This window comes from Alteromonas sp. Cnat3-28 (genome assembly GCF_022348265.1).
GTDB classification, from domain to species: Bacteria; Pseudomonadota; Gammaproteobacteria; order Enterobacterales; family Alteromonadaceae; genus Alteromonas; species Alteromonas macleodii.
Genome location: NZ_JAKREY010000004.1, coordinates 173,015 through 230,685, shown reverse-complemented (window position 1 = coordinate 230,685; position 57,671 = coordinate 173,015). Strand labels below are relative to the sequence as shown.

Annotated in this window: 51 protein-coding genes, 1 tRNA gene, 1 other RNA gene, 2 pseudogenes and 1 riboswitch (2 of these 56 running past the window's edge); of the genes and pseudogenes, 16 read left to right on the top strand and 39 right to left on the bottom strand. The window is 44.4% G+C overall.

The genetic code is table 11. The features are described 5' to 3' along the window. Both argS and prfC read right to left on the bottom strand, forming a co-directional pair. Window positions 1-1,700, bottom strand: the 5' portion of a protein-coding gene (argS, locus tag MHM87_RS06440; RefSeq protein WP_014948727.1) for an arginine--tRNA ligase. It extends 31 nt beyond the left edge of the window; the window shows 1,700 of its 1,731 coding nt (coding positions 1-1,700); the start codon lies at window positions 1,698-1,700; its stop codon lies beyond the left edge, outside the window. Between the two features lie 33 nt (window positions 1,701-1,733). Further along, window positions 1,734-3,323 carry a peptide chain release factor 3 gene (gene prfC, locus MHM87_RS06435; protein ID WP_239258138.1) on the bottom strand — a complete coding sequence of 530 codons (1,590 nt, stop codon included), beginning with the start codon at window positions 3,321-3,323 and terminating at the stop codon, window positions 1,734-1,736. 346 nt (window positions 3,324-3,669) lie between these two features. On the opposite strand from prfC, the pseudogene MHM87_RS06430 reads away from it, so the two are divergent. From MHM87_RS06430 to MHM87_RS06410, 5 genes and pseudogenes are all read left to right on the top strand, one after another. After that, window positions 3,670-4,410: pseudogene (locus MHM87_RS06430) on the top strand (carbon starvation CstA family protein); the annotation flags it as partial. Next, window positions 4,347-4,841 (top strand): LytTR family transcriptional regulator DNA-binding domain-containing protein, encoded by a 495-nt coding sequence (locus MHM87_RS06425; protein WP_239258136.1) that lies wholly within the window; start codon window positions 4,347-4,349, stop codon window positions 4,839-4,841. The pseudogene MHM87_RS06430 and the gene MHM87_RS06425, both read left to right, overlap by 64 nt. A 220-nt stretch (window positions 4,842-5,061) precedes the next feature. Beyond that, a complete protein-coding gene (locus MHM87_RS06420; RefSeq protein ID WP_014948722.1) occupies window positions 5,062-5,517 on the top strand; it encodes a MarR family transcriptional regulator in 456 nt (151 codons plus the stop codon). After that, a complete protein-coding gene (locus MHM87_RS06415) occupies window positions 5,514-6,587 on the top strand; it encodes an HlyD family secretion protein (RefSeq protein WP_239258133.1) in 1,074 nt (357 codons plus the stop codon). Before MHM87_RS06420 ends, MHM87_RS06415 begins: the two co-directional genes overlap by 4 nt. Window positions 6,588-6,596: 9 nt before the next feature. Then, on the top strand, window positions 6,597-7,628 hold the full coding sequence (locus MHM87_RS06410) for a DUF2955 domain-containing protein (protein ID WP_239258131.1): 1,032 nt from the start codon (window positions 6,597-6,599) through the stop codon (window positions 7,626-7,628). A 266-nt stretch (window positions 7,629-7,894) separates the two neighbouring features. Here the strand turns inward: MHM87_RS06410 and MHM87_RS06405 are convergent, their stop codons facing one another. The 4 genes and pseudogenes from MHM87_RS06405 to MHM87_RS06395 form a co-directional block, all read right to left on the bottom strand. Continuing rightward, window positions 7,895-8,086: a hypothetical protein gene (locus tag MHM87_RS06405; protein WP_231506428.1), complete on the bottom strand. Its 192-nt coding sequence runs from the start codon at window positions 8,084-8,086 to the stop codon at window positions 7,895-7,897. Further along, on the bottom strand, window positions 8,073-8,288 hold the full coding sequence (locus MHM87_RS06400; protein WP_239258129.1) for a hypothetical protein: 216 nt from the start codon (window positions 8,286-8,288) through the stop codon (window positions 8,073-8,075). The genes MHM87_RS06405 and MHM87_RS06400 overlap by 14 nt, the downstream gene beginning before the upstream one ends. A 30-nt stretch (window positions 8,289-8,318) precedes the next feature. Continuing rightward, window positions 8,319-8,447: pseudogene (gene dkgB, locus MHM87_RS19980) on the bottom strand (2,5-didehydrogluconate reductase DkgB); the annotation flags it as partial. A gap of 88 nt (window positions 8,448-8,535) precedes the next feature. Continuing rightward, window positions 8,536-9,735, bottom strand: coding sequence for an MFS transporter (locus MHM87_RS06395; RefSeq protein ID WP_239258127.1), 1,200 nt, complete (start codon window positions 9,733-9,735; stop codon window positions 8,536-8,538). Between the two features lie 191 nt (window positions 9,736-9,926). Between MHM87_RS06395 and MHM87_RS06390 the strand changes: the two genes are divergently transcribed. Beyond that, the gene (locus MHM87_RS06390; RefSeq protein ID WP_014948715.1) at window positions 9,927-10,823 is read left to right on the top strand and encodes a LysR family transcriptional regulator; all 897 of its coding nucleotides are present in this window, start codon (window positions 9,927-9,929) and stop codon (window positions 10,821-10,823) included. Window positions 10,824-10,830: 7 nt separating this feature from the next. Here the strand turns inward: MHM87_RS06390 and MHM87_RS06385 are convergent, their stop codons facing one another. The 9 genes from MHM87_RS06385 to MHM87_RS06345 all read right to left on the bottom strand — a co-directional run bounded on the left by MHM87_RS06385 (window position 10,831) and on the right by MHM87_RS06345 (window position 18,334). Further along, entirely contained in the window at window positions 10,831-11,760 is a 930-nt protein-coding gene (locus tag MHM87_RS06385) for a DMT family transporter (RefSeq protein WP_061096344.1), read from the bottom strand. A 205-nt stretch (window positions 11,761-11,965) separates the two neighbouring features. Further along, window positions 11,966-12,463: a ribosomal protein S18-alanine N-acetyltransferase gene (rimI, locus tag MHM87_RS06380; RefSeq protein ID WP_239258125.1), complete on the bottom strand. Its 498-nt coding sequence runs from the start codon at window positions 12,461-12,463 to the stop codon at window positions 11,966-11,968. An 8-nt stretch (window positions 12,464-12,471) separates the two neighbouring features. Continuing rightward, a complete protein-coding gene (locus MHM87_RS06375) occupies window positions 12,472-13,200 on the bottom strand; it encodes an alanine acetyltransferase (protein ID WP_239258123.1) in 729 nt (242 codons plus the stop codon). Window positions 13,201-13,507: 307 nt separating this feature from the next. After that, window positions 13,508-13,584 (bottom strand) — tRNA-Trp (locus MHM87_RS06370). Between the two features lie 211 nt (window positions 13,585-13,795). Then, window positions 13,796-14,647, bottom strand: coding sequence for a phosphotransferase (locus MHM87_RS06365; RefSeq protein WP_239258121.1), 852 nt, complete (start codon window positions 14,645-14,647; stop codon window positions 13,796-13,798). Next, complete coding sequence (gene pnuC, locus MHM87_RS06360; RefSeq protein ID WP_039226441.1) at window positions 14,604-15,248, bottom strand: nicotinamide riboside transporter PnuC; 645 nt, start codon at window positions 15,246-15,248, stop codon at window positions 14,604-14,606. The genes MHM87_RS06365 and pnuC overlap by 44 nt, the downstream gene beginning before the upstream one ends. Then, complete coding sequence (locus MHM87_RS06355) at window positions 15,248-15,511, bottom strand: hypothetical protein (protein WP_014948708.1); 264 nt, start codon at window positions 15,509-15,511, stop codon at window positions 15,248-15,250. The genes pnuC and MHM87_RS06355 overlap by 1 nt, the downstream gene beginning before the upstream one ends. A 17-nt stretch (window positions 15,512-15,528) precedes the next feature. Next, a complete protein-coding gene (locus MHM87_RS06350; RefSeq protein ID WP_239258119.1) occupies window positions 15,529-17,619 on the bottom strand; it encodes a TonB-dependent receptor in 2,091 nt (696 codons plus the stop codon). A gap of 55 nt (window positions 17,620-17,674) precedes the next feature. Beyond that, window positions 17,675-17,778: riboswitch (TPP riboswitch) on the bottom strand. A gap of 130 nt (window positions 17,779-17,908) precedes the next feature. Next, complete coding sequence (locus tag MHM87_RS06345) at window positions 17,909-18,334, bottom strand: hotdog domain-containing protein (RefSeq protein ID WP_012517742.1); 426 nt, start codon at window positions 18,332-18,334, stop codon at window positions 17,909-17,911. Between the two features lie 59 nt (window positions 18,335-18,393). Here MHM87_RS06345 and MHM87_RS06340 point away from each other — a divergent pair, with 59 nt between their 5' ends. Further along, window positions 18,394-20,655 (top strand): GNAT family N-acetyltransferase, encoded by a 2,262-nt coding sequence (locus tag MHM87_RS06340; protein ID WP_239258117.1) that lies wholly within the window; start codon window positions 18,394-18,396, stop codon window positions 20,653-20,655. A 229-nt stretch (window positions 20,656-20,884) separates the two neighbouring features. Here the strand turns inward: MHM87_RS06340 and MHM87_RS06335 are convergent, their stop codons facing one another. The 6 genes from MHM87_RS06335 to MHM87_RS06310 are packed head-to-tail and all read right to left on the bottom strand — an operon-like array spanning window position 20,885 to window position 25,828. Continuing rightward, complete coding sequence (locus MHM87_RS06335) at window positions 20,885-22,150, bottom strand: tetratricopeptide repeat protein (protein WP_239258115.1); 1,266 nt, start codon at window positions 22,148-22,150, stop codon at window positions 20,885-20,887. A gap of 2 nt (window positions 22,151-22,152) precedes the next feature. After that, window positions 22,153-22,764, bottom strand: coding sequence for an energy transducer TonB (locus MHM87_RS06330; protein WP_239258113.1), 612 nt, complete (start codon window positions 22,762-22,764; stop codon window positions 22,153-22,155). 1 nt (window position 22,765) lies between these two features. Beyond that, window positions 22,766-23,164, bottom strand: coding sequence for a biopolymer transporter ExbD (locus MHM87_RS06325; protein WP_012517737.1), 399 nt, complete (start codon window positions 23,162-23,164; stop codon window positions 22,766-22,768). Between the two features lie 11 nt (window positions 23,165-23,175). Further along, on the bottom strand, window positions 23,176-23,700 hold the full coding sequence (locus MHM87_RS06320; RefSeq protein ID WP_012517736.1) for a MotA/TolQ/ExbB proton channel family protein: 525 nt from the start codon (window positions 23,698-23,700) through the stop codon (window positions 23,176-23,178). 1 nt (window position 23,701) lies between these two features. After that, complete coding sequence (locus MHM87_RS06315; RefSeq protein ID WP_014975938.1) at window positions 23,702-25,060, bottom strand: MotA/TolQ/ExbB proton channel family protein; 1,359 nt, start codon at window positions 25,058-25,060, stop codon at window positions 23,702-23,704. 6 nt (window positions 25,061-25,066) lie between these two features. After that, window positions 25,067-25,828 (bottom strand): DUF3450 domain-containing protein, encoded by a 762-nt coding sequence (locus MHM87_RS06310; protein ID WP_014948702.1) that lies wholly within the window; start codon window positions 25,826-25,828, stop codon window positions 25,067-25,069. A gap of 543 nt (window positions 25,829-26,371) precedes the next feature. On the opposite strand from MHM87_RS06310, the gene MHM87_RS06305 reads away from it, so the two are divergent. Next, window positions 26,372-26,926, top strand: coding sequence for a 2OG-Fe(II) oxygenase (locus MHM87_RS06305; protein WP_239258111.1), 555 nt, complete (start codon window positions 26,372-26,374; stop codon window positions 26,924-26,926). Window positions 26,927-26,935: 9 nt separating this feature from the next. Here the strand turns inward: MHM87_RS06305 and MHM87_RS06300 are convergent, their stop codons facing one another. From MHM87_RS06300 to MHM87_RS06270, 7 genes are all read right to left on the bottom strand, one after another. Next, on the bottom strand, window positions 26,936-28,744 hold the full coding sequence (locus MHM87_RS06300) for a putative 2OG-Fe(II) oxygenase (RefSeq protein ID WP_239258109.1): 1,809 nt from the start codon (window positions 28,742-28,744) through the stop codon (window positions 26,936-26,938). Then, entirely contained in the window at window positions 28,744-29,733 is a 990-nt protein-coding gene (locus MHM87_RS06295) for an aspartyl/asparaginyl beta-hydroxylase domain-containing protein (protein ID WP_239258107.1), read from the bottom strand. Before MHM87_RS06295 ends, MHM87_RS06300 begins: the two co-directional genes overlap by 1 nt. A 51-nt stretch (window positions 29,734-29,784) precedes the next feature. Next, window positions 29,785-30,057 (bottom strand): hypothetical protein, encoded by a 273-nt coding sequence (locus MHM87_RS06290; RefSeq protein ID WP_239258105.1) that lies wholly within the window; start codon window positions 30,055-30,057, stop codon window positions 29,785-29,787. Between the two features lie 5 nt (window positions 30,058-30,062). Beyond that, window positions 30,063-31,193 carry a 2OG-Fe(II) oxygenase gene (locus MHM87_RS06285; protein WP_239258103.1) on the bottom strand — a complete coding sequence of 377 codons (1,131 nt, stop codon included), beginning with the start codon at window positions 31,191-31,193 and terminating at the stop codon, window positions 30,063-30,065. Between the two features lie 89 nt (window positions 31,194-31,282). Beyond that, a complete protein-coding gene (locus MHM87_RS06280; protein WP_239258101.1) occupies window positions 31,283-34,090 on the bottom strand; it encodes a TonB-dependent receptor in 2,808 nt (935 codons plus the stop codon). 323 nt (window positions 34,091-34,413) lie between these two features. Further along, on the bottom strand, window positions 34,414-37,359 hold the full coding sequence (locus MHM87_RS06275; RefSeq protein ID WP_239258099.1) for a TonB-dependent receptor: 2,946 nt from the start codon (window positions 37,357-37,359) through the stop codon (window positions 34,414-34,416). Between the two features lie 251 nt (window positions 37,360-37,610). Further along, window positions 37,611-38,699, bottom strand: a complete 1,089-nt coding sequence (locus MHM87_RS06270; protein WP_069943926.1) for a tryptophan 2,3-dioxygenase family protein — start codon at window positions 38,697-38,699, stop codon at window positions 37,611-37,613. Between the two features lie 236 nt (window positions 38,700-38,935). Here MHM87_RS06270 and MHM87_RS06265 point away from each other — a divergent pair, with 236 nt between their 5' ends. Then, window positions 38,936-39,217: a late competence development ComFB family protein gene (locus MHM87_RS06265; protein ID WP_014948691.1), complete on the top strand. Its 282-nt coding sequence runs from the start codon at window positions 38,936-38,938 to the stop codon at window positions 39,215-39,217. A gap of 15 nt (window positions 39,218-39,232) precedes the next feature. On the opposite strand, the gene ffs is transcribed toward MHM87_RS06265, so the two are convergent. Together ffs and MHM87_RS06255 are read right to left on the bottom strand one after the other, a co-directional pair. After that, an RNA gene (gene ffs / locus MHM87_RS06260) (signal recognition particle sRNA small type) lies at window positions 39,233-39,329 on the bottom strand. A gap of 86 nt (window positions 39,330-39,415) precedes the next feature. Beyond that, entirely contained in the window at window positions 39,416-40,474 is a 1,059-nt protein-coding gene (locus tag MHM87_RS06255) for a Glu/Leu/Phe/Val dehydrogenase dimerization domain-containing protein (RefSeq protein ID WP_239258097.1), read from the bottom strand. A gap of 308 nt (window positions 40,475-40,782) precedes the next feature. Between MHM87_RS06255 and MHM87_RS06250 the strand changes: the two genes are divergently transcribed. Then, window positions 40,783-41,250: an Lrp/AsnC family transcriptional regulator gene (locus MHM87_RS06250; RefSeq protein WP_014948689.1), complete on the top strand. Its 468-nt coding sequence runs from the start codon at window positions 40,783-40,785 to the stop codon at window positions 41,248-41,250. Between the two features lie 45 nt (window positions 41,251-41,295). Here the strand turns inward: MHM87_RS06250 and maiA are convergent, their stop codons facing one another. The 7 genes from maiA to pspA all read right to left on the bottom strand — a co-directional run bounded on the left by maiA (window position 41,296) and on the right by pspA (window position 47,749). Next, window positions 41,296-41,949, bottom strand: a complete 654-nt coding sequence (gene maiA, locus MHM87_RS06245; RefSeq protein WP_239258095.1) for a maleylacetoacetate isomerase — start codon at window positions 41,947-41,949, stop codon at window positions 41,296-41,298. Window positions 41,950-42,104: 155 nt separating this feature from the next. Next, window positions 42,105-43,115: a fumarylacetoacetate hydrolase family protein gene (locus MHM87_RS06240; protein WP_014948687.1), complete on the bottom strand. Its 1,011-nt coding sequence runs from the start codon at window positions 43,113-43,115 to the stop codon at window positions 42,105-42,107. A gap of 416 nt (window positions 43,116-43,531) precedes the next feature. Beyond that, window positions 43,532-45,088, bottom strand: coding sequence for a transcriptional regulator TyrR (gene tyrR / locus MHM87_RS06235; RefSeq protein ID WP_239258093.1), 1,557 nt, complete (start codon window positions 45,086-45,088; stop codon window positions 43,532-43,534). A gap of 215 nt (window positions 45,089-45,303) precedes the next feature. Further along, window positions 45,304-46,104 carry a phenylalanine 4-monooxygenase gene (gene phhA / locus MHM87_RS06230; protein WP_014948685.1) on the bottom strand — a complete coding sequence of 267 codons (801 nt, stop codon included), beginning with the start codon at window positions 46,102-46,104 and terminating at the stop codon, window positions 45,304-45,306. Window positions 46,105-46,307: 203 nt separating this feature from the next. Continuing rightward, a complete protein-coding gene (gene pspC, locus MHM87_RS06225) occupies window positions 46,308-46,754 on the bottom strand; it encodes an envelope stress response membrane protein PspC (RefSeq protein WP_239258091.1) in 447 nt (148 codons plus the stop codon). Further along, window positions 46,751-46,990: an envelope stress response membrane protein PspB gene (gene pspB / locus MHM87_RS06220; protein ID WP_014948683.1), complete on the bottom strand. Its 240-nt coding sequence runs from the start codon at window positions 46,988-46,990 to the stop codon at window positions 46,751-46,753. Before pspB ends, pspC begins: the two co-directional genes overlap by 4 nt. A 75-nt stretch (window positions 46,991-47,065) precedes the next feature. Then, window positions 47,066-47,749: a phage shock protein PspA gene (pspA, locus tag MHM87_RS06215; protein WP_014948682.1), complete on the bottom strand. Its 684-nt coding sequence runs from the start codon at window positions 47,747-47,749 to the stop codon at window positions 47,066-47,068. A gap of 222 nt (window positions 47,750-47,971) precedes the next feature. On the opposite strand from pspA, the gene pspF reads away from it, so the two are divergent. The 6 genes from pspF to MHM87_RS06185 are packed head-to-tail and all read left to right on the top strand — an operon-like array spanning window position 47,972 to window position 54,568. Further along, on the top strand, window positions 47,972-49,093 hold the full coding sequence (gene pspF / locus MHM87_RS06210; RefSeq protein WP_039226406.1) for a phage shock protein operon transcriptional activator: 1,122 nt from the start codon (window positions 47,972-47,974) through the stop codon (window positions 49,091-49,093). A gap of 3 nt (window positions 49,094-49,096) precedes the next feature. Next, entirely contained in the window at window positions 49,097-50,857 is a 1,761-nt protein-coding gene (locus MHM87_RS06205) for an ABC transporter substrate-binding protein (protein ID WP_014975926.1), read from the top strand. A 59-nt stretch (window positions 50,858-50,916) separates the two neighbouring features. Next, window positions 50,917-51,885, top strand: coding sequence for an ABC transporter permease (locus tag MHM87_RS06200; protein ID WP_080752378.1), 969 nt, complete (start codon window positions 50,917-50,919; stop codon window positions 51,883-51,885). Next, a complete protein-coding gene (locus tag MHM87_RS06195) occupies window positions 51,872-52,765 on the top strand; it encodes an ABC transporter permease subunit (protein WP_239258089.1) in 894 nt (297 codons plus the stop codon). Before MHM87_RS06200 ends, MHM87_RS06195 begins: the two co-directional genes overlap by 14 nt. A 1-nt stretch (window position 52,766) precedes the next feature. Continuing rightward, window positions 52,767-53,762 (top strand): oligopeptide/dipeptide ABC transporter ATP-binding protein, encoded by a 996-nt coding sequence (locus MHM87_RS06190; protein ID WP_014948677.1) that lies wholly within the window; start codon window positions 52,767-52,769, stop codon window positions 53,760-53,762. After that, entirely contained in the window at window positions 53,762-54,568 is an 807-nt protein-coding gene (locus MHM87_RS06185; RefSeq protein ID WP_014948676.1) for an ATP-binding cassette domain-containing protein, read from the top strand. Before MHM87_RS06190 ends, MHM87_RS06185 begins: the two co-directional genes overlap by 1 nt. A 171-nt stretch (window positions 54,569-54,739) precedes the next feature. Here the strand turns inward: MHM87_RS06185 and MHM87_RS06180 are convergent, their stop codons facing one another. Together MHM87_RS06180 and oadA are read right to left on the bottom strand one after the other, a co-directional pair. After that, window positions 54,740-55,870, bottom strand: coding sequence for a sodium ion-translocating decarboxylase subunit beta (locus MHM87_RS06180; protein WP_014948675.1), 1,131 nt, complete (start codon window positions 55,868-55,870; stop codon window positions 54,740-54,742). Between the two features lie 3 nt (window positions 55,871-55,873). Next, window positions 55,874-57,671 carry the 3' portion of a sodium-extruding oxaloacetate decarboxylase subunit alpha gene (gene oadA, locus MHM87_RS06175; protein ID WP_239258087.1) on the bottom strand. It continues 23 nt past the right edge of the window, so 1,798 of the gene's 1,821 nt are visible here — the last part of the coding sequence; the start codon falls outside the window, past its right edge; the stop codon is at window positions 55,874-55,876.

The window sequence follows — 57,671 nt, the reverse complement described above, 5'->3', positions numbered from 1 at the left end:
AGGGTTAATCCTTGCTCTAGCGTCTTGGCAACCAGAGCTGACAACGCTAGACGGCTATCGCGTACAGCTGGCTCAATACCGTCTTTTAACATCGGGCATGCTTCGTAGAATGACATAAACGCTGAAGCCACATCATAGAGGTAAGTACACAGTACATGAGGCGTGGCTTCACGAGATACTGTACCAATCACCTCTTCAAACTGCATAAGTAATACAGCTAGCGCGTGCTCTTGTTTCTCAGCAATATTGATATCTACTGGCATGGTGGCCATATCCACACCCGCTTTTCTGAACAAGCTTTTCACACGGGTATAAGCATACTGAAGGTAAGGCGCCGTGTTACCTTCAAAGCTTAGCATGGAGTCCCAGTTAAACATGTAATCAGTTGTGCGGTTTTTAGATAGGTCAGCGTATTTCACAGCGCCAATACCCACCTTGTGAGCGACTTCTTTAAGCTCGTCTTCGCTTAAATCGTTGTCGCGCTCGGCGATAAGTTTGCCCGCACGCTCAACGGCTTCATCAAGCAATTCGACCAGTTTAACTGTACCGCCAGTACGCGTTTTAAATGGCTTACCGTCACTGCCTAGCATCATTCCAAATGGGCAATGCTCGTAAGTTTGCTCTTCTTTCATAAAGCCCGCTTTACGGCCCACAATTTCAGTTTGCTTGAAGTGCAGTGCCTGACGCGCGTCAGTAAGAATCAGCGTACGGTCAGCGTTTAACTTGCCGCTGCGATAGCGCATTGCCGCAAGGTCTGTCGTTGCGTATAAATAGCCGCCACCCGACTTTTGAACGATGTAAACCGCAGGGTTACCTTCTTTATCAGCAAGCTCAGGTATAAACACCACCTGCGCACCTTGGTCTTCTACTGCAAGGCCTTTCGCTTTAAGGTCACTGATTACGTTGGCTAAATCGTCGTTGTAAGCCGACTCACCCATAATATCTTTACGGGTCAGGCTTACGTTTAGCTTGTCGTACACTTCTTCTGAGTGAGCAATAGACACGTCAATGAACTTTTCCCATAGCGCCAGACACTGAGCGTCACCGCCCTGCAGCTTAACTACGTATTCACGGGCGCGGTCGGCAAAACCTTCTTCTTCGTCAAAGCGTACTTTGGCTTCGCGGTAAAAGTCTTCTAGATCAGAGAGCGCAGTTTCAGCCACTTCATCTTGTAGCTTGTCTGAAAGGTGCGCAAGCAACATGCCGAACTGTGTGCCCCAGTCGCCCATGTGATTTTGACGAATAACGTTGTGGCCCAAGAACTCAAGCACTTTAACCACAGCATCGCCGATGATAGTAGTACGCAGGTGGCCCACGTGCATTTCTTTGGCCAGGTTAGGCGATGAGTAATCAACAACAATGTTTTGTTCTTTTGACTTAGCAATACCTAAACGTGGGTCGGTTAGCGACAACTCACACTGATTAGACAGCCATTCGTCATTTAAATGAACGTTGATAAAACCAGGGCCCGCCACTTCTAGCTTGCTGGCAATATCGTCGAGCTTTACAGTCTCAACAATTTTCTCTGCAATATCGCGCGGCTTTTGCTTAAGCTGCTTGGCTAGCGCCATCGCGCCGTTAAACTGATATTCACCAAATTCAGGTCGAGCGCTGCGCGAAACTGGTACTGGCGCATTTTCTACGCCCATTTCTTGTAGAGCTTCAGTGAAACGGTTAACTAATAGTGCATGTATATTCATAATATATTGTGTCTTTGTTTAATCTTTATTAGCTTAATTTTCGCGCGTGTTCTTGAACTGAATATCAGGGTAGCGCTCTTGCGCTAGCTGTAAATTCACCATAGTAGGTGCGATGTACGTCAAGTTATCGCCGCCATCTAGTGCAAGGTTTTGCTCACCTTTACGGCGGAATTCATCAAGCTTCTTCTCATTGTCAGAGTAAACCCAGCGGGCAGTGCTCACGTTAATATGCTCATAAAGCGCGTCTACGTTGTATTCGGCTTTCAAGCGAGCGACAACTACGTCAAACTGAAGCACACCTACTGCGCCAACAATCAAATCGTTGTTGGCAAGCGGTCTAAACACCTGTACCGCCCCTTCCTCAGAAAGCTGGATCAGCCCTTTCAGCAGTTGCTTTTGCTTAAGCGGATCTTTCAAGCGGATGCGTTTAAATAGCTCAGGCGCAAAGTTTGGAATACCCGTAAAGCGGTAGTTATCGCCTGACGTGAAGGTGTCCCCTATGCGAATGGTTCCGTGGTTGTGCAAGCCGATGATATCGCCGGCATAGGCTTCTTCTAGTAATGAACGGTCACCAGCCAAGAAGGTTAATGCATCCGAAATACGCACATCTTTACCTAAACGGCTGTTGCGCATTTTCATGCCTTTTTCGTACTTGCCCGACACAATACGACAGAATGCTATGCGGTCACGGTGTTTCGGGTCCATGTTGGCCTGAATTTTAAATACGAAGCCACTGAACTTACCATCGGTACTTTCGATAGTCCCTTCTTCGGTTTCGCGGCCAAGTGGCGCAGGTGCCCACTCAACCAAACCGTTAAGCATATGATCAACACCGAAGTTACCTAATGCTGTACCGAAAAATACTGGCGTTAACTGGCCTTCCAAGAAAAGCTCTTGTTCAAATTCGTTAGATGCACCGCGTACAAGCTCAAGCTCGTCACGCAAGGTTTCAGCGAGGTCACTTCCTACTGCAGTATCTAACTCAGGGTTATCTAACCCTTTGATGATGCGCACGTCTTGGATAGTGTGACCCTGGCCGCTTTGATACAAAATAGTTTCGTCGCGGTGAAGGTGATATACACCTTTAAAGCTCTTACCACAGCCAATTGGCCAAGTAATTGGTGCACACAGGATATCAAGCTCGGTTTCTACTTCATCGAGCAGTTCCATAGGATCGCGAATATCACGGTCAAGCTTGTTCATGAAAGTCACAATCGGCGTATCGCGCAAACGGGTGACTTCCATAAGTTTACGGGTTCGGTCTTCTACACCTTTCGCGGCGTCGATAACCATAAGGCATGAGTCAACCGCCGTCAGTGTTCGATAGGTATCTTCAGAAAAGTCTTCGTGCCCCGGAGTATCCAGCAGGTTTACTAAGTGATCGCTATATGGAAACTGCATGACCGAGGTGGTTACCGAGATCCCACGCTCTTTTTCCATTTCCATCCAGTCAGATTTAGCATGCTGACCTGACTTTTTACCTTTAACGGTACCGGCAGTTTGCAGGGCGCGTCCGAATAACAATACTTTTTCGGTAATCGTGGTTTTACCCGCATCCGGGTGCGATATGATTGCGAACGTACGTCGCTTTTTAATCTCTTCTAGAAGCTTCTTATCTGACATCAATACTTATCTTCGTTATCTATTATCCCTGTAAACCAATTACTTACAGGCGCGTTTTATAACGGATAAGCAATGCTTTTCCGCGCAAATTCAGTATTGCGGTAAAACGCTTGATACGGCTTGGTAATTAATTGCGCGGATTTTAGCATTTTACTGCACGTAACAGTAGAGCGAAATTACATACTCCCTACCGCTTAATTTGCTATGCGACCACTCACTGCTTTTTTTCATGCATACACACTTTCACATCGTTGACCTATTTCAAACATTGTTGTACACACCGTTTACAACACAAGTGACAGACCCTTTTTATAAACCCTATTTATAAAAATAAGGACAACGCCCTGTGATATTGTTTCTAATTTGCGTAGCCGCGCTTATTGCTGGCTACTTTATATATGGCGCCTTTGTTGAGAAGGTATTTGGCGTCACACCTGCACGCCCCACTCCTGCACATAGCCAAAAAGACGGCGTAGACTTTGTTCCCATGTCTACACCGAAGGTGTATCTCGTTCAGCTTCTGAACATTGCTGGCGTAGGCCCTATATTTGGTCCTATTATGGGTGCACTATATGGCCCAGCTGCCATGCTTTGGATTGTATTAGGGTGCATTTTTGCCGGCGCTGTTCACGACTATTTTTCAGGCATGCTGTCAGTTCGCAACAATGGCGAATCTGTGCCTAGCTTATCTGGCCGTTATTTGGGCCGAGGCGCTAAGCACTTTATGAACTTGTTCGCTATTGTGCTGCTTCTACTGGTAGGTGTGGTTTTTGTCTCTGCGCCCGCAGGCATGATCACAAATCTCGTTAATGATCAGACATCATGGCACGTTGAAGTTGGCACCATGGTCGCCATTATTTTTGCCTACTATATTTTGGCTACCATTGTTCCCGTAGATAAAATTATTGGTCGTTTTTATCCGTTTTTCGGAGCCCTTCTTATTTTCATGTCGGTGGGATTATTGGCCGCTGCCAGCTATTCTGACCAGCACTCGATATGCTGGCTATGCTTGATTTAGACACCATGCCTTATGTTGTGCTGGTCACCGCATTTGAACAGTATGCCCTTCAGGCATTTGAAGATAACGCGTTTGATTACTTGCTCAAACCTGTGGAACCAGAGCGGCTTGATAAAACACTCGCCAGGCTTAAAAAGAGAACTCAGCCCCAAACTGACATTGACGCCATTGCCTCCCCCACATTAGTACATATTCCTTGCGTAGGTCATCAGCGCATATTACTGCTGCCCGAATCTGATATTCAGTTTGCTTACAGCGATGTGGCGGGCGTACATGTTAGATCGCTAGAACAACAAGCAGACACGCAGCTCACATTGAAAATCTTAGAAGAGAGAACCGCGCTTGTTCGGTGTCACCGGCAATACTTGGTGAGGTTATCATGCGTTGCGGAAATTAAACTCTTGGATAATGGCCTTGCTACGCTTCTAATGAAGACGGGAGATTCAGTTCCCGTGAGCCGTCGATATCTCAAAAAGCTAAAGTCGTTATTAACGCTTTAATCACACCACAAAGGCTGTATTAACTTAAAAAGGACTGAGAGAGTATACCTGATTTTCAGGCACCGTAAGACAAATAGCCACATTTTCCTGCTCGATGGAGAGCCTTCACCCGTTCAATTCACGCTCAACTTGCAAAATCTCTTTCTCATCTCAATGGCATTTACTTAGCATGCTAAACAAATAAAATAGTTAGCATGCTAAGTAAATCAACGGTTTTTACATGTCATTTTCAGAACCTATGCCACTTCAACTTATTGCGCTTTTTGCCCGCACTGCGCAAAAGTGCAGAAGAACTGTCACTGAATCGGTCGCTCATCTCGACCTTACAGAGTCTAGATGGCGCGTAATGATTCACATGTCATTACTTGGTGAGGGCTGTACGCAACAGATGGTGGCTGAAAGCTTGGAAATAGAAATGCCTAGCTTAACTCGCACAATTAAACAGCTCGAAACTACCGGGTTAATCAAACGCGTTACCGATACTAACGACAAACGAAGTCGCTTACTTTACTTCACAGATATGGGCAAAGGTCGAATGAATGATATCGAAAGTACATTGATGGCGCTGCGAGATGAAGTGTACGCAGGAGTATCTGAAGAAGAGTTACGCATTATGGCTAAATGTGTTCAAAAAATTGAAGTTAATGCCGCAAAATTATTGGAGTCACTTAAGTGAGTCAACGAACCCCAGATCAGGAATTTGCTAGGTACATAAAGCTGGCTTTAGTCGCTTTTGCCATCTGTTTTATCTACTTTATTATTGCAGATATACGCATGCCAATGACACCACAGGCGAGAGTCTATCATCAGGTCACGCAAATCTCTCCTCAGATAAATGGGCCGATAAACGAGGTGCTTGTCAAAAATAACCAAACCGTCAAGGAAGGGCAGGTTTTATTTATCATTGATGAGACACCTTACCTAATTGCGCTTGAAAAGGCGCAAATTGATTTGGCAAATGTAGAGTTAGAGAATGCTCAGATAGATGCAAAAGCGGAAGCGATTAGAGCCAAAATAGAGGCTGCATCGGCGGTTTACGACGAACGCAACAATGAATTTCAACGACTTAATTCCTTAGTTCAAACTAAAGCGGTATCTCAACAAAACGTGGACAAAGCGTACGCGCAACTTAAAAGCGCTGAAGCTGAAATTAGTGCGCTTGAAGCCGATCTAAACCAGCAAGTTGTTGCAAGAGGTGAGCAAGGTGACAAAAACCTAAAATATCTAGAAGCGGTAAATGCGGTTAAACGGGCAGAGTTGAACTTAGCCTATACCAAAATTAAAGCACCGCATGACGGCAAAATGGCAAACATGCAGGTAACTCAAGGCACTTATGCTAAACAAAGTACGCCCCTTGCCTCAGTTGTCGATAACACGCTAGATGTGGTTGCAGATTTTCGAGAGAAATCACTCGCCAATGTAAAAGAAGGCATTCGCGCTAACGTCGTTTTTGATGCACTACCGGGCAAAGTATTTGAAGCTAAAGTGGAAGAATTTGAAGCTGGTGTAAGCGACGGCCAACTTGCCGCCAACGGCACCCTTGCAAGCGTTGAAAAGTCGAATCGATGGGTACGAGATGCACAGCGCCAACGTGTCCACATTAAGCTTGAAGAACAAGAAATATCGTTAAACCACCTCACCAGTGGCGCTCGCGCTACCGTGCAGATAGTTCCAGACAACCCTATTGAAAGTGTGGCAGCGCACATTCAAATTCACTTTATAAGCCTGCTGCACTTCATTTATTAGACTTAAATTATGGATTCACAGCTAAGTAAAAATGATGTCCAGCAGATGCTTAGGATCGCCTCCGGCGCCACGTTGGGCTTCGCTATATCGAAAGCGCTGGATTGGCCTAATCCGATATTTTTTACCTTGTACCCTATTTTGTTGCTTGGACTGGTAGCCGTTTTAAATGGTCACATTATTCGACAATTTCTTGCAGCAACCATTTTTCCGGCGGCAGCTGTTTTAGTGGTATACGGCTTGTTTGGGAGCCACCCATTGCTGATCACGCCGCTAATCGCCATCACTTTCGCTTTTCTGTTTTGGCAAATGAGTAAAGGTACGCTGTATTTATTCGGTGCGTTTTCCCTTGTAGGACTTTCGCTGCAGCTTCACTTTGCCAGCTACGGCAGCGATGGAATAGATATCTACGCATTAGTGATATCAAACATCGGTGCAATTCTGTTGGCATTGATAATTGCATTCGCTTTGCATATTGTTTTTCCCGATGAAGAGCCACGCACGCCTTTGCCCAAAGCGGCAAAAGATAAAGCAAGTATTCGCCACGAAGTCATATTGTGCACCACTGTCGCCACGCTATCGTTTGCTGTATTTCAAACCTTCGACTTAGTAGATTCGATATCAGCACAAGCAGCAAGTGTATTGATTCTTTTTCCACTGTGTTGGAAAGGAGCCACATTGAGTGGCTGGCAGCGAGCGCTGGGCACGCTAATTGGATGTAATCTTGCCCTGCTCGCCCAGCTCATTTTACTCAACTACAGTGACACGTTGTTTTTCGCAAGTTTCAGCTTATGGATATTGGTATTTTTCATCAGCCGCCAGCATGTGCTTAGCGGTGGTGGTGCTGGCACGGGCTTTGGCGTACTTACCACATTTGGCATTTTGTACGGCCAGTCACTCTCTCCACAACAGGATATTATTTATAGTGCGCTGTATCGCTTTTCATCGGTAGTCGTAGCTATTGCACTTAGCCTGTGCGTTATTTATGTAGTACACAGTCTACTTAACAAATTCCAGCCTACACGACACCACACGTTTACTTAAAAGACCTGTAGTTATAACGCTTACTGGTTAAAATTTGTGGACGAAAAGTTGATTTGCTACTTCTAGGGCCTGTTGACCTTTGGTGTACAAATTTTGATCTAAATGGAAGCCTTTTAATCGCGAAACAGTCCTGCAAGCCTAGCGGGCTAAGTTAAAGGACTGTGACAAAGAGTAAAAGGCTTCGACGATATCGTCGAAGCCTTTAGGCGAGCAGAGGAAGCCCTTTAGATCGCTAAGGATAGAGAAGGACCTTAATCATTCCGGCTTTATGAAACCGCAACCACTGCCTTTCGCTTGTCTTCTTTTGAAAATTGCAGCGCGTTGTTCAAATTATCGAATTCAAACACGTTAGGTATTTCGACAACCAACGTTTGCGCAGCAACTTGCTCAAGTAGAGCCTCACCGTCTTTCACCAAACGCTGCCACTGTGACAAATCGCCATAATCATGCAGCGACAACAACACCCGCACCGTCCACACCGGGAATGTGCCCTTTTTCCCAGTCGCGCGGGTTATCATCGATAAACTTCCAGTCAACTGGGTTAATGCCAATAGCATAGTTGCGCACGACAATACGCCCTGCCTTCGGCTCAGAAAACTCGCGCACCTGTTTTACCAGCGATGCGCCAGCTTGTTCAAATTGCCAAACGTTAGCTTGCATAAAAGCTCCTTAACACAGTGATTTTTCCGATTAGTCCCACGCAGGTGAAAAATCTGGGTTAGCTTGACGGTCGCCACAATCTAGCGCGTCAATCTTTGCGATATCGTCAGCGACTAAGGTAAGTTCAAGCGCTTTGAAATTGGTTTCCAGGTTCTTGCGCTAGTCGTTATCTAGCGGAAGCTCTACACCTACTGAGAACGTGTGTTGTGCAAGCTTATCAAAGGTATTTGTCGTCATTGTGGCCTCCCTACGCGCTCGTTGTGTTATTCGCCGTATTCGCAGTACTGAGTGCGCGCTTGTCTAAGTGGCCGCTGTAGCGCGTGACAAGTAACGCTGCAACAGAAATAATTGCACCAATCCACGCGGTATCAGATAACTGCATACCGTCTACAATTGCACCGCCTAGAATTGAGCCCACAGCTATTCCAATGTTAAATGCCGCGATATTTAAACCTGAAGCGACATCAACAGCATTAGGGGTAAACTTCTCTGCCAATTGAACAACGTACACCTGAAGTCCTGGAACATTGCCAAAGGCAAAGGCACCCCACACTAAAACGGTGATCACTGCGGCAACTTTACTGCCCATGGTAAATGTCAGGGCAAACAAGATGACCGCAAGGGCTGAAAAGATGATAGTTAACGCGCGGATTGGGCCTTTTTTGTCAGCAAGCTTGCCGCCATAAATATTGCCTATCGCGACAGACACACCGTAAACCAGCATAATTAAGCTGATAGCTGAGGGCGCAAACCCAGCCTCTTCCTGCAATATAGGAGCGAGATAGGTGAATGCCGTAAATGTGCCGCCATAGCCCAATATCGTCATTAGATACACTAATACCAGACGAGGCTGAACCAACACCTTCATTTGTTCACTCAAGGTGGCCGGTTTACTTTGTTTAAGATTGTTCGGTACCAGCAACGCACTGCCTATTAGCGCAAGTGTGCCAAGCGCGGAAACCACAAGGAAGGTTGCTCTCCAACCGAAGTTTTGACCAATCCAGGTACCCAAAGGTACGCCAGTAACCAAGGCTACAGTTAAGCCCGTAAACATAATGGCAATAGCACTGGCTTCTTTTTCTTTCGCCACTAGCCCTGTAGCAATAGTTGACCCTATGGAAAAGAACACACCGTGCGCTAAGCCTGTCAAAATGCGAGCTAAAATTAAGCTCTCGTAGCTAGGCGCTTGCCAAGCAAGAATATTGCCAGCCACAAATAGCGCCATTAAGTTAAGTAGAACATGCTTTCTATTCCACTTTCCCGTAAGGGCGGTAAGAACCGGTGCGCCAACGGCAACACCAACGGCGTACAAGCTTACCAGTAAGCCTGCGCTCGGTAACGTAACGCCAAGATCAGTAGCAATGGTGGGGACAAGCCCCACTATCACGAACTCTGTTGTGCCAATAGCAAACGCACTTAACGTTAACGCAAATAATGCAATAGGCATTTCAATTATCCTCAAAAAGTAATTAACGAGATGGCTTGATTAACAACGCCACCATGGCTTCTAGAACGAATAACTACACCGTTTTTTGAAAGCCATTAATAAAGTGCGTAAAGTTTGACGACAAATTTATTTGCAAAAAACAGCACTAATGACAAAATACTTTTGCGATATTTGAAAATATAAGGTGTGCGATGCCAGTCTCATCAAAAACTGAAGATTTAGAAGCGTTCCTAACCGTTGTGGATACAGGTAGTTTTTCCAGTGCTGCCAATCTACTCAATCAGCAGGTTGCAAAAGTGAGTAGAGCAGTTACCCGTCTTGAAGATGGCTTAGATGTAACCCTATTGAATCGCACTACCAGAAGGCTGGAATTAACAGAAGAAGGTGAGCTTTTCCTGCAATATGCCAGAGACGGGCTAAATATATTAGAAAAAGGTGAAGAAGCATTACGGCTATTAAAACGCGCCCCTTCTGGAAAACTTCGGGTTGATGCTGCGAGCCCCTTTGTGTTCCACCAGCTAGCGCCGTTAGTGGGTGAATTTCGAGAAGCATTTCCTGACATAACACTCGATATCACCAGTCACGACAGCATTATCGACCTGTTGGAACATAAAACCGATATCGCAATACGTATTGGTGATTTAAGCGACTCTAACTTGCACGCTCGACGTTTAGGAAAAAGTAAGCTGCATATTGTGGCAAGCCCACAGTATCTTGAAAAATATCCCATATCTGAAGGTGAGGATGGAATTAGCACGCTAAACAAACACAAACTGATTGGTTTTAGCGACTCACCAAGTCTAAATAAATGGCCGCTCAAGCAAGATATTAACTTGCAGTACAGTCTTCGTGCGTCAAGCGGCGAAACTATTCGCCAGCTGTGCTTGGCAGGTCAAGGTATCGCGTTACTTTCTCACTTTATGGTACACAAAGATATCAGTGCAGGCTCGCTGGTAGCGCTATTTCGCGACGATATCGTCAGTCCAAACCGCAGAGAGTCGGTACAAGCGGTATACTATAAAAATAGTGCAGTATCGTCTCGTATCTCTGCGTTTTTAGATTTTATACAGCCTCGACTAACTCTTTAACTTACCTTTATTTCGCGTGGCCTTTACCTAATATCTTTTTAAGTGTGCTTTGAGGAAGGCCATTTACTATTAGCGCGGCTATCATCAATATTGCGCCGGCCATAACCATAGGCAGTAGCGTTTCTTTGAGCAATATCACAGAGCTTACATAGCCAACTATCGGCGTGAGTGTACTAATAAGAACAATTTTATCTGGGGGTAATTTAGGCCCCGCCGCTACCATGAGGCCAAAACCGAGACCCGTTGCCACTGGCCCAATATACGCCAATAGTAACCAATCGCTTATATCGTAAGCCCCAAAATTAGGTGTTGGTTCAACTATCAGTGCAATAGCAAGCATGGCGAAACCTGCGATGGTAAACTGCCAGAAGACAGCTTCAATGACGCTTCCCTTCCACTTATGAAAAGACACTCTTCGAATAGCGACCGCCCACAATGCAGATGCCAGCAACATACCAAAGAGCGGTAGCCATGCGCCCGGTTGTCCCGAAGCAAATAAAATCATTGCACAGCCAATGGTAGATATACCGGTTAGAATTAATCGCTTAGAAGGCGGACGTTGCCGATACCATAGAGTGTCGATAAGCAGCATCCAAAGCGGTGTAGTGTAAATAAGAATACTGGCCGTGCCGGCAGGAATAAACTGCAGTGAGACAGTAATAAGCCCCATTGATAGGATAAACTGGAAAAAGGCAACGACAAACACCACCGAGCGATCTTTACGATTGAGCACCGGTAAACGTTTTTTGGTGATAAGTACAAACAGCGCGAGTACGGGAAGGCTTAACAAGAAGCGCAAGCACACCATCCATACAGGCCCTACAATCTCAAGCCCTAATTTCATGCCTGGCCAGTTAAGTCCTAAACACAACACCGCAACCAAAAGCATTTTAATGCCTTTTGATTGCTCTTTTTCCGTCACCGATGATGAAGACATGCGTTTTAAAAAATCCAAATACACGAACTGCGTTAAGAGAAGTTTCTACCGCCTGGTAAGCTGAATGTAGGCGGAGAATTTTGAGGGCGCAAATATAAGTGAATTAGCAAGGGATTAAAACCTTCCTGACCGTGCAAACACGCCAATTTATCGACCAAATGGTCAACTTTTTAAAACCTTGTGGAAACTTTGCTATACGGGAATATTAGAAGGAGAGGTTTGTCCACTTCATGATTTTAGCGTTTTCTTTTTGTACGCTGTTTCCATTACTCTTGTCATGCCCGTCATCATTACTTGTTACGGTATAATAGTTTTTGCGGGTTTCTATATGCTCAAACCCCGAGCTCTCGTAAAGCGCAATAGCAGTATCATTACTTTCACGCACTTCTAGCCACATTTCACGCATTGCATTTTTTACCGATGTCTCAATGACAAAATCAACTAAAGCGCGACCTACACCCTTGCCTCTTGCGCCACTGTCTACCGCAATATCCATCAGCGTAGCTTCATCAACGACCTCAAGCATGATGGCATAGCCAACAATCTTGTCATTTTCAAAGGCAAACACCCCGTAATAGGGTTTGGTGAAACAGTCCGCGAAGGTACTTAGTTTCCAAGGCGACACTTGTGCCTCTTGATGGATAGCATGAGCAAGTTCAATGTGCTCGTTAAAGCCTTGTGGCGGTACGATTGTTAACTCCATCGACGCGACTACTGTCCGTTAGCGGAGTGGTTTAATTCGCGTGCTGCGCTGATAAGCTGCGCCCACAGCTCCCGTTTTTGCACAGTTGTGAGTTTAAGCGGTGTGGCTGGCAATATAATGGCCGTTTCGGTTACCGATAGCGTACGGCCAATCATTATGGTGCTAGCCCACTGTGACGGTATACCCAACTGAACACAGGCTAGCTGCAAGTCCTTCAGCCATTGCTGTGATTTAGCTTTCTGTTCGGCACTTAACGGGATACCTTCAGGCGATACCGGCCCTTTTGCGCCAATAGACTTTGTTAAAGACTCTTGCGAGGTAACCGCATTGTCGAAAGACGGCGAAATGTTGTGTGACTGTGAAGCACCTGTTTCGGTTTGCCCTGCTTTCCCGTCATTGTGCGACCCGCCAGGTGTGGAAAGTTTTGCTGCTCCGCCGTCTTTAGGCTTAGCCTTATCTTTCGCGCTACTGCCAACATTTGCCCGCAACTGAGCAAGACGTGATTGCTTTTCTTCTTGAGATATTGGTGTTGAAGGCGGCTTATTAGTTTGAGCGTTTTGGCTGTAGGGTAATTGTGCCGATGAACTACTAGCAGTGCCGACGTTGCGTTGTACTGCATTAGTATTGTTTTGTTTCGCTTGGTCTTCCTGCTTTAGCTCAGTGTAGGCGTCTTTGGTGATCCAAACCGGGATCCCCATTTCCTGTAAAACCGCCTGCTGATATGAAGTAAGAGACATTGCGCAAAAACACCTAACGTGGATAGTTTATTGTATTTGTTTAGTTTACTAAAGTTGCAGGCTTGGTTGAATAACTATCGCGTTCTTTTGCTCGGATTGTACTTGCTGTTTAATGCTCAAGCGTTAATTCATAAGGGTTGATTCTTAAGCATTATTCGCGAAGTTATAATGCCTAGCCCTTGGTATAAGAGGAAATAAAACAGCTGCAGCAAATTAAGTACTAGCAATAAAAACCGATACGATTGAAGAAGAATTTAACAAAGAAACGATTTAGGATTTGAACGTAAACGTTCATAAGAAGAGAAAGTGGCAGGGGTGGAGGGACTCGAACCCCCAACCATCGGTTTTGGAGACCGCTGTTCTACCAATTCGAACTACACCCCTAGCGCGCTGTGCATTATACGGATGACATTAAAAAGGTAAAGCCTTTTTATCACTACCATGCACTGCATGCTTAATTAACACGCAATGCGCTGTTTTTTCAATCGAATAACACCAAATAGGCTTTATCCATCACCTGTGTTTTGTCTTATTTCCCGCTTTTAAACCGACTTCTATGCAGCGTCACTTTTAAATGCGGAGCAGTTTATGACAATTAGACCTTATTGGCGTTAAGCGCAGCAAACCACAGGTCATTAGTGATAGCGACAATCTCGGTGTGCAGATCAAATTTCGCTATCGCGTCGTGCTCATCGATATTCATTAGCGTGGCGTAATGCTTAACGAGCTCTCTACTTTCATTGATTTCAAGTTTATTGATAAGGCAGCAACTTGCTAAATCGAAGTAGCGGTTTCCCATGGCGGCATATTCCCAATCAATAATTTTGAATGAGTTATCTGCGCTCAGTAATATGTGATTAGTTAGCAAGTCATTATGACATAACACATAATCTTCATCGTCTTGTTCACTTTTTATTACTTGTTTCCGCAATGATTGGGCTTTTAAATAAAGTTCACTGCTCATATCGAGCTGTGCAACATCAATATAATGCTGCCATCTTGATGCTAAATCTAATGGCCTAGCGGTAATGGGCAAAGAATGAATACGAGCGAGGGTGTTGGCCAGCTCAAGCATTGAAAGCGTCGCACTGTCACTGTGCTCTAGCCACTGTTCAACCCAGATGGTTTCATCATCGCTTAACCATATAGGTTGCGGCGCTACTCCCAACCTATAAAGCTGTTGCTGCAAAGCAAATTGGTGCGCACGATTAACCCCACTAAAGTCATCATCGCCCATCCATTTCACCGCTAAGTCGACAGGGTTATGATCCGACTTTGGTTGCCCACTACTTTGAAGGTTATTTGCAATCAAGGGTAACTGACTATCTGCGAGCTCTTGAACGCGGTAAACGTGATTTACCGCTCCAGCAGGGTGTGACGAAATTTTCGCACTGTCGCTAAGATTAAGCGCCTTTTGCAGCGTGGCGATGATATCCAACCTGTTCACCTTGTTTTTTATATTGTACTAGCCACTGGTAATACCCAAATACCGCAAAACCAACATAGCCTAAGAACAGGCAAGCAGATAATGCATAACCCACTTGCAGGTATAAATAGGCGGACGCTAAATTGATGAAAAACCAATAAACCCAATTTTGCAGGATTTTATGCGCCACCATAAATGTTGTGACTACACTCAATAAATTAATGCTCGCATCTAATAGTAGGTACTCACTATTGAACTGTGAGCCTGCCACCTCAGACAGAACCCAAGCGAGCAATAACATACTCGGCACAATGAGCAAATGAGCCCAGAACGGCCAATGAAGCACTGGCTTAACATCGCCATCTTCCGCCCCTTTCGACCACTGATAATAACCGTATCCCGCCATTATCATATAAAAGAAGTTAAGCGCAGACTGAAATGGCAAAGTCACCTGCCAAAATAGCCAGGTGTAAATTGCGGTACTCACAAAGGCGCACAGCCAACACCAGCTGTTCTGTTTTGCGGCTAACAGCACATAGGCAATAGCGAGGACAACCGCTACCCACTCTAACAGTGAAGTAGCGGCAATTTGAGAAGTGAACTCAGAAAAAAAGTTAGCCATTAAGATGATTTTCTAGATTGCATGGCATCAAAATTTAAAAACTTAGCAACGAAAATAGCCTGCCCCACTTCTTCATGGGTCCTTTGCATTTCTTCACCAAGTACTTTCATAACCACACCATAGTCACCTGTAACCTGCGTGCTGGTTGAACTTGTTGAAACTGCAATATCACTATAGCTATTTAACCTATCAATGAAATCTTGAATAGGTGGAATGTATTCGTTAACCAATGGGTACAACGACAGTTCAACCATAACTTGCATGTCTGTTTCCTTTTATTTTAAAACGCGTACTTAACAGTAACGCCAAACTGACGACCGTTACCTATTTGGTAATATGGCTCATCGAAGGCATACTCATCGCGAGGGTCGTTGCTGAAACCACCGAATCCACGGGTGTAAAACTCACGATCAAAGGCATTTTGTACCCACAATGATGTCTGCCAATCACCGTGTAACACCACAATCTCCGAATTAACCAGCGTAGTACTTGGCGAGGTTACATCATGGCCGTCAGAAAAACGGTATTCGCTTTTGTAATCTACATCTACACGCCAGAGCATGTTATCTGTAAGTGCGTACTCACTATACAGGTTTGCGGTCCACTTAGGTGATTGAGCCTGTCTTTGCTCAGACACTTCAGTACCGTCTGCAAGCGTATACCCTTCAAAGGTAGCGCTTAGATATCCAACACTTGCATCTAGCTGCCATGCATCACTAGCAATCCAGCTAAGCTCCAGCTCGGCTCCTTTGTTTGTTCCTAAATCAGCATTATCAATAATATCTACGAACCCTGCCGTACCGTCATCACGAGTGATAACGTCAAAATCGCTCACCTGAGTATCTTTTCTATCCATATAGAAAATTGCAGCGCGAGCAATTAGGTCAGGTGTAAATAATGGGCCCTTAACGCCTACTTCGTAGTTCCAGTTATATTCTTCGTCGAAGAATCGCTGATTGTCATTCACGCGGCTGTCGGGGTTAAAACCTGCACCTTTATATCCGCGTGAAATACTGCCGTAATAGAAGTGATCGCCCTGTGTATACTGAAGCGCGATTTTCCCTCCTACCATGGTGGTGTCGAACGCGCGAGTAAGCTGGTTGTTATCAGCGTAATCAAAATCGTAGTTTTCTACTCTTAACCCTGCTACAAGTACTAAATTTTCGTTCAAACGACTTTCAGTCTGAGCATAGATAGCGGTCGTCGTAGGCGTGTATTCACTGGCAAAGTCACTATCCAAATAAGTGTACTGACGTAGCAGCTTTTCTTCCGTGCTTTTATAAAATACGCCTATTGTCCAGTCAGTCATACCATCAAAAAGTGCGGCACTGGCAGAGGACACGAAACGCATCTCGCCGGTCTGTGTTTCTACATCACGATAATAGGCGTCAAAAGACGTGTAACCCCACGGGTGAAACCCTGTGAATGTCCAGTCTTCATCGTAGCCATAAGCAATATTGTGAGAAGCATGGGTGGCAATTAGAATAAAGTCGCCCGCTGCTGTATTGGTTGTAGAGCGCGCGCTAACAGCGTGGGTTTGGTGTTCGTCAAATCCTGGTTCATCAGACAGCGTTTTGTTGTCATTGTCTAGCGAGAATGCATCGTAACCGTTATCGATATCGTACCAGCGATAAGTAAGTGCAAGTGTGGTTCGCTCATCTACGCTGCCTTCAACGGCAAAGCGCAGTGCGGTTTCATCGATATTCGCGGTATCGCTTCTATTTAAGAACGTATTTTCTACAAAGCCATCACTGCGATTATGAACCAGCGCAACACGATAGCCCCAATCCGTGTTGATATCATCACCAGTGGCGCCTTCAATACGGTAACTCTCTTTGTTCCCAATGCGGGCTTCAACGTAGTCTGGGGCGTCGCTACCCACGTCATTACTGGAGAGTTTAACCGCTCCGGCCAATGCACCTGTGCCGTATAAGGTAGCCTGAGGTCCGCGATATACCTCTAGTTGTTTAGTATCAAAAATAAGACCTGCCGCAGCAAGGCCTGAAAAATCAAATTCATCGACGATAAAGCTTACAGAAGGATTGATAGGCTCGGCGAACTGACTACGCTCTCCAATACCGCGAATTTGCACGAAGCGGCCGCGAGACGCACCAGCTGCAAAGTTTACGTTTGGAATACTGTTTAGCACACTGTCGATATGGCTCGGCTGTCTACTGCGAAGACGCTCTTGATCTAAAATGGTCGCGCTAGCACTTAACTGGTCGAGTGTAGTTTGACGAAAATCACCAGATACGATGACGCGCTCAATATCTGATGGCGTGCTATCTGAAGTGTTACTTACATTGGTTTGTTGCGCATAGGCCGCAACGGAACTAGCAAGCAGTGAAAGTGTGAAAAGTGTTTTATACATGGGATCTCTTATTCTTATTTAAGAAAAAAGATCCGGGTCTAACGGCAGGTGATAAGGCTATATTGTGAACCATCCCTACGCCGGTATTATCCGGATCAGGTTTAAGGGTTCCCACGAATGTGGATCTCAGACCGAAAACGGACACCCCTTGGTATAGTGTTGCGCTGCTAAAACTAGCAAACTCAACTTCTGCGACGGAGTCTACCAGTTCGATACACGCCGTCAAGCAGATAAGACGTTAAGCTAACGTAAGGTTTTATATATGATATAAGGCGTTGAAAGCTTAGGGCTATTCAGCGTCAATATTCATATTTAGGCGACGTACTTCATCGTCAGTTTGTGCTTTTAAACCTTCCAACGTTTTGCCGTGTGCGGTTGGTTGACGCGTATCAGGGTCAACCTTTACGAAAACGATATCGTCTGCAAAACAGATGGTTTTCTTGGTTGCTTTGTTGCGTACCAAGCAGCTTACGGTAATAGACGTACGGCCTACAGCTTTAGTTTCTAGACCAAACTCTACGATATCACCCTGCATAGCCGGTGATTCGAAACTAATTTCACCAATATGCTTAGTTACCAAGCAATTAGTTTCTAGCTGACAAATAGCCCAAATTGCAGCTTCTTCGTCTATCCATTCTAACGCGCGGCCACCGAACAAAGAATTGGCGTAATTAAGGTCGTTTGGCATAACTAGACGCCGAGAAAGAAAGCGCATTCGAATTCCTCATAATAAATCGCTACTATAGCGTTAGATTATACCGAAAAAACTGATTCATGGCGCTAACTCAATTACGCGAATGGCTATTAGCCCCCTACTTTGAAAATAGCGGCGAAAATGGCTGCAAAAAAAGCTCTCACGCTTCGCACTTATCAAACGTGACTTGCCCGCTTCACCGGAGAATGCTTGTAATATCTGGCAATGATGATTTTTGTGAAGCTGCCATACGTAGCGTTCAAGCCTTTGTAGATGAAGTTTCATCTATAAGCGTTGTGAATTTTGCTGGCGATACACTTAAGGGAAAGAACCGCAAACAAGTGCTGGGGAGCGAATGTGACATTGCCACATTAGACTGTCGCGATTCATTCAAACCTGGCGACGTGATGGCAGTGGCGGGTATCGTTAAACGCAGTGGTTGTTTAATACTTATTTGCCCTGCATTGAGTGAATGGGTTAACAATATTTCGGTCTCGTTCCTGTCGGAGGGGTTTACGCTTAAACAGAGTCGATACCTCGAACGTTTTATAAAGCACCTGCGTAACAACGACTACGTGGCATTTCACACTGAAGAAAAAACCACGCTTCCAGATACGGCTATGTACCGTATTAGCGAAGGCTTAACATCAAACGTCTATAGAGGCTCACTATTTAAATCAGAAGAGCAAGAGCAGGCATACAGTCGTTTATATCAAGCACACTCACTTAATAAACTAAACGCGCTGATTACCGCCCCAAGAGGCAGAGGCAAGTCATCATTATTAGGTATATTCATTGAAAGCCTAATCAGACAGGGTAAAAATGTACTATTAACCAGTGAACGGTTCGATAATGTGAAGAACGTGCTTTCACGTATTCAACAGTACGAAATAGCCGGTGTCAGAACACAACAACCATCCACCGCTAACATTCAAACCCAACTATTCCTTGGTGATAAGAATGAGGCAGCGACGTTTGGCAGTGTAAAATGGGTGCCCCCTGACAGTGCCTTGTTATATACCACAGAAGATGAAAAGTACGACGTTGTAATTGTTGATGAAGCGGCTTCAATCCCCCTCCCGGATGTATACCGGATCATAGCCAACCACAAGCAGTGGGTGCTTAGTACTACGCTTTTGGGTTATGAAGGTTCAGGCAGTGGTTTTATTCACAAACTCATCCCTAGTTTACCGCCATCAGCTATCCATTTAAGACTATCAACGCCGTTACGATGGTTCGAACATGATCCCATTGAAGCCTTTTTCAATACGACTTGTTTATTTGAGGACAGAGATGCAGCGCGCAATATTGGCGAGATTAATTTCAAAAACAGTATTAACCCACCGATAGATTACGATTTTTCCATAAGTTCGTTTAAAAGCATTTCCGAAGAGGCGCTTCAGCAAATAATGTCGCTACTTTCATTAGCCCATTATCAAACTACGCCCGATGATTTTATGCGCTTGATGGATAGCCCGGATGTACTTGTTGCCATACTTAAATTCAACGACAACGTGATAGGTGCTGCAATCATAAACGCTGAAGGTAGCGACTACCTGAACGGAACCGCATTGGGGATTGCGTCTGGAAAACGTCGTCCTAAAGGGCATTTAGGCGCACAGCGACTTGCTCTGTTGTCTGCTGATGCAAAAACAGCAACGTTTAGATATTGGCGTATTAATCGTATTGCCGTCGATACGGTGGCGCAGAGTAAGGGTATGGGCAGTTACTTGCTACAAAGAGTTAGTAATGAAGCCAAAAAGCAAAGTATTGACGCTATCTGTACTTCTTATGGAACGACACAAAAGTTAGACAGCTTTTGGACAAGAAATGGATTTGAGATTGTAGACTATGGGCGAAAGCCTAATAAAGCCAGTGGCGAAACCAGTGCACTAGCGTTATATCCTCATTCCAACAGAGCAAAAAAACTGCTTTCTGAATTGGTAGCGCTAAAAGAGAGCTTTAAATTCGATAACCAGTTAGACAACGTGCCCATTAGCATACTGACAATCTATGTAGAAAAGTTAGTACATTTTACCCAAGGCACACGCACTTTAGATGATGTTTGGCCGATATTACATAAAATTGCGCGTTATGCAGAGACTCACCCTACACCAAGCGCAAATACTCAACTGAACAAGCCAAATAACACAATACTGTATACGCTATGGCGTCTTGTTGAAATCATTAACACGAAGCGCTTTCTCAGAAAAGTACTTACACATTCAGATATGAATTCGAAGCAACTTGTTTCTACATTCAACGAAGAAAACCTAAAAGCAAGTGGGTTAAAAGAAGTCACTATTATTATAAGAGAAGCACTTCTGCCTGCTTTCAAATAATAGAAAGTCTGTAGCCTGAAAGTACAAATAATCAGCTTGGCGTAGAGCCACTATACCTGCGTTAACAAGCCGCGATTACAAACATTTTAATTCTAGCTGAGTGGGTAATGACCTATGCGGACTGGTGTTAAAGCCCTATAAATATAATCCTATTCGAGAAAAGCTCACTTACTAAATTAAGGGCAAAAAAAAGCCTCCCAAAGGGAGGCTTTTTTGTTAAAACCACATATTAGATACTAATACCGCGGTTCTTCGCTTTTTCCTTGATATAAGGTTCCCACGCTGCAGCGTTGCGGCGTAGAGAGCGATCTTTCTTAGCTTCTTGTACGTGCTTGTAAGCAGACTTGAAGTTACCTGCGTAGAAGTTCGCTTCCATTAACGTGAAGTGAATCTTCTTAGGGTCTTCAGCACCACGCTCTAGAGCATTCTCTAGTGCTTTAATAGCGCCTTTGTAGTCTTCCGCTACAAGCAAAAGTGTACCTTGCTTACGATAATGCTCAGGGTCTGAACTCTTAGCAGCAGCTTGTGCATACAAGTCGGCAGCTATTTTGAAGTTCTTTGCCTGGTGATAAGCATTAGCTACGTTTGCTAACATATCGGCATCATTTTTTAGCAAGCCTTCTTTCACGTGCTTTTCAAGCAACTTGGCCGCCTTGTAAGGCATACCGTTACTTTGATAAAGCTGAGCAAGCGTCTTTATTTCTGACTCTTTCTCTAGATAGCCCTGCATATAAGCAAGTTCTAGCGTTGAAAGACCTTTCTTATAGTCTTCAACTAAGATGTAGAAAAAGCCAAGACGTGACCACCAAGTTTTTTCCTGAGGGAAAGTTCTAACAAGATCTTCCGCCACAGCAACCGTTTCAGGGTACATCTTACGCTCGTAGAAAGAAGTTAGCTTTAATACATACGGGTTTTTGTTTGGCTCTTCATACAAAGCAATCGCTTTGTCTGCTGGCTCAACCATCTTCGCTAGTTGCTTAGATTCAAAGTAAGCCTGTGCCAAACGCGTATATACGTCTGCGTCTTCTTTACACGTGAAGTCCATCCACTTGTTATACCATTTAATGGCATCAGTGTACTTCTCTTCCTGCATGCTCAAATCACCTAGTAATTTAAGTGTTTGAGAGTGTTCAAGGTCGTTTAGAACTTTTGGTTCAACTGATTCAACCAAATACCCTAAAGCTTTACCACCTTGACCTTCTTGCGCAGCAAGTAAGTTACCAATAAAACGCTTTACGTAAGCTCTATCGAAATCGTCAGATGCGTCGATTTCGTAAAGTACGTTTAGTGCTTCATTAACTTGGTCTTCATTGTAGAACTCAAAAGCTTTCTGAACTTTTTTACCGGTACGCTCACCTACAAGCGTTGTTTTTCCTTTCTCATATCCAGGACAAACAACAGGTGCTGACTGCGCTAGGGCAGCGGGTGCTGAAAGCACCGCACCTGCGCCTAGCACTAAAGCAACGGCTGACATTTTGAATGTACGTTTCATCATGATCATTGCTCCAGTTTAAAGTCTAGCTGTACGAACATGCCAGATTGTTTAACTGGCTTGCCATCAACGATCTTAGGCTTGTATTTCCACTTACGTAGAGCACGACGTGCTTCACGGTCGAATACGCGCTTAGGTTCAGCTTCGATAACTTCGATATCTTCAACACCACCAACTTCATTGATAGTGAAAGACAGTCTTACCCAACCTTCACGGCCGTCACGGGCTGCATCAGGCGGATATTTCGGGTCGATACGAACGATAGGTGTTGCTTCACCATCACGCTGCATTGCACCAACACCACCGATGTTTACACCAACACCACCTGTGTCGATAGCTGGAATAGCTAAGCTAAAGCCATCTGCATCAGGTTCCGCTGTTTCCGGCTCTACTTGCTCCATTTTAGGAGGCTGTGGAGGCGGAGGTGGCGGTGGTGGTGGAACACGAGTACGCGTCTGCGTCTGGTCGTCTGGTTCCTGCATTACAATATCGATAACCGGTGCAGGCGGTACTTCGTCTGCTGGTCTAGATGAATTTTCAATCAACTTGGCCATTAGAACGAAAAGGGCAAATGCAACACCAGCACCTAAAAGTATAGATACAATTATACGTAACATCTTATCCCCTTGCCGCTACCGAGACTCGGTTAACGCCAGCGGCTTTAACCTGATCCATAATCTCAACTACTAAACCATGCTTCGCTTTTACGTCAGCTTGAATGATTACGTAGTCAGTAGGCTGCTCGGTAAGCAGTCTTTCAATATTCGCTCTTACGCTGTCCGGCGCAACTTCACGCTTATCTAGCCATACATTTCCGTCTTCAGTTACGGCGATGAAAATGTTTGCATTTTTGTGAAGAATCGCCTGGCTCGCATCTGGCTTGTTGACTTCGATCCCTGCTTCTTTAACGAAAACAGTGGTAACGATAAAGAAGATCAGCATGATAAACACGATATCCAACATGGGCGTCATGTCGATCTGTGCATCTTCTTCCTCGGTTCTGACTTTTCGAGCCATAATCTCTCTCTCTAATGATGTGGCAGGCTATCAACTAGCCCTTCTCTTGCCAGCTTCACTTTCGCTTCAAGACGTGAACTGATGAACAGTCCAGATAGCGCGGCTACCATTCCCGCCATTGTCGGGATCGTTGCCATAGAGATACCAGCTGCCATTAGACGAGCGTTGCTGGTGCCCTGTGTTGCCATTGTCTCGAAAACACTGATCATACCGGTTACTGTTCCAAGTAGACCGATTAGTGGACACATTGCAATAATGGTTCTGATAATCAGCATTCTAGCGTTAAGATCGTCTGACGCTTGAGAAATCCACGCGTCACGGATTCTATGCGCATACCATGATGTGGTATCTGCTCGGGCATCCCAATTCGCGATGATGTTTTTCTTCACCTTTGGGAAGACCGAGGTTAAATACCAGTAACGCTCAATCATTAAAACCCACATGAGAAAGAGCGCAGCAGCAACGAAGTATAGTACGTCACCGCCGGTAGCGATAAAGTCCCTGACCGATTCGAATAATCCAATCAGGTAATTCATATTACGCTTTCTCCGACTCTGAGTGAGCAGCTACGATACCCGCAGTTTGCTCATCAAGAATGTGGATGATTGACTTGCTACGAGAAGCTACGATGCTATGAGTAAGGATTAGAGGCAGAGCCGCGATAATACCTTGAGCAGTAGTTACAAGAGCCATAGAGATACTTCCTGCCATCATACGTGGGTCACCTGTACCGAATAGTGTGATGGTTTGGAATGTCTCGATCATACCTAGTACTGTACCTAGTAGACCTAGTAGAGGAGCAATCGCTGCGAAGATCTTGATAACGTTGATGCCGCTTTCAATTTTTGGAAGCTCGCGAAGAATCGCTTCATCAAGTTTAAGCTCAAGGTTTTCTGCATCAGCAGTCTTGTTCTCTTGGTAAACTTTAAGGATACGACCTAGTGGGTTACCTTCTGAGGGATTGTTTACGTTCTTAAGCTGTGAACGCATTTTTCCACCAGTGATCGTTAGTGTGATCATTTTGTAGATACCAATTAGTAGGCCAATCGCAAGCATAATTGTGATTGTGTAACCAACTGGACCACCAGCATGATAACGCTCAGACATTGTCGCTTTTTGCTTCAATAGACCAAGGATTGCACCTTGAGAAGGGTCAGCAAAGAAAGGAACAAAACCAGAACTAGCGCCGATTAGTTCGTCAGCAGAAGCTACAAAGTGACCATCTGGTTGACGACCAAGAGGCTGAACAACTTCAGCTTCAGCGTCATACGCTAGGTAACCAGCTTCACCAACAAGGTTGAAAGTACCAACACGAACAACTTCTTGCTGTGAAGAACCGCCGTCAAGGTTAACAACTTCTGTAGTGAACTTAACTACTTCACCGCCTTCAGTCATTTCTTTCTGAAGAGCAAACCATAGGTCTTCAAGTTCTTTAATGTTTGGAAGACCTTTAGAGTCTTCTGACATTTCAGCAAGGAACTGACCACGGCCAGGGAATTGTGCACTTACGATTGATGTAGAGATACGGCCGTAAGCTTCAGAAGATGCTTGACGTACCACACCGAACATTTCACCAAGTGTACCTGTAGCTTGGTCTAGCTCAGCAGCTTTCTCGTTTAATGTAACTTCGTTGTCTGAGAATTGCTTCTGTAGACGGTCACCACGAGCTTGTTCAGCTTTAAGATCTGCTTGTGCTTTGCGAAGAAGTGCTTGCTTGTCAGCACGTGCTGATTGGAACTCAGCTTCGCGTTGCTTATCTAGGCGAGCTTCAGAAACGCGGTTCTGTTGAACCTGGTCTAGAAGGTCTTTCAGGCTCTTTGCTTCCTGAGCCTGCGCTCCGGTTGCTGCAACTGCAACTGTCGCAGCGGCTAAAAGAGATTTGAATACTGGTTTCATTAACAATTACTCCGCTGCGCTAATTGGTAGTTTAATCAGATCCGCAGGAATGACGTTGTTAGCCATTTTAACTGCGTCAACAACTGAAGACAGATACTCGTCACCCAGTTTTTCCCATGCGCGGCTTTCGTTGTTCCATACCCATGCGTGAGTTTGGTCTAGAGAAAGTGCAACTAGCGCCGTACGACCTAGGTTAAAGAAGTCAACAGTAACTTCTGTGCCTGCGTCGTCGATAGTACCTTGGTAAGAGTTGATCTTAGTACCGTATTCAACTTCTACTAGGTAAGCTTCTAGTACCTGACGGAACTGTTCTGAAACAGTTACGTTGGAGTTAGCCATAAGGTCGCGAAGACGCTCAACACGCTGTAGACGCTCGTCTAAGTGAATTGGACGGTCTAGCTTGATGAACTGCTCTAGGCTGTCAATCATGCGGAACATAAGAGGAACGATGCCCTGCTTAGTTTGTTCGATGCTGTCGATCTGACGTTGTAATGAATCGATACCGCGTTGCTGGTCTGCAACTAGGCTTGCGATGTAATCGTTGTAGATTTTAAGGTTTTCTGTCTCATCTACTGTTTGACGATACTCAACAAGTAGTTCTTGAGACTGTTCAAACAACGTATTGATTTTTTCTTGAGATTTCGCTGCAGCCGCGTGGATTTTCGCTTCTTCTTTATGAAGATCTTCAAGCGTATCTGCAGAGACTGCGCTACCTGTTAGTGCGAATGCACCCATAACAGTAGAAGCAATAAGAGTTCTCTTGCTCATTTTGGACATAGTTCCCAACCAAATTTCTTATTTGAATCCTCGCCGATAGGAAAATATTCGGGCAAGGGGCGTATAAAACTTTCACAATTTTGTTTCAGGAATGTAGCGCCGACGTCAATTGTCAGTACTACGAACGTATTATACTCACATGGAATGTTACGTTTAGTCAAGTAACACACTGTTTACACCTGACAGATTTTCGTTTAAATGCTCGTTTTCCGTTCAGTTAGGTTGAATAAGCATTTAAAATAATCTTGCATAATTCTAGCCACATCTTAATCGTTTAATAATCACCCAAAATTAATACGTTTAAATGCACGAAAATGAAAGATAGGTGCAAAAAGTACGCTGCGCTTTGCACTAATATTGATCATAAAAAGCCATCATTATTGTTGCAAGACACCTTATATTGTCGGTATTTGAATCTCAGATGACAGTGTTTTTAATCGTAAATGTTAAACAAAGCGTTGAAAATTAACATTGGCTTGCCATGCACAATTTGTTATTTATACCGCATCCATACATTACAAGAATGATTACAACGTGAGCGAACCTGCATATAGCTATACAATAGATGACAAGCCAGTTTGGGTATTCGACGATTTATGCACCCTAGATGAAGCAACTGGTATATACAAGGGTTTAGAGATAAGTGCCTTCAAGCACACAGAAATCGCACGCCCTGACACGGCGCAATACAAACACTGGGCGGTAGAGCTAAGTGATACGCAGGTGCGAGGGCTGGCAGTTTATCAACGCGCTATTAATAAAATATTTAATACCACAGGAAAGCACTACAAGGCATATCGCGGTTATGTGAATTACGCGTCTTACGGAGACATGCTGTTTACACACACTGACTGTTTACCTGAAGCAGACGAACTTACTGTACTGGTTTACCTGTGCCCGGAATGGGATATTGAATGGGGTGGCGAAACGCTTTTTTATAACAGCAAAAATGATTGCGTTTTCGCCTGTACGCCAAAGCCTGGCAGAACTGTTATTTTCCATGGGGCAATTAAACATGTAGGCAGACCACCAAGTCGAATTTGCTTCATGCCGCGATATACCCTTGCTTTTAAGTTAGAGCCAGCTTAAGACAGGCTCTTAACTCGTTTTATCTGGCACGATATCAAAAGCGACGGTTAATCTTTGCTCATCAGTCACAATTGGATTTGTCCCGTGCCACATATAGGAAGGGAAGAAAGCAATATTTCCCTCTTTCGGCTTCACTGCAAAGTCTTCTGGCATTTCGACGCCACTTATATCTGGCCGCCCGAAGACCAACCAACCGTTGCCACTTGTTTTAACTTCAGCCGGTACGTCCACATACAGAACTCCACTCAGCCACCCTTCTGAATGATAGTGAGATTTGTGAAATCCTTTCTGTCGCAACCTTACCGACCAACTGCCGATAAAATCAATGTCTTGACTCAGACGGGATAAAAATGGATGTTTTTTCTCTTTAGTAAGTGTCGATAGAAATGATTTAGCCCTAGCTTCAATTGAAGTTTTTAGCTCTTTAATTACTGGGTGCGCTGAATCGAGAAGGTTTTCAAATGTCTGAGAACCATTGCGAAGCGATTGCCCAATAGGATGCTTTTCGTTGTTGTGAAGCGTATTGAGGTGCGCTTTCAGGATGTTTATAAATTTTGTGTTTGTGTCCTCGTTTCCTAACAACGGCTGCACACTCACAAACCTTTGATAATCGCATAACTGATTATATTTGGCCTCATCTCCATTGGCTTTGTACGCTGTAGATAATAATGTCCAGTAGCCCTGATTAAGGGGCGAAATTCGGCACACAAGCTCGAGCGCTTTTACAGCCTCTTTGTACCTTTTAAGACTTAATAATGAGTAACTTTTCTCAATCAGTAAAGGAAGCGTCTCTAGCGTGGGATTAGAAGCTTTGACACTAACGGTTGCTAGCGCTTTTTCGAAATAGCCAAGCTCTCTTAGCGTATTTGATAAACTGGCCGCTACGGCAATTTGATAAGTGGGAAGTTTAGCTTCAATGAGCTTTTCTAACCATAGCTTAGCTTTATCGTACTCTTCTACCCTAATCATAAATTCCGTGTAAGCTAAAATTAAATCCGGGTTGTTAATTGATAAGTTTGCTTCTAAATAAGAAAACGGCGTTTCCAGATTTTGAACCCAAGCTAAATGAGCATATTCTTTATGCAAACTTACGCTAGTAGGAAAAAGCCGTATCCCCTCTTTATAAGTGGCGAAGGCCTCATTCATTGAACCCTTTAATGCTAATACTGCCGCTAGATTCTGGAACAGTTCTGCGGTTGGGTTTCCCGTCGATAACGCTTGTTTGTAGAGTGATATTGCTTCGTCGAACTGGCTATTTTTGCGTTTGATATTTCCTAAGTTGTTAAGCGCTTTTACATTTTGTGGTTCGATGCCTAATAATTGCTTCAAATAACGTTCAGCCACATCATCGCGATGGTCCTCTACTAAAATTGATGCCATTAGCAGCAAAACTGTGTTTTTGTTTGGCTGTGTTGTCAGCAGCTGATGACATTGCTTTTCAGCTTCACCATAGCGCTTGGCAGCATAAAAAGCCCTTGCTAAATTATATCTGTAATCAAACCCGTTAGGCTTGATTTTTAGGGCTTTTGTAAACCACAAAATAGCTTTTTCGCTTTGCATTTTGTCGAGGAACAAATTTCCATAGCTGTTCATTAGGTCAGTAGACTGTGGAAACAGCTTTAAGCCTTTCTCAAAGACTTTAACAGCCTCATCAAGTTTACCTATTTTCCTTAACGCACTGCCGTGTAATTGAGAGACTACAGGGCCTACACGAACTAACGCCCCGTTTTTTTTTAATGTATTTATAACAAAAAGAAAATCCCCTGCGTTGAAAGCATTAATGAGGGTTGGAATGACAATATTTGGTTGCGACTGCATTATTTAATTAACCTTTTATCCAAAGAAGCTAGCGCTCCATACTGCACAGACCATTCGCCATATTTGGAAATAAAATGGGCTACATCTTCTCGCTCTTTAAGCGTTAGATGGGGATTCCAAATGTCTATTATTAAGACTGCCCGGACCGTTTCGGCCTCATTTTCTGCGCTATGCTGATAGCTGTCGTCAAACAAAATCGCTTTTTTTCTTTCGCTCCAATACATGCGTTCATTAGCGACCTGTAAATAGGACTTATCATTAACTATCAGTGGAATATGTAACGTCCACTTAATATTAGAAATGCCGAAATGGGGAGGGATTTTAGTACGTGGCTGCAGCACAGAAATGACCACCTCTGGCGCGTGTACCGGACAATGGGCCAGAATTGGCGAGTTAAATAGTGCTTTTACTTCGCTGGGCAAGTTATCACTATGTTCGGTAAACTTGCCTGCTTTCATAACATGGAGCGAATTCCAATTTTCCGTTAACCTTGCCCACTCTTCGGTGTCAGGCACAACGCCTATTTCGTGAATGTACTGTTCGTTAGCACGTGACAATAGAGACATAAAAGCGTCTTTATGGGTACTAAGTGTTTCAATTAATATTTCAAGCCCTTCTACCACACTTATATCTGAAAACGGCGCGGAGGGAAGGTTTGGAATAAATAAAAAACTAGGGGCTTGAAGTGCCTTATCAAACCTCTTTTGTTCCGCGCCGCAAAACATCGAGATAGCACGTTTAATTCTTTCACTCGAACCCATTGATGCGGTTTTTGCAAATAGATCACGTCGAGCCAAATTCGCGGCGTTATGAATATGTGTAGCTTGAGATTTAGAAAGCAGAACGTCAGGTTCTGGCGACAGATAATCAGGGTAGTGCGAATAAACATCGCGGTAAAGAGAAAGTGCGTCATCATAGTCGCCCGAATTGATTGCGACTGTGATCCGCGCTAGCGCATCTTTAGGGCTATTATCGTTTTTTTTAGTCATACAAAAATGGGAAGCGTTTTGCTTCCCATATTAAACTAACATTAGATGTATTTACAGGTCACCGCCGCCAGTTTCTGTTCCACGCTGCATGCGCAACCAGCCGTCGCGACCAGCTTCACGCATTTGTTCTCTTTCTTCTACAGAGTAACAAACGCGCTGCATGCGATTCGAGCCAATCTTTTTCTCCATTTTGCATACCATACCATCGTCTTCTGCGTTGGTATTAGCTTTAGCATACTGAGAGCTTTGATTGCCAGTTGAACCACATGCGCCCAAGGCTAGAACTAGGCTTGATGCAAGAATTACTTTCGTTACTTTTTTCATCCGTGTTATCCCTTAGTATAAGTACCGTGAACTACGTTACCATAAATAGTTGGACATTCTCTAATCCATTTTGTAACTAACCATTTATCTTGTGAAATAGGCGGTGCGCCTGCATGATAGCTGTTTAGTAATAAATTACCATTTTCATCCGTGTTAGAAAAAACAACGACAGTTCCGCTTATTGGCGCAATCCTAATATTAAGTTTAGGAAACAGGGTTTCTCCACCCTCGCTAACTGTATTCAGATAAACGAGTGCTGTCTTAGTGCGCTGCTTTCCGTCTTTAAACATTTGCGCATCGTTTATTTCGTTTAACCCATCATAGTGAGGTCTGTACTGTTGGCCGGGTTCATACCGCAATAAATTTAACGCTTCACCGTTACTTTTCGGCGTATTAGTGATTTGAGATATAACTTTATCTAGCTTTCTGGTGATCCAGTCACAATGATTAGGCGCGATGATAGCAACATAACTAGTACGCACACTGTCGATTCTGCCTTCTCCCGTTAGAGGATCTACAATCATTGAGGGTTGTAACAATGCACTGAATTTAGTAACTATGTAATGACATTCATATTCAGACAGTATGCTTTCATACACCTTAATAGGTAACAATTTATCTAACACGTTTGAAGGTTCATATACGCTATCAAGCGACTCAGATATTTCTTGAATAACTTGTTGCTGCACACTCTCGTCATTAGTAGCTTGTGCCGTTGAATTTAAATTGAGCTGTTTAAAGATATTTGGTGCTAGGTTAAACACTCTGCTCGCAACATAAGAAAATGTAGCGCTACCTACCGATAGATAAGAAAGCGCAACTAAGTAGGCCTCTACAACACCTTTATTACCGAGTGCAAGTAACGTTTTAGCCACCAACTCGGTATTCGTTATTTCGTCACCAAAGTAACCAATTTGTAATTTATGGAACTGTACGACGGGCTTATCAGCACACTCTACCCCCTGTAAGAACGCGACTGATTCACCAGGGTTCTCCCCTGATTTAAAATAAGCATAATCTAGCGCTGCATTAACATCTCCCAATTCGCCAGCTTGCTTAATCCATTGCATTGCCTCATCGGTGTTGCCTGACACATGGGCTTGGTTAGCATTCTTGATACACTGTTCTATATTCATTACCTGTTGTCCACACTATATTTAGGACGGGTCACACATAACAAAAAAGCCTCCGAAGAGGCTTTTTTTTATTCTATCTACAACTTCAATTAGAAGTTAAGGTTTACTCGTGAGTAGAAGAATTGTCCAGGGATTTCATACATAGACGGGTCGAAGCTGTTAGCAAACGTCGAGTAAGAAACTTCTGGGTCAGTGTCGAACAAGTTGTTCACACCAAGAGTGATGCGTAGGTTATCGTTAACTGCGTAACCTAGTGATACATCGTGGTATGCCATATCTTCAAGTTCGTTGAAGCTATCGCCACCAAGTTCTTCACTTGGATCACTACATAATTGCTGATCAAGCGTATCGCCATCGATTGAACACTCTTCAGTAGTGTGGCCGATGAAGCGAACTAACCAGTTAGCTGTCCAGTCATCGTACGCCCACGTTACTGCAAGGTTAGTACGTAGACGTGGAACAACATCACGGTCGCCCGCAAGGCCCGCATCGTTAAACTCAGTAGATGTATTTGTTACTGGGTCGATTACGATAGTAGTACGCTCGTCTACATAAGTACCATCCCAGTTAATACGGAAATCACCGTACTCAGTTTCGAAGTTATACGCTACGTTGTAGTCGAAACCAGACGTTGTTTGACCACCAAGGTTTACTTGGCCATTGAACAAGTCTACTACGTTACCGCCAGCACCACGTTCGACAAGCGAACATAGATTTACACCAGTTTGGGCACAGGCATTAAGAATAGTTTGCGCACCAACAGATGACACTGCGTTGTCAACTTCAATATCGAAGATATCAAACGTGATTGACAGGCCTTCAACTGCTTCAGGAGAGTATACGAAACCGTATGTAAAGCTCTCTGCTTCTTCAGCTTCTAGGTCTGCGTTACCGCCAACGGTAGTACGAATCTGCGTGTTAGGCTGCTCATAACTTGCAGGGATACCCGCACAACCTGGAAGATCAGGGTTACCTGCCGCGCCGCCATTACATGGATCAGTTAGTGGCGCAAAGCTATCGCTGTTACCTGAGAACAATTCATCAAGAGATGGAGCACGGAATGCTTCAGACCATGTACCACGTACAAGTAGGTCTTCGTTAATACGCCACTTCAGACCAATCTTCGAGTTAGTAGTGTCACCAAAGTTGCTATAGTCAGAATAACGAGTAGCAAGCTCAAGGTCTAACTGCTCTACTCCGGGCATATCTGAAAGTAGTGGAACAGCAAGTTCTAAGTAAACTTCTTCAACGTCAAAAGCACCAGAGGTAGGCTGACGCGCGTTACCTGAAGTAATACCAGCTGCAATGATTGCGTCTGGCTGATCGTAACCTGACTGCCAACGCTTTTCATAACCCGCAGCGAACGCTAAATAGCCCGCAGGTAGTTCAAGTATTTCACCAGAGATATTAGCAGAGTAGCTTTCAAGTGAAGAGTTTAACTCGTCTTGTGCAGTGAACGTAATGTAATCAAGCATTTCTTGCGTGATAGTACCTTCACCGATAACGTTTGGCGCACCACCAAACAAGTTAAGTGGTGTACAGTCACCTGTACAGTTTGCTGGGTCACCAATAGCTTGAGCTACACGGCTCATGTTAAGTAGACCGTCAGTAGACGTGTTTTGTGTGATATCAGCGTACGTGTAAGTCGCGTCCCAGAAGAATTCTCTGTCAGCAAACTCAATTACACCGTCAAAACCACCGTTAAATTGGAACTGGTCAACGTTTTGTTTGAAGCTACGGAAACCCGCTTCCATCATACGGCGACCGAACAAGAACATTTCACGTGCTGTCGGATCGGCGTCAAGTACAGATTGGTCGGTTGTAACATCAAAATCGTACGGACTGAATGGATTATCAGCTGATAAAGTAAAGCCAGTATCGCCAAACGCAGTACCTATAAATAGAGGAGTAGGCGCTAAAGCCTGCTCAGATTTACGGTTACCATAGAAACCCGTTACGTTGACAGATAGGTTATCTGTAAGTTCATAACGTGCCTGAGTATAGATGTTAGTACGTTCTTGTGGTGTAGATAGGTAGTTGAACGGCGCGAAGTTGAAGCGGCTATCTGGTTCAACCCATGGCTCTAAACCACCGTTACCGTCACCTTGTTCGTTAAAGCCATTATCAGCTTGGTCAAAAGTCCAGAAACGCCCTTGAGGTGGAGCAGATGAACCGCCGAAACCTTCAGGCGTACCAAAAGTAGGTACTGCAGAGATTTCACGGTCGCCCGCTAGTGTTGGCTCTTCTTCTACGTAGCTGATGTTAAAATAAACATTACCTTTGTCGTTAGAAGTACCGAAACCGATATCCCACTGCTCTTTATTGCCGTCGCCTTCGTCATACTGGCCAACGTAACCAGATGCGTGAACACCTTCAAAATCTTGACGAGTGATGATGTTTACAACACCTGCAATTGCGTCAGAACCGTAAACTGCTGATGCACCATCTTTAAGAACTTCGATACGCTCAATGATGGATGCAGGGATGTTGTTAAGATCAACAGAGCCACCAAGACCTGGCGCCCAACGCTTACCGTTAACAAGAACTAGCGTACGGTTTGAACCAATACCACGAATGTTAATAGTAGTCGTACCATTACCACCGTTGTTGTTGTTGGTGTTAATAGCAGAACCCGCAGAAGGGATTGCTTGAAGAACGTCACCGATTGAAGTAATACCGAATTTTTCGATATCAACACGTGACATAACTGTAACTGGGTTTGCACCTTCAATGTCGGTACGACGGATACGAGAACCTGTTACTTCGATTTTTTCTACTGCGTCCGCTGCTTCTTCGGTTTCCTGTGCGTTAACTGCACCAGTGAAGCCGATAGATGATGCAGCACCGAATGCGCACGCTAACTTCACTGATTTAGCCAGCTTAGAGTTTGTAAACATGTATTGTCTCCCTGGACCACTAAAACTCTTAGTGTGTGTTTCTTAAATCGTTTATATAACGAATTATTATTAATAAGGTCAAAGCCTCACTTTGATAATAACCACATCCTGTGCGAAGGGTCAACTGGGATCAGGCGGGTGTTTCACAAAAGTTCAATTTTTTTTTGTGTTTTAACTCTAATCTGTAAATATTAACTTACATTTTACTTTTAATTATCAAAATCAAACGTTAGCAGCTCGATATTTATACAAAAAAGGCGAGCGGCGTCATACTACTAAAAGATACATACCAACTCGCCTTCACTTTTTTCAAAAATTTAAAATTAGAATGAGTAATTCACGCTAAAGCGAACATATCGCGGCGTTTGCCACGCAGTTGGGAGTCCGTAATTTGGATTCACCTCTGGGTTTGTAGGATCCGCCGAGCTTTCATCGTCATAAATCTCGTTTACTTCAGTTACACGATCGTTATTAAGAACGTTAAATATGTCAGCTCTTACAACTAGTGTCTGATCTTCACCAATATCTATATTGTAAGACGCAGAAAGGTCGACCGAGTAATAGCTGCTGGTTCTGCCACGAGAACCACGGGGAGCAAGCTCACCGCCAGCATAGAAGGATTCTGAATCATAATCCTGTGCAAATATATCAGTTGGGTGATAACCAAAAGCATTAATTGGGCGACCTGTCCAGAATTGGAAGTTTGCACCTAGTATTAAATCATCAGTAACGGCATATGCTCCGTATAATTTAACCTGATGTCGTCTGTCATTCGGTAAGTCCCCATATGCACCATCAAGCAATCCTGGTTGATCAAACAAGGTTGTTAAACCAGCATCATCCTGGCCATTATCAGAACGAACGTAACCTTCATTATTCCCCCAACTATGCGACCATGTGTACGCTGCGTTCAACATCCACACACCATCCCAAGCACGTTGCCACATAAAATCAAGGGCAGCATATTTACGGACTGAATCAGGATACCTTAAATCTTCAGCAGACAGGTCCATGAATACTAACTCACCTTCCGCTCCTGGTAATTCAGTGGTTCCAATGCGCATATCTGAATTAGGATTGGTCAATACATACTGATGAAAGCCGTCCCAAATATCAGTTACATCACCATAGCCATTAGCTTCTGCCCACTCGATTACTGCGGCATCTATCGCGACATCTTCAATTGTGGTTGAAAGTTCACGGTATGTACCTTGAATTGACATACTCCATTCATCGTTCAACTGAAATTGGTAACCTGCAATGAATTCATCTGAGTACATTGAGTCAAGATTTTGGTCTACTATCTCATCAGGTGATTTTGCAGTGCCATCAGCGAATACGTCATCCGGCTGCGTTTTTGCACCTGTTAGGTTAGGAATACCTAGTGCTTCATCAGCAAAACCTTCAAACTCATAATACTCTTGCGTGTAGGTTTCGGCACCTGCCAAACGAATATTCGTATTAGCCGCTATAGGAAGATAATATCTGCCATAGCTAGCCCATGCTTTTGTCTCTCCATCGCCAAAGACATCCCAAACAGCTCCTAGTCGTAGCGCCCATTGATTATCCAGTTTGGCAAAAGAGTCGCCGTCAGCATTAAAGTTCTCGAAAGTATCGTTTCGAATACCTGCATTGATAACTAACGTATCAGTTACCTGCCACTGATCCTGCACGTAATATGCAAAATTCTTCGATTCAAACTGACCACCAACATTGTAGTCGCGATAACGGACTTGATAAATTTCTTCATTTGCAGGGTCGCTGTCATCAACGTAATATACGTAATATGCGCCACCAGAGTTAATCGTGTTGCTATTTGATGTCAGTTTTTCGTAGTCAACACCGAATCTGATCGAGTGATCTCCTGCATACCAATCTGCATCCAAACGTATTACTTCGCGTTCATCATCACCTTGCTCAGCAGTGAAGTTAGCCCAAGTATTAGTTGGTACGAATGCCGCGGTGCTGTCATAGCGATAATAAACAGCAGGATTTCCATCTAACTCACTTCGAATAGTTCTATCTTGTTTATTTACGCCATATTGAGCAGATACTGAGAAGTCATCATTGATGATACTTGTCCACTTAGCGGTATAATTTAATCCACCTTCGTCTTCGTAACCTACACGACCATTTGTAAAGTCACCGCCGTCTACAGAATCGTAAGTAGTAATTTCTGTAGAACGCTCATCTGAAAATGCAGTGATTTCGAGAATGTTGTTTTCTGTAACGTACCAATCAAGTTTCGCTACCCAAAACGCATCTTCGTCTTTCTCAAAAGTTCCGTTTTGTAGTACTCCATCGGCCGTATTAGTTTGCTCGCCTACATAGTTGTTCTCTGCTGAGCGAGGGTTAAATAGAGCGTAAAAGAATAGCTTATCTTCTATTAACGCACCGCTTGCCCAAACATTCACATCCCATTCGTTGACTTCATCTTGTGTGTTGTCGATGCGATACAAGCCATTGACGTTGTTTCTCGATGAATTACGTTGTTCACGAAGTGCATCTGGCTCCCAGTAGAAATTCGCCCCAGCTTTGAATTCATTGGTACCGCTCTTTGTCTTGGCGTTAATAACACCACCAGTAACTCGGCCAAATTCTGCTGAGTAACCACCAGTTTTTACCTCAAAAGTTTCATACATATCGAATGGAGGCTCACTAGAACCAACACCAGTACGAAAGTTTGTTATGTTCAAACCGTTAATGTAATAACCATTCTCACCAACAGAAGCTCCACCGATCGATGGTAGGTCACCGAACGCAGAATCACCTTGAGTCGTTCCCGGAGCAAGAAGTGCAACCGACGTCAAATTACGAGGAACAGGAACTCTATCTAATGTAACGCTATCAACCACAATACCGGTGCTTGAACTAGTTACATCAACCATTGCTATCGTCGTTCCAGTAACTTCAATTCGCTCAACGTCATCACTAGCGAGACGCATATCTAGGTTAGTTTTACCGCTGATCCCAACTTTTACAGAGTCTTGAATTGTAGTTCGAAACCCGTTTTTCTCTGCAGTAACTTTGTAGTTGCCAGCCGGTAGCAATGGAAAGCGGAAATCACCAGACTCGTCACTTTGCACAGAACGTGTTAAACCCGTTTCCAAGTTCTCAATCGTAATTGTTACGTTCGCGAGACCGCTACCGTTTACTTGGACTGATGTCCCTTGAATAGATCCATTTGTGCTGTTTGCTAATACTGGTGCTGCCGCACTCATTGATAGAGCAACGGCTAAAGCAACTGCACTTTTTTTTATTTGATACATTCTTGTATTCCCTGGTTAGTCTCGGCTTAGTGTTAAACTTTAATTAACTATTAATTAAGATAACCTAAACCTTTGTATTTATTGAAGATAATAAATGTTATCCAAAAGGATAATTGACTAACAAAAGACGAACAATCAACACGTTTTTTGAATGAGCGCAACGAGTAGCTCTTTTTGAGCGATGAACTGTTGAACCCAAAGAAATAAAACAAAAAATCAGCGTTTATTCATTATTTTTAATATTTTTCAAACTATTGGAGATAAAACCCCAGTCGTCTTCTTACAGTTTCAGGCAATTCTGGCAATGCACTTTTGGGAAGTAAGAAGGTTGCCATGTTAAAAAAGTCTAAATAGATACGATTAGACTCAGTGGTTTTCTTGAGGTAATGATGTCCTGACGATCCACCAGTGCCAATTTTAGTGCCCAGCATGCGCTGAACCATCATTGCGTGACGATAGCGCCATATAGTGAGTTGCTCGTCTATCTCTGTGAGTGCGGTAATAAGCTGGAACGGCAGATTAAAGATAGGCTCTTCAGAGTACTGTTTTATAAATAATGCAGAAAGCAATGCTTTATGACTCAAGCGGAACTTGCCCTCGCCTCTTAACTTTTCAAACTGCGTATCATCAAACAACGCATCAAAGTTCTCCATCGTTGCTTGTAAGTCTTTTAGCTCTTGTCGCCGCTCTGTATCAGATAGCATGTCACTGGTTGAAATTGTATGATGGTCGTCTTTCAACATTTCGTCTGCCGCATCTTTATAATATTGCCAAAAATCGAAACCTTCCGTTTTTAGAAGCGGCATTCTTGAAAGCCATTTGTCGACCAACTCAAACAAACTGGGTTTGCTTTCAAGGGTTTCCAATAACGCTCTATCTTTATCTGTCAGACGGTTGTAAAAGCTTTGCTTATCAAAGTCGATTCTGAAATCACGCTTTAGGCCCAGTGATATTTCTAAACGCTTGAACTGTATACTTTGGAAGCCCGACGCGGGCACCAGGTAGTCCCTAAACGACAAAAACTGCTGTGGCGTCATGGTTTCCATGATAGCAATTTGATCGTTCATTAACTTTTGAATTTGTATCACTCGCTGTAAGCGATGCACCACTAGCGTTAGCTGCTGATCTTTAACCGTTTCTTGATTAAACGTATCAATTACTGCATTTAATTCATGAAGAACCTGCTTAAACCAAAGCTCATAAACTTGGTGAACAATAATGAACAGCATTTCTTCGTGCGCCGCGTCACCGTACTTCTCACTCTGTAAGTCCTGCGCCCCCAAAATCTTATCAAGCTGTAGGTAATCGCCGTAGTAGCAGGGCTCTATATTTTTTTTCATGTCGTTCTTGCCTTATTGCTTTGTTTAACTTCGTAATTCTATCACCGTCGACTCGACATCCACAGAATACAAGCTATACATTATAAGGATATATAGCCAAGGTTCGTGTTGTGCCATTTAGCTTGTATAAAAATGTGTCCAATTTATTGGACAAGCGCTGTATTTTCCGCACAACATATTTGCATACCACAGCACTTTTACGCAGGGCGCTAACAACAATTATAAGGGGAATGAACATGAAACTAGATGACGACATCCATAACTATTATGAACACCTGGTTTTAGAAAGAATCAGTAAGCTGGGGCTCGATACCACGAAAAGTCCTGATTACTTAGCAGACTTGTGCTGTCTTGCCTTAAATCAGGTTCCACCACGTTATATCCGCTACGAAGTAGACATGGCGTTTTACCTGCCTCAGAGCGAACGAAATCAAATGGAAATGAATGTTGAGCATGCTATTAGTAAAGCACTCAAGTACTTAGATGAAATAGAAAAGACTAAAAAAGAAGACGAATAAGGAATTGGGGTGGCGGGCCTCCAGCCACATCCCGGCACATGAGTCGTCTGCTGCGGCTGCTCCCTTCCAGGCCTGACCGGGTTCACAGAGTATCATTGCGGGAGGACCAAAAGCCCACCATAGAAAGTCGCATTCAAAGCAAAGTCATTCGCCCCTGCCTGAGTGCGGGGCGCATTATGACTATTTGGTTGAGAGTTTTCAACCCTTTAAAGAAAATCTCTCTTCGGCAATAAGGTTGGCAACGCGGTTTGTCGCCGCCCCTTCTTGCTCTGCACGGGTATAAATTTCTTTTAGCGTTTCGCCGATTTGCTCAATATGTGCGCGAAGCGCTTCATTAGAACTCGATTCCATACGCTGATGGAAGATGTCGATAACGCCACCCGCATTGATCACGTAATCTGGCGCATACAGAATGCCGAGCTGTTGAAGCAATTCACCAATATCTTCACGTGCAAGCTGGTTATTTGCAGCGCCTGCAATTACTTTGGCTTTGATTTCAGGCAATGACAAATCGTTAATGGCTGCACCCAACGCACATGGCGCTAACACATCCACATCTAAGCTCAATATTTCTTCCGGCGCCACAGCTGTCGCACCAAATTCAGATACTGCTTTTTCAACACCCTCGGGATAGATATCCGCAACATAAAGCTTGGCACCGTGCTCATGCAAGTGCTTTGCAAGACGGTAGCCAACGTGCCCCATACCTTGTATAGCAACACTGACGCCATCAAGGCTGCGCTTCAAGCCGTACTCTACCGTCGCCTTTAGACCCACAAACACACCGTATGCTGTAGACGGAGCCGGGTTTCCGTCAGGTACTTCGCCCGCATAGTGGTATTTAGCATTAACACCAGCGATGTAATCCGACTCGGTTGCCATGGTTTGCAAGTCCGTTACTGAAATACCTGAATCTTCAGCAGTGAAATACTTGCCGCCCAATGATTCAACAAACTTGCCCATTGCCTTCATCATTTCTGGCGATTTAGCCTTACGAGGGTCGCCGATGATCACAGATTTACCGCCGCCAAGCTCCAAGTTAGCCATGGCTGCTTTATACGTCATCCCCTTTGACAGTCTCAACACATCGGTCAATGCCTCACCACTATTTACATAGGGCCACATGCGACAACCGCCAAGTGCTGGCCCCAGATTGGTATTGTGTACAGCAATAATGGCGCTCAAGCCCGCCTTCTCGTCATGATAAAACGCAACGTGTTCGTGATTATTGAACTCCGGGTGATCAAAAACTGACATATTTTCCCTATTAATACTGTGATGAATTAAAGCCTACCCAAGGTCTAGCTGTCACGAAAACGAAACGCCGCTCATTTGGGATGATGTGAGAGTCTGAAGATGATTTGCGGTACACTTATCGGCCTCGCAAAGATCAGCAACATTTTGCCAAGTGTATCCGATTGTTTTGAGGACAGGTCTTGCAAAGTTTGTTAATGAAATTTACAAACTGAAACGCAATAGAATTGATTACAATTTTTCTAGGACAGCTATCCTAGAATTTTTTTTGATATATAATAAACATCATAAAAACGACGGAAACAGTGTTAATGAAATTGGATAAATTTGACCGTGAGATTTTGCGCGTACTTCAGCAAGACGCCACGGTGTCGATGGCAGATTTAAGCCAGCGTGTAGGATTGTCGCACACTCCGTGCTGGAGACGTGTCAAGCGAATGGAAGCCGACGGCATCATTCTTGGTAAAGTCACATTGCTAAACAGCAAAAAACTGAATTTAGGTGTGTCGGTCTTTATCTATGTCACGTTGAAAAACCATGACGGTGACTCGCTAACCGATTTTGAAAATGCCGTACAAAACATCGATGAAATCGTGGAGTGTCATACCACCAGCGGTGAAAAAGACTACTTACTAAAAGTGATAGTGGAAAGTATTGAAGAGTACGAATTCTTACTTAAAACGAAATTAACTCACCTGCCTCTTGTCGATCATTTAAGCTCAACCTTCGCCTTAAAGCAGGTGAAAAACACCACCGAGCTACCGATTAAACGCCAATAACTCAAAAAATGGGGTCAGAGTACATTTCTACTCTCCCCCGTCAGTCTAAGAGGCGTCTATTTGATTTTCGGGCTTAGCCCGCTCAAAAGCATCTAACTCGTTACAGTTCTTCGCTATCTTACTAATTAAAGGGTAGCGACTCATATCGACGTTAAAACGTTGCGCATTATACACTTGGGGTACTAAGCAAATATCAGCCAGGGTAACATCGAAATCAAAGCAGAACTTTCCAGCTTGGGTCTGAAGACGCTTTTCAATGCCGTCGAACCCCAGCGTTATCCAGTGAGATGCCCACTTCGCCACATCATCTTGTGACGCCTCAAAATTCCCTTTTAGCGCATTCAGTACACGTAGATTACCCAAAGGCTGAATATCACACGCGATATCTTGTGCTAGCGCTCTGACTCTGGCTCTCTCTGTTCGATGTTCAGGAACCAGCTGGTGTTCGCCTTCATACCGTTCATCAAGATATTCGATGATTGATAACGATTGATTCAGAATAATATCTTCGTCTTCGTCAACCAAAGTAGGGACAAGGTGCGCAGGATTGAGACGCGTATATTCGCTACTATGCTGCTCGCCACCGTTGTTTACAAGATGGACAGGTACATACTCGTACTCAACCCCTTTCAAATTCAGCGCAATCCGCACGCGGTAAGAGGCGGTCGAACGCCAATAGCCGTAAAGTTTTATACTCATGGTACTACCACACCTATTAAACGTTTTTGGTAGGAGCACAGGGCTTTGATGAATCTAAACGCCCTACTCCCTCTTATAATAATAGTGGGGAAAACAACAACGTGCCTACTGAGTAAACCGCGTTATTAGCCCACACTACTTTTCATTTTAAAGTTTTAGCTAAGCGGCTTAACTTGCTGTTCAATGGCGCCAAAAACAGAGTGGCCTTCTTTATCTAGCATTTCTATGCGAATACGATCGCCAAACTGCATGAAAGGAGTAGAAGGTTTGCCGTCTCGAATAGTCTCAATCATGCGCACTTCTGCAATACATGAATAACCCACACCGCCTTCAGCGATGGCAGAGCCATGATCTGTACCCTGTTTATTAGACACTGTACCCGAGCCGATGATAGCACCTGCACCTAGGTTTCTGCTCTTGGCGGCATGCGCGACTAGCTGACCAAAATCAAACGTCATGTCCTGACCCGCTTCAGGCTTACCGAATAGTTCACCATTGTAGGTTGAACGCAAAGGCAAGTGCACTTTGCTATCTTTCCACGCATCACCTAATTCATCTGGTGTTACAGCAACCGGAGAAAAGCTAGACGCAGGTTTTGATTGGAAGAAGCCAAACCCCTTCGCCAGTTCGCCTGGGATTAACCCTCTAAGTGATACGTCGTTAACTAACATAATAAGTCGAATGCGCTCTGAAGCCTGTTCAGGCGTACACGCCATAGGAACATCATCGGTAACAACAGCGACTTCACCTTCAAAATCGATTCCCCAATCATCACTTGGAAGTATGATGTCATCCTCGGGTCCAATAAAGTCATCGGAACCACCTTGATACATCAATGGGTCAGTCCAAAAGCTTTCCGGCATTTCTGCATTACGCGCCTTTCGCACCAATTCCACATGGTTCACGTAAGCACTTCCATCAGCCCATTGGTAAGCTCTAGGCAGAGGCGACTCACAGCGAGATGCGTCAAACGGCACGCTGTCACACGCATTGTCATTTAGCGCTTGGTATTTCATCTGTAGCTGAGGGGCAATCTCTTTCCAATTATCCAGTGCGTCTTGCATCGTTTTCGCAATGTCCTGTGCACTGCATGCTCGAGAAAGGTCCTTCGACACTACCATTAGGCAGCCATCTCGGGTTTCATTCTTATAGGTTGCTAGTTTCATTGTTCTTTCCTCGAAAAATTATTCATCAGCTTGGCGCTCTTGTCTTTTATTAATACGTTCTGAATAAAAGACCTATATCTTTTTACGCGGCAGCATCACACACAATTCCATGATTATAGTTATGCCACTAGTTGGTGTGCGTTGAGAAGTGATCTGTTGACGAAGTTTTATTTGGCTGTAAGAAAGGATGTACGCTAGTAAGCCTCTGTTGAGCAGGTATAGCGCTGCCCGCTTGCTCCGTGGGCGATGTAAATTTATCGTAACAGATGAATTGATATTGCTCTGAGGCACAAAAACGCATTAACGATATAAAAATTGGCGTAGACCATTTGCCATTTTTACTTTGCTAAACGACGTCAAATATACTTGGTCACATTGACCTTCACCCTATGGCAAAGGTCAATGCTCCCATATAATTAAAGCTTTACCGTTGCCTTGTTAATGCCGTACTCACGTAACTTATTTGCAATTGCCGTATGACTTAATCCCAGTTTTTTAGCCAATTGACGGGTACTTGGGTAAGAAGGATATAACCGCTTGAGCAAGTCCTTTTCAAACTTCTTCACTTCTTCGTCTAATGTGCCGTCAAAGTTTTCGTCAATATAAGTGACGCTTGGCGCACAACTTGGAAGCTGAATGTCTTCCTTGGTAATCTCCTTACCGTCAAGGAGTGATAACGCGCGATACAACGCATTCTGTAGCTGTCTCACATTACCCGGCCACGGGTACTGCTGCAGAAAATCAACACAGGATTTACTGAGTTTCGCAGGACGGCGACCTAACTTGGTACTGTGCTGAACGATGAAAGACTCGGCTAGAGCAACGATATCCTGCCTTCTGTCTTTTAAAGAAGGCATAACCAAACTTAGTACGTTTAAGCGGTAGTACAATTCTTTTCTAAATCGTCCTTCTTCTACAAGCTGACCTAGATCACGACAGGTGGTGCATATAAATCGCACGTCTACCTTAACTGGCTCAGAATCCCCTACTCTTCTAAATTCGCCGTCTTCCAGAACGCGGAGCAGTTTAGCTTGAAGCTGAGAAGACATATCAGCAATTTCATCGAGTAGAAGCGTACCGCCTTTTGCTTGCTCTAATAGCCCCACTTTTGCATTAGGCTGATTGAACGCCCCCGCTGCGTAACCGAATAATTCGGTTTCTGCCACGCTGTCAGGTAAAGACGCGCAGTTTAAAGCTAAAAATGCACCTTCACTGCGACGGCTAGACTGGTGACAGGCTCTGGCAATCATTTCTTTGCCTGTGCCTGTTTCACCAAAAATTAAAATGGGTGCATCCAAATCAGCTATTCGCTTGGCTTCATGAACAACTCGCTTCATAAACGGAGACTGAGTGACGAAGCGGTCAAAGCTATCAGTGGGAGACTGGTGGAACGCGGTAAATTGCTGTCCTAGTCGCATCTCTGATTTTAATATCACCACAGCACCTGCCATGATCATATTCTGCTCGCCGTCAGGTACAGTAATAGGCAGCATATCGGCTAGGTAATCCTGTTGAATAAACTTCACTTTCGAAGATTGAGGGCCAGGCGATTTACCGTCCATCCATTTAGTAAAGTTAAAGCCTTTCACAACTTCGCCAATTTCAATGCCTTCTATTTCGCTACTCGGAATTTCTAGCCCCGCGCATACCGCTTCATTGCATAGCAAAATATTGCCTTTGGCATCGATAGAAAACACAGGGTCGGGCAACGTTCTTAAAATAGCGGAAAGCTGATTTTTTTCGCGCTCTCCTGGCATGAAAAGCGTCGTCTTCACATCGTCGATACCATCGATGCGGCGAATTTGAGGCATGAGGTGTTGAAAATCTGCAAATTCGATATTGGGAAAATTAAGGAAAATTTTCCCCGCAGGGTCAATTTCAATACCGCGTAAATCTATTTCTTTAGTAACGAGAATATCTAAAACATCTTGAGTGATACCAAGACGGTCCTGACAGCTTATTTCTAGACGCATAGGGTGTTATAGCTATTTTGTAAACATATATGTACAGAATATCATACTTTTACAAAAAGATAACAAGATAAATGTTACAGATGGTTAAATTTGCGATGAATCACACATTTAAGAACGCGCAGAGAGCATGATTAAAAGGCCGCGCATACCAAATAAAAAAGATGCCGCTTCAGTGAGCGGCATCCTATATAAAACACATTTAATTAACAATAGTGTTAGCTGGCTTTTTTCTCTTTAGGTGGGAAAAGTGGGGAAAATAGCCCTAAAGACTTCGCTTCTTCTACGAGTGCCATAATATCCATTTCCGCTAATTCAAACAGATGGTCGAATTCCGGTAAGATATAATAAAGAGGCTGCATAATATCGATGCGATAAGGTGTTCTTAATGCATCAATAGCAGTGAGCGGGTTACGCAGAGGTGTGTCGCTGTCTAACGCATATATTGTCTCGCCAGGAGAAGATAAGATGCCTCCACCGTATATCTTCAATTCATCTTTGGCTCTCACCAATCCAAACTCTACGGTGAACCAATAAAGACGAGCAAGATAAACTCGGTCTTCTTTGCTGGCAGCAAGGCCCAACTTTCCGTAAGTGTGAGTAAAATGAGCAAATGCAGGATTCGTTAGTAGCGGACAATGACCGAAAACTTCATGGAAAATATCCGGCTCCTGCAAATAATCGAATTCTTCTCTGGTGCGAATAAAGGTGGCAACAGGAAATTGCTTATTCGCCAGTAATCTGAAAAATTCGCCAAAATTAATTAACGCAGGCACTTCAGCTGTTTGCCACCCCGTTTTCTCCATCAGTACTTTGTTGATGTCGGGTAGCTGAGGGATTTCCTTTTCATTTAACTTCAACAAATCAAGCCCGTCCAAGTATTCTTGGCACGCTCTTTCTTTCACCAGCGGAATTTGTCTCGCATAGAGTTCAGACCAAATTTGGTTCTCTTCGTCTGACCAATGGATAATGCCATTCTCGTCAGATTGTCTCGACTGGTATTGCGTTGATTTTGGCATAACTTCTGTAACCAATAAGAGTTAAAAAACTTGTCTATCAGTCTAATGAAATTCGCGACGTCGAAAAGTGTAAGCCCTTACGAGCGACTCGATTTTGCTGTAACAGGAATTTTACAAAACCAAGTAAACACATTGTTTTATATAATAAAAAGCCGCTCATTACGAGCGGCTTCATTCAAGTTTGCTTGGTGCGCCATCGCTAATTAAAGACGGCTAATTTCTTTATTGAGTTGATATTCGCGAGACGTTACATAAGTTTCCATTTTACGAAGTCGAACTTCTGCTTTTTCAAAACGATTACGAATATCGTGAAGCGCTTGTTTTGGTGGCTCGCCCGCCTGCCAAACTTTCGTTTTCACTTCCACTTTTGGGCTTTTTACCTGACCACCGTTGGGATTTGTCCATCCCTTACCTTTTGAGAAAACAGGTTGCGTTGGTGCATTTTTTAACCCAACAGGTTTTTTATCGAGAATGAACCAAGCTGCAATGTATGCAACAAAGATGAAAGGTCCGGCTAACAAGAAGAAACCTGTTACAACTAAAATCCTTACTAACCAAGTTTCTAAGCCGAAATATTCAGCTACACCCGAGCACACGCCTGCAATTCTTGCATTTTCTGGGTTGCGATAGAGCTGCTTACCGTTTCTCATGCTCTATTCCTCCACTCAGGTGCCTCGCTGTCTAAAATGGCCTCTAGAGTTTCAATGCGTTCGCTCATTTTCTCGGCTTTCTCGGCTAAGTCTTGCAAAGATGCGTGCTCTTCTGCACTCAATCCCTGATTCACTTGCTTCTTGCTTCGATAGTGTAATATTAGCCAAATTGGAGCAACGAATATTGAAAACACCACAAGGGGCATCACCAACATTGCAATCGTACCTTCATCCATCTCAATCTCTCCTACAAACTCTGATGTAATTACCCTCCTTCCGATTTCACATCCAGAGGGTACACCCTGTTCTTATTATTCTGATTTTTCGGTGCTTGTGTTTGCACCTTTTACTTTCGCTTTAAGCGCAGCAAGTTCGTCTTCAACTTTGTCACTGGCCTCTAGTTCAGCAAACTCATCCTGTAACGTTTTCTTACCTAGATCGTAAGCTTCAACCTGTGACTCAAGGTCATCGATTTTACGCTCATATTGCTCAAAGCGTCCCATCGCATTATCTACTTTAGTGCTATCCAGCGTCTTTTTCACTTCAAGACGAGAGCTTGCAGTTTTCTGGCGCATAATAATCGCTTTTTGGCGACTCTTCGCATCCGCTAGCTTTTCTTGAAGCTGACCAATTTCATCCTGAAGTTTGCTGATTTGCTCATCAACAATAGCCAGCTCTTTACTTAACGCTTCAGCAGCTTCTGCAGACTTCTTCTTTTCCTGCAGCGCAGCACGCGCCAAATCTTCTCTGTCTTTGCTCAAAGCAAGCTCAGCTTTGGCTTCCCAGTCGCTTGCATCGCTTTCATACTTTGCAATTTGATTAACAATTTCTTTTTTGTTGGCTAAGGTCTTTGCTGATGCTGAGCGCACCTCAACCAATGTGTCTTCCATTTCCTGAATGATTAATCTAACCATTTTCTCAGGATCTTCCGCTTTATCTAAAAGCGCATTAATATTCGAATTCACAATATCTGTAAAACGCGAGAAGATACCCATAATAATTACCTCTTGCTAAAAATGGTAAGTGTTTAAAAAACACCACACTTGATAAATAGGTTACTCTTGGTATTAGTTGTATTCAATATGCTTGCCAACTTTATAACTGTGCTAACCTGCTATTTTTCATACACTTTTTATAAGTTCAAATAATACTCGTTTCTCAATATGTTTTGTTCTACACTATTAATTGGTCGAAATGACTAACTTTTGAGGGATTTAATGAGTAGGTATCGACAGCAAGACAATTTACTTGGCCAAGCGAATAGTTTTCTAGAAGTTTTAGAGCAAATTTCACAAATTGCACCGCTAGATAAACCTGTGCTGGTAATAGGTGAGCGAGGCACAGGTAAAGAGCTTATTGCCGCGCGACTTCACTTCTTATCTAAGCGCTGGGATCAGAACTATATTAAGCTTAATTGTGCTGCCTTAAGTGAAAGCCTATTGGAGAGTGAATTATTCGGTTATGAAGCAGGTGCGTTCACCGGTGCCTCAAAACGCCGCGAAGGTCGCTTTGAAGTGGCCCACAACGGCACCTTATTTCTTGATGAACTAGCTAATACTTCTGGCCTTATTCAGGAGAAGCTACTGCGCGTTGTCGAATATGGCGAATTTGAGCGCGTTGGCGGAAGCAAGTCAGTAAAAACTGACGTACGCCTTATTGCAGCTACAAACGAAGACTTGCCCGCGCTTGCCGATGCAGGTGAATTTCGTGCAGACTTACTCGACCGACTTGCCTTTGACGTAATTACCATTCCTCCGCTACGCGAGCGTAGGGAAGATATCATGATGTTGGCAGAAAACTTTGCTATTAATATGGCCCGTGAAATGGAAATGGAATTATTCAGCGGCTTTACAGAGAAGGCAAAGCGGACCCTTCTTGACTACGATTGGCCAGGCAATATACGTGAACTAAAGAACGTGGTCGAACGTGCAGTGTATCGAACAAATAATCCTCATCTGCCCGTACATGAAATCGTTCTTGACCCCTTTGAGTCAGCTTATCGCCCGAAAGGTAGAGTGAAGACCAATGACAGAGTGAATACGTCCGACTCACCCGTTACTCAGTCCCCTTCAGAGGCCGCTGCCACCAATGAACGCATTGAAAGTGCAGACATTACGCCACTGGCACCAGTGAAAAAGCCAGAAATTGTTGAATATCCCATAGATTTGAAAGAACGTTCTCAACAACATGAGATAGATATGATAAAACAGGCACTTGCTGACAGTCAGTTTAATCAGAAGAAGACTGCTGAAAAATTGAGCCTGACGTATCATCAGCTGCGAGGCTATCTCAAAAAATATAACTTACTAGATTCTTCCGCGGAAAGCGTCGAGGCGTAAAGCATGTCCCATGGTTTGGTAAAGCGTTTGTCATTATGTATATGTACAGCGCTTCTTGTTGCATCCTGTGCTAAGCAGAACAAACAAGCGTTTTACAATACGGGTATTATATACTGCTCTGAAAGCAATCCAGTTACCTTCAATCCGCAGCTAGATACATCAAGTACAACGTCAGATGCATCTTCACACCAACTCTACGACAGACTGCTTGATTTCGACCCTGAGTCTGGCCGCATCGTGCCTAGTTTGGCGAGTAGTTGGTTAGTGAGTGATGACGGTCTTACCTACGCTTTTCAACTGAGAAAGGATGTATGGTTTCACAATACGCGCTACTTCACGCCAACACGAAACTTTAACGCCGACGATGTTATCTTCAGTATAGACAGATGGCGCCTACGCTCCCATCCATACCATTACGTGTCTGGTGGGCGCTATCCCTACTTCGAAAGCATAGGCCTTGCACAAAATATCGCGTCGGTAGAGCGCGTAAACGGCTACCGCGTTGAAATTACACTTAAGCGCAGGGATAGCTCATTTTTGGCAAATCTAGCAACCGATTTCGCCGTTATCTTATCAGAAGAATATGCTAACCAGCTGGCACAGACCGGCACGCCGGGCAAAATCGATGAGCTTCCAGTAGGTACTGGCCCCTTTAAATTCGATAGCTATCGCAAAGATCATTTCATTAAGTTCCTGCGCCACGACAACTATTGGCGTGACCAAATGGAAGATGCGCCTACGAGTGATGAAGTCCTAAGCGATAACAATACTGTAGAGAGTGCCAACCAAGAAGTTGAAAATGGCCAAGGTGGCGAAGATACTGTTCAAGATGGTACAGCACAAAACGGTGACGAAACGCGCCCTGTTGTAGAGCAGCTTATATTTGACATTACGCCAAGAAGCTCACTGAGACTGGCTAAATTAATGACAGGTGAATGTGACGCTACCGCTTTTCCTGCACAGACTGAACTTGAAGTGATTCGGGCAAAAGAAGATCTAACGCTAGCGGAAAAACCAGGACTAAACATTGGATTTTGGGCGTTTAACACTCAACGCCCTCCTTTTGATAACCCAGATGTAAGACGTGCACTAGCGGCCGCAATCGATAAGAACACATTGCTAGAAGCGGTGTATTTTGACAGTGCTACTAGAGCTAAGACCCTGCTGCCTGCGGCAAGCTGGGCGTTTCAAAATGACGCAGACGATACCGCCTACAATCCAGTTCTAGCGCGCAAATTATTAGCTGACGCCGGAGTTAAGGCCGGCTTTTCTATGACGATATGGGCTATGCCTGTTGAACGCTCTTACAATCCTAACGCAACAAAGATGGCCGAGCTCATTCAGCGTTATTTGCGTGATGTAGGCGTAGAAGCAACCATTGTCAGTTACGATTGGACTACCTTCAGACGCCATCTTCAGGAAGGCCTGCACGACTCGGTATTAATTGGTTGGTCTGCCGACAACGGAGACCCAGATAACTTCTATCGTCCGCTATTGAGCTGTGGCGCTATACCCTCAGGTACAAATCGTGCCATGTGGTGCAGTGAAGACTATGATAAGTTACTCAACGACGCTCTTCAGACAGATGATATAGAAGAGCGCACAGCCATATACCGGCAAGTTAACCGATTATTATACGAACGCCTTCCTCTTGTTCCCATCGCACATGCCTATCGCTATCAGGCATACAGGAATGAACTAGAAGGAATGACCATTAATCCCTTTGGCGGTGTACGCTTTGGTGGAGTAAAAAAAGCACTGTGATCCAGATCCTCGTAAGATACTGCACTTTATTTATATTAACGCTTTTGGTGTTAGCGATTATGTCGTTTTCACTCGCCTACCTTTTTCCAGGCGATACACTTGAAAACCTAACAGGACTCGTGCCGCAAAATGAAATTCAACGCGCAGCATTGGAGCGGCAATTTAAACTAGATCAGCCCTATATTTTCCAGTTTTTCTATTATGTAGGTAATTTGCTCACTGGTGACTGGGGATACAGCTTTACGTCAGGCCTGCCGTTAAGAGAAGAGGTAGGTATTGCGATGCCAGCCACAATAGAACTGGCAACCTATGCCATGTTGATGGCGTTATTCATTGGAATACCGCTTGGTTATTATGCGGGGATTCGCAGCTATTCAACGTCGGATCACCTAATAAATAGTGCAAGTATAACAACCTATTCTTTTCCTGTTTTTTGGTTTGCGCTCCTGCTTATATTAGTTTTCAGTTTGCAGCTAGACGCTGCACCGCTGTCGGGTCGTATCAGTTTGCTTTATAACATCGAACCCGTGTCAGGCTTTATTCTCATTGATATTTTATTGTCTGACGTAGAAAACAAGACCTTAGCCTTCAAGGATGCGTTATCGCACTTAGCATTACCTACGTTTGCCATTGGTGCTATCGCCACCGCTTCGATGATACGTATAACAAGACGTTCTGTTATAGACGTGAAACACCGCCCCTATATCGCTGCAGCAATATCTAGAGGCCTTTCAAGTTGGCAGATATTCTTTCGTCATATTCTGCGCAACGCGTTACTGCCCATTTTACCGCTAATGGCGATACAAATTACGACACTAATAACGAACGCGATGATTGTCGAAACCTTGTTTTCTTGGCCGGGGATCGGTAACTGGCTGATTCAAGCTATTTATCAACGAGATTACCCTGCCCTTAGAATTGGTATGATGGCAGTATCCACGGTGGTAATTACACTCACGATTCTGGTTGATTTGTTTAACCGAATGATTGACCCAAGCAGAGAGAAATACGAACGTGCCACAGTTTAGTTTATACGACGAAGAATTCCATCCGTCGCCGTGGCAACGGACTTGGGCATCATTTAGAGCGAGCCACATCGCCATGCTTGGCCTGACTATGCTGGCTTTGTTTGTTATGTGTGCGCTGTTCGCACCAATCATCACTCCCTATGATGCCGTGGAACAAAATATCGACGGACTGTTAATACCGCCTAGCTGGTTAGCTAATGGCTCTATATCGCACATTTTCGGTACTGATGCGTTGGGTAGAGACCTATTTACCCGCATAATTTATGGGTGTCGCATCACACTAGGCTCCGCATTCATTACTGTTGTGCTTGCCATGTTAGTCGGCGTTAGCCTTGGGACCTTTGCTGGCATGCTGCGAGGTGTTCGCTCAAGTATCGTCAACCACTTACTCGATGCACTTATGGCCATTCCCACGCTACTTATTGCGATTATTATCGTTGCAATATTGGGTACCGGTCTGGTTAACAGCATGTGGGCAATTACCCTTGCACTTATTCCACAGTTTGTGCACCACACAAGAAGTTTTGTGCGCGCCGAAATGAAAAAAGAATATATAGTGGCGTCTAAATTGGACGGTGCCAGTAGATGGCAACTTTTTGTTCATTCTATACTACCCAACATGACCGAAATGCTGGTTGTACAGGGCACGCTTGCACTTTCTATTGCCGTTATCGACATATCTGCACTTGGTTTTCTGAATTTAGGCGCACAGTCACCGCTTCCTGAACTTGGCGTTATTCTAGCTGATGGGCTAGATGTTGCTTATCTAGCACCGTGGAACGTTGCCGTCCCCGGCATGGCAATATTCTTCATGGTGCTATCTATCAATATTGTGGGTGACGGTTTGCGTTCAGCACTTAGAAAAAGAGTGAGTCATTAATATGCCAATGCTTGATATTAAAAACCTCACCTTGGAAATGCAGAGCAGCGATGGCGCAATTAAAGCGTTGGACAAAGTTAACCTGTCAGTTAGCAGCGGGGAGATTCGCGCACTGGTAGGAGAATCTGGCTCAGGCAAAAGCTTGATCGTGTCCGCCATTTGCGGAGCCCTTCCTAGCCAATGGAATTTAACGGCTGACCGCATGAGTTGGAATGGTGAAAACCTGCTGAGTATGTCTGTGCAGCAGCGTCGTGAGGTAATGCGCCGAGAAATAGCGGTCGTGTTCCAAAACCCACAGGCAAGTTTAGACCCATCGGCAACGCTTGGAGAGCAGTTGGAAGAGAGCATTCCCGATGAATTTGTTGAAGGGAGCTGGTTCTGGCAACGAGCACAACACCGCAAAAAGATCGCAATAAGCACCGTTCACAAAGTAGGAATAAAGTACCACAAGCATTATTTAAGCGCTTTTCCTCATCAAATACCGGCTGACATAGGTCAAAAATTCATGATTGCGATGGCCCTGGTTTCACAGCCTAAATTGCTCATCGCCGATGACCCAACTCGGGGAATGGAACCTACAACAAAAACACAAATTCTGAAGCTCTTCACGCGTTTGAATCAGACCCGCTCGCTCTCGATCTTGTTTGTTAGTCACGACCTACTGGCAATTGCAAGTATGTCTCACTCTATGACGGTGTTGTATGCAGGGCAGACTGTAGAATCAGGTAGAATGAAGCACATTAAGAAGCGCCCTCTGCACCCTTACACAAAAGCATTACTAGACAGCGCGCCAAGCTTCAGAAAAGATCTGCCACCGAAATCGCTGCTACCCACGCTTGGTGGCTCTATTCCCACACTACAGCATTTGCCTATTGGTTGCCGGTTAGGTCCACGCTGCCCTCGTGCACAGCGCGCCTGTGTACAAACGCCAGCCGTGCGTAAAATTCACGATCACAATTACAGCTGTCACTTCCCTCTACATATGGAGAAGCTGTAATGGATATCATGCAGGTTAAAGATCTCACGTTTATTCATAACGAGAGGAAACGTTGGCTAAAACGTCCTGAAGTTTTTCAACTTGGTCCAGTGAACTTAAGCGTAAAGCGCGGTGAAACCATTGCAATTATTGGTGAAAATCGCTCAGGCAAATCCTTGTTGGCTAAGCTCTTGGTAGGTGCACTGCCTGCTGATGCAGGTGAAATTGAAATTAACACGCACAAATATTTAGCCAAATACCAGTCTAAAGATAGCCAGCAAAAACGTACCCATGACATTCGTATGATCTTGCAGCATAGCTCCGAGTCGATGAATCCATCGGTTCCTGTGGGAAAAATTTTGGATGAGCCATTGCGTTTGAATACAGGCCTAAGCGAAGCAGAACGCAAACCAATTATAGAAGATATGTTGGTGAAGGTAGGCCTCTTGCGCGAACACTATTACTTTTATCGACATATGCTTTCTGATGGACAGCAGCAGCGCGTAGCGCTAGCCAGAGCCATTGTGTTAAAGCCCAAAGTGTTGGTGGCTGACGAACCCTTTGCAGCGTTAGACCCTTCCATTCGTTCGCAAACGGTGAATCTTATATTGAAGCTTCAGCAAGAACTTGGCTTGGCGTTTATCTTTATTAGTCACAACTTGGGTATTGTACGACACATTGCAGACAGGATTATTGTGATGGAAGGCGGTGAAATTGTAGAAGAAGGCAAGACCGAAACTATCTTTAGGTGGCCCCAGCATACGCGCACTAAGAAACTCGTTACCGCATACCAATCTCTGGTGCCACAAAACACAATTCGAGAATAAAGAGCTTATCGTTTGGGTGCTGTTTTCTTTGAGAAGCGCACTTACGTACCGAACTGGCACGCTCTACTCGTCACAAAAAGAAAACCCTAGAAAGCCTTTTTTTGAACAAACGCCATGCAATAAAAAAGGGGCAAATAAATTGCCCCTTGTACAGCAATGCATTTGTGCTTTCTAGCCAACCAGAGCCAATAGAATACCTGCGGCAACCGCACTACCTAGCACACCAGCCACGTTAGGTCCCATTGCATGCATAAGTAAGAAGTTATGAGGGTTTGCTTCTAGCCCAACTTTGTTCACCACTCTGGCTGCCATCGGCACAGCAGAGACGCCAGCTGCGCCAATCAGTGGATTTATACTGCCACCAGACAGCTTACTCATAAGCTTGGCCATGAGTACGCCTGCGGCAGTGCCTATACCAAACGCGATAGCCCCAAGCCCCAAAATACCTAAAGTCTCGACCGTAAGGAATGCTTCAGCTGATAGCTTTGATCCTACTGCTAAACCAAGGAAAATAGTGACCGTATTGATGAGCTCGTTTTGGGCTGTTTTGCTCAATCTGTCTACCACGCCACACTCTTTCATTAAGTTACCGAAGCAGAACATACCGACAAGTGGCGTTGCTGCAGGTAAAAACAAGATAGTCATAAACAGAACAGCAAGCGGAAAAATAATCTTCTCTCGCTTTGACACAGGTCGTAGTTGACCCATTTTTATCTCGCGTTCTTCTTTTGTGGTCAACGCTTTCATGATGGGCGGCTGGATAATAGGTACCAACGCCATATAAGAGTATGCAGCGACTGCAATCGCACCAAGCAAATCAGGCGCAAGCCGTGAGGCGAGGAAAATGGCAGTAGGCCCATCCGCGCCACCTATGATAGCAATGGCACTCGCGTCTTTTAACGTAAACTCAAAGCCAGGTATAAGGTTTAACGCTATCGCGCCAAACAAGGTAGCAAAAATACCGAACTGCGCAGCTGCGCCAAGTAACAACATTTTAGGGTTAGCAATAAGCGCACTGAAATCAGTCATTGCGCCTACGCCCATAAAGATGAGCAGAGGAAATACCCCTGTATCTATGCCGATTTTGTATATGTAGTGCAGCAAGCCACCCGCTTCTGAAAAACCAGCAATAGGGATATTAGTAAGCAATGCACCAAAACCAATGGGTAATAAGAGCAATGGCTCAAACTTTTTAACAATGGCCAAGTACAACAAGCCGAAACCCACCGCCATCATTATAAGCTGGCCGGCTTCAAAGTGCGCAAGCGCGGTACTATCCCAAAGTACCATTAACTTATCCATGTACTACCCCAATAAGATTAACGGTTGACCACTGGTTACGGCATCGCCTTCACTAACAGTAATGTCGGTGACCGTACCGGTGTATGCGGAGCGGATCTCTGTCTCCATTTTCATGGCTTCAAGGATCATCACCACATCGCCTTCTGACACGCTGTCGCCGTTTCTCACCAAAACTTTAAATACGTTACCTGCAAGCGGTGCATCAATAGACTGAGAAGAGTTAGAGTCTGATGGCGCAGCACTCTTAGTTTGAGGCTGTGCTTGCGTCTGAGAGCCACTAGCAGGTGTAACGCTCGTCAGCGTACCTGAAGGTGCCACTTCTACGCGATACACTCTTCCATCTACGTTTACGTCGTAAGTTTCACTCGCGGTAGCCCCTTGTGAGCTTGACTTGGCTTCAGCAGGCTTAGGCGCACTCGAGCTTTGCGACTCTTGTGCGCTAGGTGCAGGTTCAAACGCATCAGGGTTGCCGCGGTTTTCGATAAACTTTAGGCCTATCTGCGGGAATAAGGCATAAGTCAAAACATCATCAATTTTATCGTCTGACAGCGAGAGTTGCTTTTTCTCAGCCAGTTCATCAAGCTCTTTACTCAGTGTATCCAGCTCTGGTGCAATATTGTCAGCAGGGCGACATGTCACGGGCTCTGCGCCATCAAGCACACGCGCCTGCAACTCCTTGTTTACTGGTGCTGCGGTAGCGCCATATTCACCTTTAAGAACGCCTGCGGTTTCTTTTGTAATGCTTTTGTAACGCTCGCCGGTGAGTACGTTAAGCACTGACTGCGTGCCCACGATTTGTGAGGTTGGCGTAACAAGAGGAATGAACCCAAGATCTTCCCTTACCCGTGGAATTTCTTTTAACACTTCTTCGAATTTATCTTCAGCGCCCTGCTCTTTAAGCTGACTTTCCATGTTGGTTAGCATTCCGCCCGGTACTTGAGCCAAAAGAATACGTGCATCTACCCCTTTGAGACTGCCTTCGAACTTGCTGTATTTCTTTCTTACCTCTCTGAAGTGACTGGCAATGTCTTCAAGCTCAGGCAATGAAATGCCCGTATCGCGCTCTGTACCTTCTACGATAGAAACCATGGTCTCAGTTGCGCTATGACCATAAGTCATGCTCATTGAAGAAATAGCCGTGTCCAGCATATCAATGCCGGCATCGATAGCTTTTTGATACGTCGCCGTACTCAACCCTGTTGTGGCATGGCACTGCATGGCAATAGGTACATCAACCGTTTCTTTTAATCCGGTAATCAATGCCTCGCACTCGTACGGTTTTAAAAGCCCAGCCATATCTTTTACGCAGATAGAATGAACCCCTAGGTCTTCAAGCTGTTTCGCCATTTCGAGCCAAAGCTTAAGATTGTGCACAGGGCTTACCGTATAAGAAATTGTCCCTTGCGCGTGAGCGCCACTGTCTATGGTCGCTTTTATTGCGGTTTTCAAATTCCTAATGTCATTCATGGCATCAAAAATTCTAAATACATCTACGCCACTTTCGTGAGCACGCTCTACAAAGCGAGTGACAACATCGTCAGCATAATGGCGGTAACCCAATAGATTTTGACCACGCAACAGCATTTGCTGTTTCGTGTTAGGCATGGCTGCTTTTAGCTTTCTGATGCGCTCCCAAGGGTCTTCCCCTAAATAACGAATACAGGCATCGAATGTAGCACCACCCCAAGATTCAACTGACCAAAAGCCAGCTTTATCTAGTTTTTCCGCTATGGGAAGCATATCTTCAATACGCATGCGCGTAGCAAGAAGGGATTGGTGGGCATCACGCAGAACCAGCTCG

Bases quoted from the DNA above. Each gene is read 5' to 3' on its own strand.
- maiA (WP_239258095.1), bottom strand. From the start codon at position 41,949: ATGAGTATAAAACTTTACGGCTATTGGCGTTCGACCGCCTCTTACCGC.
- MHM87_RS06320 (WP_012517736.1), bottom strand. From the start codon at position 23,700: ATGAATTACCTGATTGGATTATTCGAATCGGTCAGGGACTTTATCGCT.
- MHM87_RS06330 (WP_239258113.1), bottom strand. From the start codon at position 22,764: ATGTTACGTATAATTGTATCTATACTTTTAGGTGCTGGTGTTGCATTT.
- MHM87_RS06310 (WP_014948702.1), bottom strand. From the start codon at position 25,828: ATGAGCAAGAGAACTCTTATTGCTTCTACTGTTATGGGTGCATTCGCA.
- pnuC (WP_039226441.1), bottom strand. From the start codon at position 15,248: ATGGCTAACTTTTTTTCTGAGTTCACTTCTCAAATTGCCGCTACTTCA.
- MHM87_RS06270 (WP_069943926.1), bottom strand. From the start codon at position 38,699: ATGAAAAAAAATATAGAGCCCTGCTACTACGGCGATTACCTACAGCTT.
- MHM87_RS06340 (WP_239258117.1), top strand. From the start codon at position 18,394: ATGGCGCTAACTCAATTACGCGAATGGCTATTAGCCCCCTACTTTGAA.
- MHM87_RS06285 (WP_239258103.1), bottom strand. From the start codon at position 31,193: ATGAATATAGAACAGTGTATCAAGAATGCTAACCAAGCCCATGTGTCA.
- prfC (WP_239258138.1), bottom strand. From the start codon at position 3,323: ATGTCAGATAAGAAGCTTCTAGAAGAGATTAAAAAGCGACGTACGTTC.
- rimI (WP_239258125.1), bottom strand. From the start codon at position 12,463: ATGGAGTTAACAATCGTACCGCCACAAGGCTTTAACGAGCACATTGAA.
- pspC (WP_239258091.1), bottom strand. From the start codon at position 46,754: ATGAGAAACGGTAAGCAGCTCTATCGCAACCCAGAAAATGCAAGAATT.
- MHM87_RS06400 (WP_239258129.1), bottom strand. From the start codon at position 8,288: ATGCAAGCTAACGTTTGGCAATTTGAACAAGCTGGCGCATCGCTGGTA.
- MHM87_RS06255 (WP_239258097.1), bottom strand. From the start codon at position 40,474: ATGTCAGTTTTTGATCACCCGGAGTTCAATAATCACGAACACGTTGCG.
- MHM87_RS06205 (WP_014975926.1), top strand. From the start codon at position 49,097: ATGTCCCATGGTTTGGTAAAGCGTTTGTCATTATGTATATGTACAGCG.
- MHM87_RS06425 (WP_239258136.1), top strand. From the start codon at position 4,347: ATGCCTTATGTTGTGCTGGTCACCGCATTTGAACAGTATGCCCTTCAG.
- MHM87_RS06325 (WP_012517737.1), bottom strand. From the start codon at position 23,164: ATGGCTCGAAAAGTCAGAACCGAGGAAGAAGATGCACAGATCGACATG.
- MHM87_RS06345 (WP_012517742.1), bottom strand. From the start codon at position 18,334: ATGCGCTTTCTTTCTCGGCGTCTAGTTATGCCAAACGACCTTAATTAC.
- MHM87_RS06290 (WP_239258105.1), bottom strand. From the start codon at position 30,057: ATGAAAAAAGTAACGAAAGTAATTCTTGCATCAAGCCTAGTTCTAGCC.
- MHM87_RS06275 (WP_239258099.1), bottom strand. From the start codon at position 37,359: ATGTATCAAATAAAAAAAAGTGCAGTTGCTTTAGCCGTTGCTCTATCA.
- MHM87_RS06265 (WP_014948691.1), top strand. From the start codon at position 38,936: ATGAAACTAGATGACGACATCCATAACTATTATGAACACCTGGTTTTA.
- MHM87_RS06410 (WP_239258131.1), top strand. From the start codon at position 6,597: ATGGATTCACAGCTAAGTAAAAATGATGTCCAGCAGATGCTTAGGATC.
- MHM87_RS06385 (WP_061096344.1), bottom strand. From the start codon at position 11,760: ATGTCTTCATCATCGGTGACGGAAAAAGAGCAATCAAAAGGCATTAAA.
- MHM87_RS06375 (WP_239258123.1), bottom strand. From the start codon at position 13,200: ATGTCTCTTACTTCATATCAGCAGGCGGTTTTACAGGAAATGGGGATC.
- tyrR (WP_239258093.1), bottom strand. From the start codon at position 45,088: ATGCGTCTAGAAATAAGCTGTCAGGACCGTCTTGGTATCACTCAAGAT.
- MHM87_RS06200 (WP_080752378.1), top strand. From the start codon at position 50,917: ATGTCGTTTTCACTCGCCTACCTTTTTCCAGGCGATACACTTGAAAAC.
- MHM87_RS06240 (WP_014948687.1), bottom strand. From the start codon at position 43,115: ATGAAACTAGCAACCTATAAGAATGAAACCCGAGATGGCTGCCTAATG.
- MHM87_RS06280 (WP_239258101.1), bottom strand. From the start codon at position 34,090: ATGTTTACAAACTCTAAGCTGGCTAAATCAGTGAAGTTAGCGTGCGCA.
- MHM87_RS06250 (WP_014948689.1), top strand. From the start codon at position 40,783: ATGAAATTGGATAAATTTGACCGTGAGATTTTGCGCGTACTTCAGCAA.
- phhA (WP_014948685.1), bottom strand. From the start codon at position 46,104: ATGCCAAAATCAACGCAATACCAGTCGAGACAATCTGACGAGAATGGC.
- MHM87_RS06295 (WP_239258107.1), bottom strand. From the start codon at position 29,733: ATGACTAAAAAAAACGATAATAGCCCTAAAGATGCGCTAGCGCGGATC.
- MHM87_RS06350 (WP_239258119.1), bottom strand. From the start codon at position 17,619: ATGTATAAAACACTTTTCACACTTTCACTGCTTGCTAGTTCCGTTGCG.
- MHM87_RS06315 (WP_014975938.1), bottom strand. From the start codon at position 25,060: ATGAAACCAGTATTCAAATCTCTTTTAGCCGCTGCGACAGTTGCAGTT.
- MHM87_RS06420 (WP_014948722.1), top strand. From the start codon at position 5,062: ATGTCATTTTCAGAACCTATGCCACTTCAACTTATTGCGCTTTTTGCC.
- MHM87_RS06355 (WP_014948708.1), bottom strand. From the start codon at position 15,511: ATGCAAGTTATGGTTGAACTGTCGTTGTACCCATTGGTTAACGAATAC.
- MHM87_RS06335 (WP_239258115.1), bottom strand. From the start codon at position 22,150: ATGATGAAACGTACATTCAAAATGTCAGCCGTTGCTTTAGTGCTAGGC.
- pspA (WP_014948682.1), bottom strand. From the start codon at position 47,749: ATGGGTATCTTCTCGCGTTTTACAGATATTGTGAATTCGAATATTAAT.
- pspB (WP_014948683.1), bottom strand. From the start codon at position 46,990: ATGGATGAAGGTACGATTGCAATGTTGGTGATGCCCCTTGTGGTGTTT.
- MHM87_RS06185 (WP_014948676.1), top strand. From the start codon at position 53,762: ATGGATATCATGCAGGTTAAAGATCTCACGTTTATTCATAACGAGAGG.
- MHM87_RS06390 (WP_014948715.1), top strand. From the start codon at position 9,927: ATGCCAGTCTCATCAAAAACTGAAGATTTAGAAGCGTTCCTAACCGTT.
- MHM87_RS06395 (WP_239258127.1), bottom strand. From the start codon at position 9,735: ATGCCTATTGCATTATTTGCGTTAACGTTAAGTGCGTTTGCTATTGGC.
- MHM87_RS06190 (WP_014948677.1), top strand. From the start codon at position 52,767: ATGCCAATGCTTGATATTAAAAACCTCACCTTGGAAATGCAGAGCAGC.
- MHM87_RS06300 (WP_239258109.1), bottom strand. From the start codon at position 28,744: ATGCAGTCGCAACCAAATATTGTCATTCCAACCCTCATTAATGCTTTC.
- pspF (WP_039226406.1), top strand. From the start codon at position 47,972: ATGAGTAGGTATCGACAGCAAGACAATTTACTTGGCCAAGCGAATAGT.
- MHM87_RS06180 (WP_014948675.1), bottom strand. From the start codon at position 55,870: ATGGATAAGTTAATGGTACTTTGGGATAGTACCGCGCTTGCGCACTTT.